Consider the following 57671-nt stretch of genomic DNA (forward strand, 5'->3'; position numbering starts at 1 on the left):
CGCCATGCCCAGGGCCAGTGCGATGTCGTGGTACGGCAGCGAGAAGGCCTTGTCAATGCCGGTCCATCCTTGCGCAAGCTGTGCGGCCGGAATGCTGCCCAGAAACGCCAGCTGCAGCAGCACGTAGATCACCGTGGACAGCGCCACCGACAGGATCAAGGCGATGGGAATATTGCGCTGCGGGTCGCGTACTTCGCTGGCCACCGACACGATCGGGGTCAACCCCAGATACGCGAAGATGATGCCGCCGGCGGAGATCGCCGCTTCCACCCCGGCCATGCCCGAGGGTGCGAACCCGTGCATGCTCAGATTGGCGGCATTGAAGTGCTTCATCAGCAGCACGATCACCAAAATCGGCACCAGGAACTTGAAGATGCTGACGATATTGTTGGCCAGCGCAAAGGTCTTGACGCTGAAATAGTTGAGCAGGAAAAACAGCACCAGCAAGGCCAGCTGCACCAGCCAGCCCCAGATGCTGGGATGCGTGCTGTTGGGCTGACTCAACCACGGGAACCACGCCGCTGCATATTGCCGCGCCGCCTCCACTTCGATCGCGATCAAGCTGGAAAACGCGATAAGCGTGATGAAACCGGTCAGCGAGCCGAGCAAGGCGCCATGCGAATACTCCGGGTAGCGCACCACCCCGCCGGCGCGCGGCAACGCCGCACCGAGTTCGCAATAGACCAGACCCAGCAGCAAGACGGCGATGCCGCCGAGGATCCACGACACGATGCCGGCCGGCCCCGCAATCGAGGACACATGGCTGGCCGAAAACAACCACCCGGAACCGAAGATCGAACCCAGCCCGATAAAGGTCAGGTCGGTCAGGCTGAGCCGCTTGTGGAACTTGCCTTGCGTGGCCATGGTGCCCCCGTTGGAAAGGTTGTAGGCGATTCCTAACTGCTGCTATTCCCTTCTCCCTTCGGGAGAAGGTGCCCCGAAGGGGCGGATGAGGGTACGTGCGCAGCCTCGTGCCGTTTCGACCCTGCGCGGCTTCGCTTCGTACCCTCACCCCAACCCCCGCTCCGCGCCCCGGCCCGCGCTTGTGGCGCGGGCGCTCCAAGGCACGCGCGCCAGTGGCGCGCAAACTGTGTCTTCTCGCCCCGTCGGGAGAGGGGCTCAGCATTGCTACTGCTTCGACACCTCCTGCGCCCAAGGCGACTTCCCGCCCTCGGCGATGAAGCGGTCGACGCGCTGCTCCAGCACCGGTAGCGGCACCGAGCCGGTTTCCAGGATCGCGTCGTGGAAGGCGCGGATGTCGAACTTCTCGCCGAGCGCGGCTTCGGCCTTGTGCCGCAATTCGATGATCTTCAACTCGCCCAGGTAGTACGACAGCGCCTGCCCCGGCCAGGCGATATAGCGGTCCACCTCGGTGGTCACTTCGTGTTCGCTCAGCGCGGTGTTGTCGCGCAGATATGCCTGCGCCTGTTCGCGCGTCCAGCCCTTGTGATGCAGACCGGTGTCGATCACCAAACGGCAGGCACGCCACATCTGATAGGTGAGATAGCCGAAGCGGTCATAGGGCGTGTCGTACATGCCCATTTCCTGGCCCAGGTACTCCGAATACAACGCCCAGCCTTCGCCATACGCGGAGATGTAGCCGTAGCGGCGGAACTCCGGCAAGCCCTGCGCCTCCGCCGCCAACGGCATCTGCAATGCGTGGCCGGGCGAAGATTCATGCAAGGTCAGCGCGGTCAGGTTGTACAGCGGCCGCGACGGCAGGTTGTAGGTATTGACCAGATAGATGCCCGGGCCGCCACGACCGCCGGTGTAGAACGGCGCCAGCTCCGGTGGCACCGGTTCGATCGCAAAACGCCGGCGCGGCAGCCGGCCGATGTAGTCGCCCACCTTGGCATCCACGCGCTTGGCGATCCATGCCGCCTGCTTGAGCAGTTCGTCCGGGGTCTTGGCGTAGAACTGCGGGTCGGTGCGCAGGAAATGCAGGAATGCCGGAAACACCGCCTGTCCGGCCGGCGCTTTGAAGCCGCTGGCCGCGATGGTCTGGTCCATCTGCGTCCGCAGCTTGGCAACCTCGTCCAGACCGATCTGGTGGATCTGATCGGGGCTCACCTCCAGCGTGGTGAACTCGCGAATCTGCGCGCGGTAATAGTCCTTGCCATCCGGCAGCGCTTCACCGGCCAGCGTGGTGCGTGCACGCGGCTGATACTCAGTGCGGATGAAGTCCAGCAACTTGGCATACGCCGGCACCACCTGCGCGTTGATGGTCTCCACGGCCTGCGCCCGCAGCTGCGCCTGCACCGCTGGCGGCACTGTGGCCGGCATCTGCTTGAACGGTGCGTAGAACAGATTGGCCTGACCCCTGGCCTGCGCCACATCGGCGATGGATTGATCGCGTCCTGTCAGCGTGACCTTCGGCTGGCTGAAACCGCGCGCCAGCCCGGCGCGCATGTTGTCGGTGTGCTCGGCGAAATAGCGCGGGATATCGGCCAGCATCTTCAGATAGCGCTGATAATCCTCGCGCGTGCGCAACTTGGCCTCGGCGCTGAAGCCCAGGTCGCTCCAGAACGCCGAATCACTGTTGAACGGCATTTCCCAGGCGCGAAACCGTTGCTGGTCCAGCAACACCAGCAACTGCTGGCGGTACACCTGGTAACTCACCTGATCTTCGGCAGACAACTGCGCCTGCGGGATGCCATCCAGTTCCTTCAACGCCTGTTGCCAGTACGTCGTGCGCTGGTTCTGCGTGGCCACATCCACCTTGGGCAGGTGGTCGGATTGTTGTTCCTGCGTGGCCTGGTTGTCTTCATCCACCGCGCCGGACAACTGCGCCTGCCGCCAGCGCCATTCGCGCGTGTAAAGCGCTTTGAAACGTGCCGCCGCGCGGTCTTGCGTGGTTGCTGCGGGTGCAGGTGCTACAGCCTGCGCTTGCACGGCGGCAGTACCCAGACCGGAGGCAATCAACACGCTCAATGCGCACGCGCGCCAGACGCGGCTGGTCTTCATCCGCGTGCCTCCGGCGCCGCCTTGGCCTGCGCAATCCACTGCCGCACGCGCTGCTGCAACAGTGCCAGCGGCATCGCGCCGCCGCCCAGCACCGCATCGTGGAAGGCGCGCACATCGAAACGATCGCCCAGCTCCTTTTCCGCTTCCGCGCGCAATGCCAGGATCTGCAGCTGACTGAGCTTGTAGCCCAACGCCTGGCCCGGCCACACGATGTAGCGATCGGTTTCGGACTGGATGCTGGGCTCGTCGTCGGACGGATGCGCGTGGAAGAAGTCCACCATCTGCTGGCGATTCCAGTGCTTGTAGTGCACACCGGTGTCGAGCACCAGCCGGTTGGCGCGCAGCAACTCGCCAGACAGGCGGCCGTAGTCGTTGTACGGGTCCTTGAAGAAACCGATCTCCTTGCCCAGCCGCTCGGCATACAGCGCCCAGCCTTCGATGTAGGCGTTGTAGCCGGCCTGCTGGCGGAACGGCGGCAGGGGCAGCGTCTGCGCAAGCGAGATCTGCAGGTGATGCCCGGGCACGCCTTCGTGATAGGCGGTGGTTTCGATATTGACCAGCGTGCGGCTGGCGAAGTCGCTGGTGTTGACCTTCACGATTGCCGGCTTGGTGCCCTCCGGATTGCTTTGCCAATACTCGGCGCCGGGTGCGCTGCGGCGGAAGGCCGGCATCGCCTGCACTTCCAGCGGCGTCTTGGGCAGATGGCCGAACAGCTTGGGCAGCTCCGGTTCCATCGCCGCGATGTACTGCCGGTACTGCTGCAGGATCTGTTCGCCGGAGCTGGCAAAGTGGCGCTTGTCGGTCTCCACCGCCTTGCGGAAGCTGGCCAGATCGGCAAAGCCCTGCGCCTTGGCGATCACCGTCATCTCCCCTTCGATGCGCGCCACTTCCTTCAAACCGATCTGGTGGATCTCCTCCGGCGCCATGTCGGTGGTGGTCTGGGTGTGGACGGCGTAGCGATAACGGCGCTCGCCATCGGGCAGCGACCACACGCCTTCCTGCGCGCGCCCTTGCGCGGCGTATTCGTCGCGCACGAACGCAGCCAATTTGCCGTAGGCCGGGCGCACCTGTTGATCGATCGCGGCGAACACTTGTTGACGCAGCGCGTCGCGTTGATCGGCCGGCACCGCCGCATCGAGCTTTTTCAGCGGCGAGGCGAACGGGCTCTGCTCGCCGGTCAACGCGGCAATCTTGTCGATCTGCTCGGGCAGGCGCTCCAACAGATAGCGCGGCTGGGTGAGACCATCTTTCGCGCCCTGGCGCGACACCGCAATGACCTGCTCGATCACGGTCGGGATCGTCTGCAGCCGCTTGATGTAATCCTGGTAATCCTTGGCGTTTTCGAACGGAAACGCATCGCCATACCCGACCAGCGCCAACTGGATGCCGCCGATGGGCTCCAGCGGCATCGTGTAGGTCTTGAGGTCGATACCTTCCAGCTTGTCGCGCAATTGGCCCAGCATCATCTGCAGGCTGAGCTGGCGTTGCGCGTCCAGCGCCTTGGCATCCACTGCTTCGAACTGCGTGAGCAGGTCCGCGGTTGCGGCGCGCTCCGCCTGCACCGCTTCCAGCGAATAATCGCTCCAGCGGTCGTTGTAGCGCTTGTCGCCGATGATGCTGGCGAACTCCGGGTTGTGCTGCAGCTGGTATTGCCACTGTTTGTCCAGCAGCGCATCGAAGGCCTTGGCGGCTTGTTCGCTGCTATTCGCAGAGCCAGTGGCCGCAGCCGCCGTTTCCGCTGCCGGCGGTGCCGGCTTGCAGGCAGTAAACAATGCGGCGGCAAGCAGGCCGATGGCGACAGGACGCAGGTGGTTCATGCATTTACTCCAAGATGCAATGGCGGCCGTAGGAGCGCGCTTGCGCGCGATGGGCGTTACCGATAACGCCATTCGCGCGCAAGCGCGCTCCTACGGGTACATGAGTCTGGGCCGGCTCACGCAAACGGTTGATCGATCGCCAGCGACGGCGGCGTAAACCACTGCGCGCCCGCCTCGGTGACATAAAAATGGTCTTCAAGCCGCACGCCGAACTCACCGGGCACCACGATCATCGGCTCGTTGCTGGCGCACATGCCCGGCTGCAGCGGCTGCGCATTGCCGCGCACCAGATACGGCGCCTCATGAATCGCCAGACCGCAACCGTGGCCGGTGCGATGCGGCAGGCCGGGCAAGCGATAGTCCGGGCCCAGCCCTGCGGCTTCCAGCACCGTGCGCGCGGCCTGATCCACCGCTTCACAGGCCACGCCCGGGCGGATCGCCGCAAATGCCGCTGCCTGCGCGGCCTGCTCCAGGTCCCAGATGCGCTGCTGCGCAGCGTTGGGCGTGCCATAGATCCAGGTGCGGGTGATATCGGAGTGGTAGCCCTGCACGGTGCAGCCGGTGTCGATCAGCACCAGCTCGCCTTCGCGCAGGTGCTGCACGCCCGGGATGCCATGCGGAAATGCAGTGGCATGGCCGTATTGCACGATGCAGAAGGTCGAACCGTTGTCCGCGCCCAGCGCGCGATGCGCCTCGTCGATGAAACGCACCAGTTGATCGGTCCCGATGCCCTCGTGCGCGATGCCGGCGGCCAGCCGCTGCACCAGCTGGGTCATGTCGCAGGCCTGCTGCATCAACGCCAGCTCGGCCGGCGACTTGCACATGCGGCAGCCGTCGATGATCGCCCCCGCGTCGCGGATCGCCGTGCCCAGATGCGCGCGCAGACCGGTGTGCACGGCGAAGGCAATGCCCGGGTCCAGCGCCAAGGCATGCGCGTGGCGCTCGTCCATGGCCTGCACCACCAGCGCATACGGGTCGTCGTGTTCTTCCCACAGGTACTTGGCCACCGGGATCTTCAGCACCGCATCCAGCGAGCCTTCTTCGAACGCAGGACACATCAGCACCGGGTCGCCATTCAAGGTCAGCAGCAACGCCACCAGGCGCTCGCTCGCGCCCCATGGCACGCCGGTGAAATAGCGCAGCGAAGTACCGGCGCCGATCAATAGCGCATCCACGCCATGGGCGCGCATCAGGTTGCGTGCGCGTTCGATGCGGCGCCCGTATTCGTCCCCGGCGATCGGCGCGGCGCGTTGTGTCCACGGCGCCAGCTGCGCGCGCGCCTGCTCCAGCGACAGCCCGCCGATCTGTGCGCTCATGCACCTGCTCCCAGATCGGCCGTGCTCCAGTGCCCATCGACCAGCCGCGCCACCCCGCCCGGATTGCGCTGGCGCAATTCCGCAGGCAGCAGTGCATCGGGCACCGCGTCATAACTGTGCAGGGCCGCAAAACGGCCGATTGCACCGGGCATGCCCACGGCGGTGAAGCCCGGGTGCCCGGTGCTCGGGAACGGCCCGCCATGGTTCTGCGCGGCGCTCACGGCCACGCCGGTCGGCATCTTGCTGTTGATCAACCGCCCGACCCGCGCGCGCAACACAGGCGCGATGGCCTGCCAGGCCGCATCGTCGCTGCCATCGCCGGCGCGATACAGCGTACCGGTGAGATTGCCTTCGAACGCAGCCGCCACCTGCGCCATCTGCGCTGCGTCGGCCGCGCGCACCAGCAGGCTCACCGGGCCGAACGCTTCGGCCTGCAGTGCATGCGGGTTGGCGATGAACGCCTGCGCATCCACGCTCAACAGGGTCGGCGCATAGCGGTAGCCATCCTCGCCGGTGTGCCCGCCCGCCAGCACGCTGGCACCGGCAGCGCGCAGGCTGGCCACCCCGCGTTGCACACCGTCCACACCGGCCGCCGAGAACAGCACCATCGGCATGGCCGCTTCGAAGTGGGCCTTGGTGGCCGCAACGAACGCATCGCCGGCCGCACCGTGCGGCACCACCACCACACCGGGATTGGTGCAGAACTGCCCGCTGCCCAGCGTGCAGGACGCAAAGAAGTCCTGCGCCAGCGCATCGCCGCGTTCGGCCAGCGCGCCGGGCAACAGGAACACCGGGTTGACGCTGGACAGCTCGGCGTAGAACAGCACGCCTGCTGCGTCGGCCGCTGCCTTCAGCGCCAGCCCACCGGCACGGCTGCCGGTAAAACCAATCGCGCCCAGTCGCGCATCGCCGGCCAGCCGCACACCGATGGCGTTGTCGAAGTGATACAGCAACTGCACGGCCGCCGCCGGCAGACCGGCCGCAACCAGCGCCTGATGCGCCAGCTGCGCCATGCGCTGGCTGGTGGCCGGATGCAACGGATGCGCCTTGGCGATGACCGGATTACGCGCGGCGATCGCGCTGGCGAAATCGCTGCCGGCAATCGCATTGAACGCAAACGGGAAATTGTTCGGGCCGAACACCAGCACCGGCTTGCCCAATGGCGCCAGGTGCGAACGCAGATCGGCCGCGCGATCGATGATGGGATGGGTCCAGCTGTACGTGCGCACCGCCTGCGCGGCCTGGCGCAGTTGCCCGCTGGTGCGCGGCAGTTCATTGCCACGCAAGCGTGTGGGCGCCGGCAACGCGGTTTCGGCGTGCGCCAAGGCGACCAGGGTGTCGGCATCGGCATCCAGCGCGTCGGCATAGGCGTCCAGGAAGGCGGCGATGCGCTCCACCGGTGCAGCCGCCAGTTCCGCGGCCACCGCCTGCGCTGCGGCGACGGCGGCGTCCACATCGTCCGCGCCACTGATCGGAAACTGCGGGCCAATTGGCTCGCCGGTGGTCGGGTCGGCAGCGCGGAAGCTGCCGGCCGCGTGGCGGCTAGGTTGCCATTGGCCTGCCAGCAGCACCTCGGCGACGGTCGTGGGAATGGAGTGGTTCGTGTCGTTCATTGCGGCACCTTCGGTGACAGGGATGCAGGCCTGCGCACTGTGCGCCAGCGGCCGGCCAGAGAAGCGATGAGGATGCAGCACTGCATGCCACATCCGCAGCCGCCGACGCCTTGCCCCACGCGCAGGCACGGCGCGTGGGGCGAATCCGCACGAGCCGCACGCTGTGCCTGCGAGTAGACGCAGCGTGCGATGGCCGTGCGCCATCAGGACAACCGAGAGCGGCTAAGCAAGACGTAGCGAGCGGTCGTCAGGTGGGTGCGGGCAGCGCGCTCGGAGCCGGAGTGTACGAGTGGTAATGCCGATTCCGAGCACTGACCGCGCCTGCCTGGCGGCGGCGCAGGAGTGTTGCTAGCTGCTCTTCGGCGCCGTGGCGATGGCATGCTCGATCACCTTCAACGCGGCATCGCGTTCGGCGCCTGCCACCACCAGCCGCGGCGCACGCACCTGCTCGCTGCCCATGCCCACCTTTGCCTGCACCAGCTTGATCAGCTGTACGAAGGTGGGCACGGTGTCCAGGCGCAGCAGCGGCAGGAACCAGTGGTACAACTCCTTTGCCGCCGGGTAACCGCCGTCGCGTGCGAGCTCGAACAGGCGCACCGATTCTCTCGGATACGCATTGACCAGGCCGGCGATCCAGCCCTTGGCGCCCATGCTCAGGCCTTCGACGATGGCATCGTCCATGCCGACCAGCAGCGCCAGCCGATCGCCCAGCAGTTCCTGCAGCGCGGCAAAGCGGCGCACATCGCCGGAGGACTCCTTCACGGCCTGCAGGTTCGGGAATTCGGCAGCCAGCTCGGCAATCTGCGCCGGGCCGAAATCGGTCTTGTAGGCCACCGGGTTGTTGTACAGGATCACCGGCAGATCGGTCGCGGCAATCACCGCACGCACATGCGCGCCCATTTCGCGCCAGTCGGTGGAGTACACGTACGGCGGCAGCACCATCAGGCCGCCGCAGCCGATGTCCTTGGCCGCCTTGGCCAGCGCCACCGCTTCGCCAGTGGCCAGGCTGGCGATGCCCGGCACCACCGGCACGCGGCCGTTCAAGGCGGTGACCAGCGTGCGCAGGATCGCCAGCTTGTCTTCCACGCTCAAGGTGGCGGCCTCGCCCAACGAGCCCAGCGGCACGATCGCGGTGCAACCGGCATCCACCAGCTGGTTGGCATGCTTGCCGAGGAAGTCGTGGTCGATATCGCCCGAGGCGGTGAACGGGGTGGTGATGGCCGGCAACACGCCGTGCCAGAACGCAGCAATGCTCATGGGTGATTCCCTTGCGAGTCGGAAGTGAACGAGTCGGCCAGCGCCGCGAGGCGGACCGGGAACAACGGCGGCCGGCGGCCGGCGTCGGTGGAAAGCTCGGGCGGGCAGCGGCCCAGTTCGGCCAGCGCGGTGCCGCAGATGCGGCCTTGGCAGGCGCCCATGCCGCAGCGCGAGGCCAGCTTGGCGTCGCGTGCATCGGTGAAGTTGTCCAACGCACCCAGCGGCACGTCTTCGCAGCGGCAGATCAGCGTGTCCGGTTGCGCCAGCGCGCGGATGCGCGGGTCCAGCGCGAACTGCTGCTGCAACAGGTCGGCAAATGCACGCGCTGCGCGCCGCCGTGGTTGCATGCGCAACGCCGCCTCCGGCGCATCGGCGGCCATGTGCCCGGCCATCGCGCCTTCAATCAAGGCGCAATCGCGCCCGCCGATGCCGCAGGCTTCGCCGGCGGCAAACACCTGGGTGACGCTGGTGCGCAGCAGCGCATCTACCTGCACTTGTTGGTGTGCCCCGTAGGCCTGCAGCTGGCAGCCCAGCAATTGCGCAAGCTCGGTATTGGGCACCAGGCCATAGCCCACCGCCAATTGATCGCATCCGATGCGCGTGCGGCCGCCAGGCCCTTCCAGTTCGATTTCGCGCAGCTGCGTATCGCCATGCGCGGCAACCACAACGCTGCCGGCGCGATACGCCACTGCGTGCAGCTGCAGGCGCAACGCGGCAGCCTGCGCGGCCTTGCCCGGCCAGCGCCACAACTGCAGCGCGAACTGGCGCAACGCCGCTGCCGAGGCCTGTTCGTGGATGCCAAGCACCTGGGCGCCATGCCGTTGCAAGGTGGCCGCACTGGCCAGCAACAACGGGCCACTGCCGGCCACCAGCACACGCTTGCCGGCCAGCGGCCAACCCTGCTTCGCAAGCGCCTGCGCCGCGCCGGCACCGGTGACGCCGGGCACGGTCCAGCCCGGAAACGGCAGCAGCAATTCGCGTGCACCGGTGGCCAGCACCAGGGCGGCGTAATGCAGTTGCAAGGTGCTGTCCGGGCCATCGGCCAACAACCAGCCCGGTTGCGCCAGCAGGATCTGCGTGCGCGTCAGCAGCGTGATCGCTGCATTGCCCTGCACCTGTTGCAGCAGCGCGCGCGCATCGGCCGGCGCACCGTGCTGCACATCGCTGCGCCACACCTGCCCGCCCACACGCGGCTGCATGTCCACCACGCCCACGCGCACACCGTGACTGGCCGCCGCCTGCGCCGCCGCCAACCCGGCCGGCCCGGCGCCGATCACCAACACATCGAAATGCAGCACGCGCTCAGCCATCGGTGCGCACCTGCATACCATCGCGTGCGTCCACCAGACACGCGCGTTGCTGGCCGATGCCATCGATCCGCACGCGGCATTCGAAACACACACCCATGCCGCATAACGGCGCGCGCGGTTGCCCGCTGCTCGATCGCCGGAACTGCAGCGTGGCCTGCGCCACGGCGGCCGCCACGCTGGCACCGGCCGGCACCTCGACCGGCTGCGCATCCACGTGCAACCGCACTGTCGCGCTCATGCGGCCGCGCCCTGCACGGCACGCGCCGGGGCGTACGGCGCCGGGTCGATGGCCGGCGTGCGCCCGAGCAGGCTGTCCACGATCACCCGTGCGCTCCCCAGCGCCGTGGTGACGCCCAGCCCCTCGTGACCGGCGGCCACCCACACATCGCGCCGGCCGGGCACCGCCCCAAGATACGGCCGCCCGTCCGGCGTGGCCGGACGCAGCCCGGTCCATACGCGAATGGCCTGCAACTCGCGCAGCACCGGCAGATACGCGAAAGCGCGCTGCAACATCTGCTGCAGCACCGGCATCGACAATGCGCGATCGTGCTCGCCGAACTGGCGCGATGAGCCGATCAATATCTGCCCGGTCGGCCGCGGCTGCACATTGAAGGCCACGCTGGTGTCGTCGGCGCCGTGCGCCGAATCGGCATAACCGAGTTCCAGCAGCTGGTGCCGAATCAAACCCGGGTGGCGGTCGGTGATCACCAGATGGCCCTTGCGCGGGCGCAACGCCAGTTCGGGCAGCAATTGCGGCAGGGCCACACCACTGGCCACCAGCACCGGACCGGCAAGCAGCTGCCCGTCGTCCAGGCGCACCGCATGCTCCTGCAACTGCGCCACGCGGCGGCCGGCAAACACCTGCGCGCCGGCCTTGCAGGCCAGGCTCACCAGATGCCGCGCCACCCGCGGCGGATACACCACCGCCTCGCCGGGCACGCGCATGCCGCCAGCCAGGCCGGGCACCAGCTGCGGCTCCAGCGCATACAACTGCGCCGCATCGATCGCTTCTGCCTGCAGGTCGGCAGCGGCCAGGCGCGCGATCTTGGCCGGCACCGCCGCCAGTTCGCGTGCGTCGCGGGCCACCCACAGCGTGCCGCAACGGCTGAATTCGGCTTCGCTCAGCGTGGCGAAGCGCTCCCACAGGCGCAACGAATACGCCGACAAGGCCAGCTCGGCCGGGTCGTCGTCCATCGCCACCAGGTGCCCCATCGCCGCGGCGGTGGCGCCGCCGCCGATCGGTCCCGGTTCGACGATCGCCACCCGCAGCCCCTCGCCCGCCGCAGCCTCGGCGCAGGCGGCGCCCACGATGCCGGCACCGACCACGATCAGGTCGTAACTGCGCCGCGTGGAAGCGGCAGATAGTGCAGAACCGGATTCGGGCCCGGCAACGGAACCCGGCACAGGCGCAGATGCCGTCGCGGGCGATGGCGACGCAGGCAGCGCAGCCGACATGCCGGCAATGGGATCAGGCACCAGTTCGGCCGACGCCATGGCCGACGCAACCACCGGCGCGGGCCGCACGGCCTCCATCAGGCCACGATGCCCCAGGCGAACGGGTCGGCCGGGTCGATCAGCAGCTGCGCGCGCGCGGTGATGTACGCCTGCCCGCTGATGCGCGGCGCAATGCCACGCCCGCTCAGGCGATAGCTGCCTTCGAACGCACTGCCCAGGATGCCTTGCTGCACCCAGCGCTCGCCCTCGCCCAGCTTGCCGTCGACGGCCAGGCAGGCCAGCTTGGCGCTGGTGCCGGTACCGCATGGCGAGCGGTCGTAGGCCAAGCCCGGGCACAGCACGAAATTGCGTGCCACGCCGCTACCGTCGGGCGCGGCGCCGTTGACTTCGATATGGTCGATCTCGCCACCGCCCTCGCCGGTGATGCCGGCGGCCTGCAGCGCCAGCCGGATCGCTTCGGTGTAGGCAGTGAGCTCGCGTTGATGCGCCAGGTCCAGCGCACATGGCGCCTGCTCGGTGATGAAGAACCAGTTGCCGCCCCAGGCCACATCGCCGCGCACCGCGCCATGCCCCGGCACGTCCACCACCACACCGGCAGCCGCGCGATAACTTTCCACGTTGTCCACCCATACCGTGCCGTCGCCGGCCAGCTCCACGCCCACCGTGCCCACCGGCGTTTCGATACGGTGCCTGCCCGGTGCGATCCGCCCCAGCTCGGCCAGCGTGCGCACCACACCAATCGTGCCGTGCCCGCACATGCCCAGATAACCGACGTTGTTGAAGAAGATCACCCCGGTGCAGGCGCTCGGGTCGCGCGCCGGCAGCAGCAGCGCGCCGACCATGGTGTCCGAGCCGCGCGGCTCGCAGGCAATCGCGCTGCGCCACTGGTCGAACTCGCGGCCGAACCGCTCGCGACACTGCGCCAGGTCGCCATCGCCCAGATCGGGGAAGCCGGCCAGGACCACGCGGGTGGGCTCGCCGGCCGTATGAGAGTCGATCACGTCGATGCTGTGCATGGCGCATGCTCCCACTGCCGGCCCGCGCACGACTAGCGTGCAATGCGAAGTGAAAATGCGGAAATCTGCACAATTACCAACCCGATGCATCGCCGCGCGTTTGCGCTAGGATCATTGCTGGGTTGCACCTTCGTGCAACCGTCAAATCGTGACCGCTACCATGACCCTGATGGACCTCAACCTGCCCGCGCTGGAAATGCAGACGCTGTTCGATGCACTGCCGGATGTGGTGTTCTTCATCAAGGACAGCGAGGGCCGCTACACCCACTGCAACCTCACCCTGGTGCGTCGATTGGGGCGCAAGCTGCGCAGCGAGATCATCGGCCGGTCGCCGCTGGAGGTCTTCCCGCTGCCGCTGGGCGGCAGCTACATGATGCAGGACCGTCGCGTCCTGCTTGGCGAACTCATCGACAACCAGCTCGAAGTGCACCTGTATCCCAATCGCCTGCCGGGCTGGTGCCTGACCTTCAAACGCCCGCTGTGCGAGGCCAACGAGGTGATCGGCGTCGTCGGCATCTCGCGCGATCTGGGCCAGCCCGATAGCCGGCATTCGGCCTACGAACGCTTGAGCCAGGTGATGGAACACATGCAGGCCAACTTCGGCGACAACCTGCGCGTGCAGGCGCTGGCCGACCTGGCCGGGCTGTCGGTGGCGCAGCTGGAGCGCCACTTCCGCCGCGTCTTCCAGGTCACCCCGCAGCAACTGCTGACCAAGCTGCGCATCGAATCGGCGATGCGGCTGCTGTATGGCGAGGACAGTATCGCCAGCATCGGGCAACGCTGCGGCTTTGCCGACCAGAGTGCCTTCGCGCGCCAGTTCAAGGCTACCGTCGGCATGACCCCGCGCGATTACCGCGCGCTCAAGGGTCAGCTGTGAGGCGCCGATCATGCGCTGACACACGGCCGGCACAAATGCCGAATTCGGCAGCATTGCGGGCACGAGCGTGATGCACCGCCGCCGCGGTGGCGAGGGGCGCCACTGAAGGGCGCGTCAAGGTGAGACCGGACCCCGATGGTAGACTTTCGGGTTTCCCCTACTGCGTTGCCAATGGCCAGCTTTTTTCGCCGCAACAAGCCCACCACGCCCGACAGCTCGCGTACCTCGCGCTACAGCCTGGAAGAACTGGCAGCCGCATTTCCCACCGCGCCGTCTGCCGCCACCCCTGCACCGCCCATCGAGGCCCTGCCACCTGCGCAGACCGGCACAGCGCCTGCCGCTGCGCCCACGCCCGCACCGGTAGCGGCGGACCCGTCAACGCCGGCGGCCGAGCACGCCGCGCCCGCCACACCGGCTGAGGCGTTGGCACGCGACATTGCCGCCCGCACCGGCCAGGCGCAGAGCGTGGCGGCGGTGCCGAGCACGCCGCCCGCCCCTGCGGCGCCGGCCCCATCGGCCCTGCAGGCACTGCCGGACCCGGCGCCTGCCGCAGCCCCCGTCGCTCCGGCGCCGGTGGTGGTGCCACCAGTGGTGACGCAGCCACACGGCGTACCAACCTCGCCGGCAACGGCGCCCGCAGAACCTGCAACACCGGCGCAGTCGCCGTTGCGATCACCACCATCGACGCCCGCAGCGCCGGTCCCGACGCCGGTCGTCGCGACGCCTGCTGCCGCTGCGCCTGCTGTCGTACCACCTGTTGCTGCTCCGCCCGCCGTCGTACCGACTGCCACCTCCGCACCGCCTGCCGCCGCCCCGGCCGCGAGCGCGAGCGCGACGCCGGTGGTCACCGCACCGTCCATCGTCAGCAGTCCGTTGCCGGCCACCCAGGACGACAGCATCGTCGGCCAGCACGACGCCCTGCCGGCTGCGCCGGCGGGCAAACCCGGCTGGCGCGAGCGCCTGCGCAACAGCACCTTCGCGCGCAGCTTCGGTGGCCTGTTCTCGCGCAACCCCAAGCTCGACGACGACCTGCTCGACGAGATCGAGACCGCGCTGATCACCGCCGATGTCGGCATCGGCGCCACCACCGCGTTGGTCGAAGGCCTGCGCAAGCGCATGAAGTCGCGCGAATTCGTCGATGCGCAGGCCATGTTCAAGGCCTTGCGCGCCGATCTCATCGCGCTGCTGCAACCGGTCTCCAAGCCACTGGTGATCGACCGCTCGCTCAAGCCCTTCGTGGTGCTCACCGTCGGCGTCAACGGCGTCGGCAAGACCACCACCATCGGCAAGCTGGCCAAGCGCTTCAAGGACGAAGGCAACAGCCTGATGCTGGCCGCCGGCGACACCTTCCGCGCCGCCGCCGTGGCACAGCTGCAGGCCTGGGGCGACCGCAACGGTGTGGCGGTCATTGCGCAGGGGCAGAACGCCGATGCCGCCTCGGTGGCGTTCGACGCGCTGCAGGCCGCCAAGGCGCGCGGCACCGACGTCTTGATCGCCGACACCGCCGGCCGCCTGCACACCCAGACCGGGCTGATGAACGAGCTGGGCAAGATCCGCCGCGTGCTCGGCAAGATCGACGCCGCCGCGCCGCACGAAGTGCTGATGGTCATCGACGGCACCACCGGCCAGAACGCCATCTCGCAGCTGCGCCAGTTCCATGCGGCGGTCGGCGTCACCGGCCTGGTCGTGACCAAGCTCGATGGCACCGCCAAGGGTGGCGTGGTGTTTGCGCTCGCGCGCGAGTTCAATATTCCGATCCGCTTTGCCGGCATCGGCGAACGCCCGGAAGACCTGCGCGTCTTCGACCCGGTGGCCTTCGTCGACGCACTGTTGCCGGACGCCTTGGGCGGTTGATTGGGATGCCTGCCCGCATCTGCAAGCGCTGCGGGCTGGTTGCAGCGTGCGGCAGGTATCGCGTGACCGGTCGCAGGCACGACGTGTACTGACGGTTGCCAGCCCTCGCCTGCAGCACTGCACGCGCCAGTCCGCGCTGTGCGTCGGTGGCTTATTACCGTGCGCCCACATCACCGCATTGGCCTGGGGATGCGGATGTTTCTGCGAACGGTGCCTGGTCGGAACGACGTTTCCGCTGCAGTGAGTGGACGCGCGGCACCACGCGCGTAGCAGCTTCACTCCCGCTCCCGACACCCTTGCCCTCCACCGCCAGCAGAGCACCATGCCAGCCGACCACGCCACTCCCCTTGCTGATGCCTTCGTCGAGCGCCTGCTGCACTGGTTCGACGGCCACGGCCGCCACGATCTGCCCTGGCAGCATCCACGTGCGCCGTACCGGGTGTGGCTGTCGGAGATCATGCTGCAGCAGACCCAGGTCGCGGTGGTCATTCCGTATTTCCACAAATTCGTGGACAGCTTCCCTGCACTGTCCGATCTGGCGGCGGCCGACAACGACACCGTGATGGCGCATTGGGCCGGCCTGGGCTACTACGCCCGCGCGCGCAACCTGCATGCCGCCGCCAAACACTGCGTCGCCCTGCACGGCGGCGAGTTGCCGCGCGACTTCGATGCACTGCTTGCGCTGCCGGGCATCGGCCGCAGCACCGCAGGCGCCATCCTGAGCCAGGCCTGGAACGAGCGTTTTCCGATCATGGATGGCAACGTCAAGCGTGTGCTCACGCGTGTCCACGGCATCGCCGGCTATCCCGGCCTGCCGGTGGTGGAAAAGCAGCTATGGCAACTGGCCTGGGCCCATGTTGCGCACGTGCCGGCCGGACGACTGGCCGACTACACGCAGGCGCAGATGGATTTCGGTGCCACGCTGTGCACGCGCGCCAGACCGGCGTGTATCGTGTGCCCGCTGCAGCAGGACTGCGTCGCCCGCCGCGACGGCCTGGTGGATGCCTTGCCCACTCCCAAGCCCGGCAAGGTGCTGCCCGAGCGCGAAGCCACCGCCTTGCTGCTGGAAAACCTGCATGGCGAGATCCTGTTGCAACGCCGCCCACCGACCGGCATCTGGGCCTCGTTGTGGACCCTGCCGCAGGCGGAGACCGACAGCGGCCTGCGCAGCTGGTTCGCCACCCACATCGAGGGCAACTACGAACGCGCCGATGCGATGGCGCCGCTCGTGCACACCTTCAGCCACTACCGGCTGCACCTGCAGCCGTTGCACCTGCGCAAGGTCGCGCTGCGCGCAGCGGTGCGCGACAATGACGACCTGCGTTGGGTGGCGCGCGCCGATCTCGGCTCGCTGGGCTTGCCGGCACCGATCCGCAAACTGCTCGACACGCTTTAAGCACGCCTTCAAAGGAATTCGCATGTCCCGCACCGTGTTCTGCCAGTACCAGCAATGCGACACCGAAGGCCTGGATTTCGTGCCCTACCCCGGCGAGCTGGGCCAGCGCGTGTTCGCGCACATCGGCAAGACCGCCTGGCAGGCGTGGCTGGCACACCAGACCATGCTGATCAATGAAAACCGGCTGTCACCGCGCGACCCCAAGCACCGCGCGTTTCTCGAGGCCGAATTGCAGAAGTTCCTGTTCGACCGCAATGCCGACAAGCCCGAGGGCTATGTGGCGCCGCTGGGCGAGGAGTAGCTGGGCGGGGATTAGGGATTAGGGATTCGGAGTGGTTGCGGCCCGGCTTGTTGAATGCCGACCCGGCGAGCGCTGCACCGGCAACCCGATCGACAGACACGCCGCCTCGTCCGAGACGCTGTCATATGCAGGCGATGCCGATCAACGCCATCGCTCCTGCCCCTGCGGCGCCTAACCCACGCCAGTCGGGCCATCCAGCAGCATGCGGATGCGCTTGAGCAATTCCTTCTGCGTGTAGGGTTTGTTGACCACGTCGAATTCCGCACCGCCCACGTCGGTCCGCTGGATGCTGGCGTCGGCGTAGCCGGTGGTCAGCAGCACTTTCAACTTGGGCTGCATGCGGCGCGCTTCGCGTGCCAGCACCACGCCATTCATGCCCCCAGGCATGATCAGATCGGTGAACAACGCATCCACCTCCGGGTGCTGTTCCAGTAGTTCGATCGCCTCGCGCCCGCTCGATGCGGACAGAATGCGATACCCGGCATTTTCCAGGAACATCTTGGCCACCACCGCCACGTCCTGTTTGTCTTCCACCACCAGAATGGTCTCGTCGCCACCCTTGTCGATCGCGCGGCTCTTGGCCGCCTGCAGGTCGTTCTCGAATTCGCTGGAAGCCGGGAAATACAGGCGTACCGTGGTGCCCTGGTCCACCTCGCTGTAGATGCGCACCGTGCCGCCGGACTGCTTCACGAAGCCGTACACCATGGACAGCCCCAGGCCCGTGCCCTGCCCCTCTTCCTTGGTGGTGAAGAATGGCTCCATGACGCGGCTGGCCACTTCCGGCGGCATGCCGCTGCCGGTATCGCTCACCGCGATGCTTACGTAGCGTCCGGGCGCCAGCTGGTGATGCATTGCCAGGTCGTGGCTGGTGATCTCCACGTTCTGGGTCTGCACCGTGACCTCCTTACGCTCGGCCTGCGCCATTGCATCGCGTGCGTTGATCAACACATTCAGCAGTGCCACCTCGGCTTGCGTGGTATCGATCTGGCAATTCCACAGCCCCTCTTCCAGCAGCTGCCGCAAGGTGATGCCGCCACCCAGCGCGCGCTCGGCCATGTTGTTCATGCCCGACACCAGGGTATTGAGATTGACCACGCGGCCGCGCAACTTCTGCTTGCGCGAGAACGCCAGCAATTGCTGGGTGAGCGTGGCGGCCTTGGCCGCAGCCGCGGCCGCATGTTCGGCGCTGAACGCGATGCGATCGGCATTGCTGCCCGCGTTGGCGGCCGCCATCATCTGGATCACTTCCAGGTGCCCGGACATCACCTGCAGCAGGTTATTGAAATCGTGTGCAATGCCACCGGTGAGTTGCCCCAGCGCTTCCATCTTCTGCGCCTGGCGCAATGCATCCTCGGCGTCGCGGCGGCGGCTCACATCCAGCTGCGAGCCGAAGAAGTAGACCAGGTTGCCCTTGTCGTCGAACACCGGCGAGACGAATAGCGCGTTCCAGAACGAGGACCCGTCCTTGCGGTAGTTCAGCACCTCGGTGGCGAATTCGCGGCGGTTGTCGATGGACTCGCGCACGTCCTGCACGCTGGCCGGGTCGGTCTCCGGGCCCTGCAGGAAGCGGCAGTTGTTGCCGATGATCTCGTCGGCCGAATAGCCGGTCATTTCCAGGAACGCGCGATTGGCGAACACGATCGGATTGTCCGGCAGATGCGGGTCGGTCACCGTCATCGGCATGCGCGTGGTTTCCACGGCGGCAAAAAAGATATCCGAGCGGTGCTTCTCCACAGGCAGGCTGCGGGATTCGCTGATATGAGGCGCGCGCAGCTCTCCGTGACGGGAATCGTTCAAGTGGTGTTCTCCGCGGGGCCATTCCCGTGGCGACAGTTTAGTTGGGCCCGGTGAGTTGACCCGTCACATCCATGAGCCTTTGCCGTACGGCCGCGCGCGCCCATGCAACCGAATGCAACCGGCTGGGTTGCCGCGCACTCCGGCAGCCGCCCTACCCTCGCACGCAGATCCATACGACCGCGTGCGTGCCGTTTTGCCGTAGCATGCGCGGGCTGTTTGCAGCTCCTGCGCCTTCGCTCTGCCACTGCGGCGGCGTCGCGCGTGCGTCTTCCCTGCCGGTGCTGATGCCTGGCCACCCATGCGATGCCACCATGTCGGGCTACCAGACCCAGATTCACGAACTGACCTTCGGGCAGCAGACCTACGTCATCCGCGCCTTGGCGGACAAGCAGCAATACGCCGACCCGGACCTGGCCGCTGCCGACGCCGGCATTTCCTCGGCGCAGTGGAGTCTGTTCGGCCAGGTGTGGCCGGCAGGCCAGTTGCTGGCCGAAGCGATGGCCACCCGCCCGATCGAGGGCAGGCGCATTCTCGAGCTCGGCTGCGGGCTGGGGCTGGCGAGCCTGGTGCTGCGCCGGCGCGGTGCCGACGTGGTGGCCAGCGACCACCATCCGCTGGCGGAAGTGTTCCTGGCCTACAACGCTGCGCTCAACGGGCTGGACGCGGTGCCGTATCGCCGGCTCGACTGGGACACCGGCGCGCCGACCATGGGGCAGTTCGACATGATCATCGCCAGCGATGTGCTCTATGAAACCCGCCACGCCACCATGCTGGCCAAGCTGATCCCCGCCCTGGCCAAACCCGCGTGCGAGATCGTGATCAGCGATCCGGGCCGCGGCAACGCCAACGCGCTCTCGCGCATGCTGGCCGAGATCGGATTCTCGTTGGTCGCCGGCGAACGCCAGGCCTCGGCACAGGCAGCCAAGGCGCCGCGCCTGTTCGTCTATCGCCGCAACCTGGACGCCTCGCCACCGGCCCAGGCGTGATGACGCTGCGCCACCAAGGCGCAGGCGTGTAGGCGCACAGCAGCACCGGCATGCACATGTCGGCTGCACTCACCGCGTGTCGCGCGGGCGAAGCGTCGCCACCGGGCCTGTCGTCGGGATTCGCTCCCAGGCTTCGACCACGCGCTTGTGGACCACAAAGCCAGCGCGCTCACGGTCCTAGCGGAACGCCCGGCCATGCCGGCCGTGATGCATTGCATGCAACTGAACAACCTCGATGGCGTCATCGCACCGTCGACGCACGCCTGCGATGCCGGCGCTGGGTTGCACGAGCCGACTGTCCAGCGTTGCAGCAGTCCTTCACCATACCGCGTTTTTCGGCGGTGAAGACCGATCGTCAAGCCCGCTTGCCGGCTCACGCCTGGCTGCCGATTTCGCCACGTCCGGTTGATGCTTCCATGGCGATGCTGGCCTCGCACCACGCGCTCCAGTGGTGCATTCCCCAGCCAACCAAATGAGAACCTGCAATGGCAAACCAGAACGACAACAAGGGTGGCACCAGCAACCGCGGCTTTGCGTCGATGGACGAAGACAAGCAGCGCGAAATCGCCTCCAAGGGCGGCAAGGCGGCACATGAAAGCGGCAACGCGCACGAGTTCAGCTCCGAAGAGGCACGCGAAGCCGGCAAGAAGGGTGGTCAGGCCAGTGGTGGCGGCAACAATCGCTAAGTAGCGCGGTGTTGATTGCAGACAGCGCTTTCGGGAAGGCCATGGCTTTTCCGAAAGCGTACCTGCGTCGGCAGCAACGACCTTTGCATGTGACCGGCAGCGTTGAGCTGCCCCGAGCGGACCGCAAGCATCGATCAGCGGCAGCAGACGCTGCGCGCACGGCGCGCTCAGCAGCGGATCAGTGCGCGCGGCTTGCGCGCGATGCGATGCGGACAGCCTCCCGGGCGCTGGTAGCGCACACGCAGCCGTCGTACCTGCAGCACATGCGGCATCGGCATCGGCATCGGCATCGGCCGAGTCTCATCGGATGAGACGGCGGGTTGGCACGCTCGCGCCCGATGACACACACCACCCGGCCACGATGCCGCCCCGGCATGGGCGCACCTGCATCGCACATCAGCGCGATTGCAGACGCCGCACATCGATCGGCACATCCGCATCGGCCCGAGCACGCCGGCGCTTGCCACTCACTGCAGCCCCGGTCGCCCCATGGCCCGGAGTGAGCGCACCCGGCGCGGCCTGAGCCCGGTGGACTACACCTACCCCGAGCATCTGCGCAGCACGCTGGAAACCCTGCCTGCCACGCCGGGCGTGTATCTCTTCCACGGGCAAGACGACGGACTGCCGCTGTACATCGGCAAGAGCATCAATCTGCGCGGACGGGTGATGGATCATTTCCGTACTCCACGCGAAGCCGCGCTGCTGCGTCAGACGCGCCGGGTGAGCGTGATCGAAATGGCCGGCGATCTGGGCGCGCAACTGCTGGAGTCGCAACTGATCAAATCGATGCGGCCGCTGTACAACCAGAAGCTGCGCCGCGTGCCGCGCCAGTTTTCGATCCGGCTGTATCGCGGCGAGGTGTCCATCGAGCATTCGGCCGAGAGCGACCCCGCGCTGACACCGTGGCTGTACGGGCTGTACTCGAGCCCGCGCGCCGCCAAGGAGGCACTACGGCGGCTGGCCGATCGCGACCGCCTTTGCTACGGGCTGCTGGGGCTGGAGAGCGTCGCTGCCGGCCGGCCATGCTTCCGCGCCATGCTCAAACGCTGCGCCGGCGCCTGCCATGGCGCGGAAACGCTGGGCGACCACGAGGAACGTTTGCGCGACGCGCTAGGGCACCTGGAACAGGCCGTCTGGCCCTTTCCCGGCGCCGTAGCGGTGAAGGAACAGGGCCCGCATCTGACCCAGTACCACGTGCTGCGCGACTGGCATTACCTGGGCAGCACCGCCTCGTTGGCCGCCGCGCGCAAGCTCAAGTCGGCGCCGGGAGACTTCGATCGCGACAGTTATCGCATCCTGCGCAAAGGCCTGCACACCCATCTGCACTGCGTGGCGCTGCTTTGATGGCGCGTCGGCGCGGCGCCGCGCCGGGAGCGCACCAGGCACCTGCACCAACCGGCGATCCGCTAATCCGCTTCGGCCGGGCCCGCCCGGTATTCCTTCGGGTCCAGAAAATCCGCCAGGCACGATCCCACCCGCAATGCCTGTTCGCGCGCGTCACCGCGATACTCGCCTTCGCCGGCGCCCTCGATGGTGGCCACCGGCGCCGCACGGTCGCGGTGATAGACGAACGCGGTCGACAGCCAGCGGGTGTCGCCCGGCGCCTGACTTTCCATGGTCTCCACGCGGAATTCACCGCAGTAGCCATGGATCAAGGTGCGTCGAAGGGTCTTGTGCGTCATGCGCAGAGTATTGCCGCGCCAGGTTGAAGATGACGTGGAAACCCGCTGCAACATCCGCACAGATGCGCAACAGCAGCTGCAGCCGGACGATCTGGACAGCGGAGCAGCATTACCACCGCGCCACAGCGTCAATGCCAGCGCGGCGCCGATATCCGGCACGCATGAAAACGCACGCGTTAGCGCGATCGCCCCGGGTTGGGACAACGTAACGTGCAACGAGAGGAAGACGACGGAACTGGATCTAACCGGAAAGCCTTGCGAACGCAGGCTTGAAAATGGTGGCCGAGGACGGAATCGAACCGCCGACACGGGGATTTTCAATCCCCTGCTCTACCAACTGAGCTACTCGGCCACTACCTGCAACGCGATGCCTGCGTTGCGAGGAGGCGCATCATAGCGAGCAGGCGCAGTTTGGGCAAGCGTTGTGACCAACTTTGTTGCAGCGTGGCGTCGCCGCCTGAATTTCTTGCACCGGTTCACGCCGCGCAGGGAGGCGCATCGCCTAGCCTGCGCGCGTCCATCGGAGATCGTCATGCGCCTGTCTTGCCTGCTGTGGTCGTGCCTCGCCCTGCTGCCACTGGCTGCGTCTGCGCAGCAACCGGTGCGCGCGGTCCCACAGCTGGATATCTCGCGCTATGCGGGGCAGTGGCATGAGATCGCGCATCTACCGGTGTCGTTTCAGAAAAAGTGCCGCAGCGATATCACCGCCAGCTACACCTTGCGCGACGATGGCTTGATCGGCGTGCGCAATGGCTGCCGCACTGCCGATGGCAGCCTGACCCAGGCCGATGGCGTGGCGCGACCGGTCGACGGCCACCCGGGGCAGTTGCAGGTTCGCTTTGCGCCCGAATGGCTGAGCTGGCTGCCGCTGGTCTGGGCCGACTATTGGGTGATCGCGCTCGACCCGGACTATCAATGGGCGCTGGTCGGCGAGCCGGATCGCAACTATCTCTGGATCCTGTCGCGCTCGCCACAGATGCCGCGTGCGCAGTTCGAGCAGCTCAAGGCCCGTGCCACGCAGATGGGCTACGACCTGTCGCCGCTGATCGTGGCCGCGCCCGTGCTGTGAGCCGGGCACCCCGCTCCCGGGCGGGGCTGGCATAGGCGACAAGGCGGCGTCCGTACTGCGTAGTATTCTTGGCGCCGCCTCAGCCGCCAAGGACACCCTTACATGCGTCGTGCCTCCCGCCTCCTGATCGTGTCGCTGGCCTGTGGCCTGCTGTTGAGCGCTTGCGGCGGCGCGGTGCGCCGCGTGTCCGAGCCGGCCGCCAGCATCCAGCAGCTCACCGTCCGCGCCGATGGCAGCTGGTCGGTCGACCTGCGCCTGCAGAACTACAGCAGCATCCCGATGCAGTTCGAGCGCGTGGCGCTGGAGATCTCTGCCGGCGAGCAGGTGGCCGGCAAGCTCGACCAGGCGGTCGGCATGTCCATCGGACCGGAAACCGCCGATATCGTCACCGTCACCGTGCAGCCCACCTCGCTGGGGCGGATCACCGTGGCCGACGTGCTGGCCGGTGGCCGTTCGCTGCCGTACACGCTCAAGGGCACCGTCTGGGCCACTCCACAGGACAAGAAACAACGCGAGTTCGCGGTGGAATCGCGCAACACGCTCAGCCCGGCCCCCGGCCTCAACGGCGTGCTGCGCTGACGCGCACGCCCTCCCGCACCCGCTTCAAGGATCCCGCATGAGCAGCTACGCCGCCCCGCTGACCGATTTCCGCTTCGCCCTGCACGACGTGCTCGGCGCCGAAGCGCTGTTCGCCCGCCTCGGCTACACCGAGGCCAGCACCGACATCATCGACGCCGTGCTCGAAGAGGCCGGCCGCTTCACCTCGCAAGTGCTGGCGCCGCTCAATAGCGTGGGTGACGAAATCGGCTGCGCCTTCGACAAGAGCACCCATGCGGTGACCACTCCGCCCGGCTTCCGCGCCGCCTACGACCAGTTCGTGGACAGCGGCTGGAATGGCCTGACCGCCGAGCCGGAGTTTGGCGGCCAAGGCATGCCGCATCTGCTGGGTGTGCCGCTGAACGAGATGATCAACTCGGCCAACCTGGCCTGGGGCAACTTCCCGCTGCTCTCGCACGGCGCTACCGAAGCGCTGCGCCAGCATGGCGAAGCCTGGCAGCAGGAAGTCTTTCTCAAGCCGCTGATCGACGGCCGCTGGACCGGCACCATGTGCCTGACCGAGCCGCATTGCGGCACCGACCTGGGCCTGCTCAAGACCCGCGCCGAACCCAATGCCGACGGCAGCTACGCCATCACCGGCACCAAGATCTTCATCACCGCCGGCGAGCACGACCTCACCGACAACATCGTGCATCTGGTGCTGGCCAAGCTGCCGGACGCACCGGCCGGCGCCAAGGGCATCTCGCTGTTCGTCACGCCCAAGTTCAAGGTGGCCCGTGACGGCACGGTGGGCGAGCGCAACGCGCTGCATTGCGGCTCCATCGAACACAAGATGGGCATCAAGGGCTCGGTGACGTGCGTGATGAACTTCGAAGGCGCCCAGGGCTATCTGGTCGGGCAGCCGCACAAGGGCTTGCAGGCCATGTTTACCATGATGAACACCGCGCGCCTGAGCGTGGGCCTGCAAGGCATCGGGCTGTCCGAGCGCGCTTATCAGAACGCCCTGCGCTACACACGCGAGCGCCTGCAGTCGCGCGCGCTCAGCGGCGCAAAATTTCCCGACAAGCCGGCCGACCCGATCATCGTGCATCCGGACGTGCGCCGCATGCTGCTGACCATCAAGTCGCTGACCGAAGGCAGCCGCCTGCTGGCGCTGCACGCCGCCAGCCTGGTCGACGTGGCCCACCGCGGCAGCACCGACCAGGAGCGTGCCGACGCCGAAACGCTGGTGAGCTTTCTCACCCCGATCTCCAAGGCCTGCCAGACCGAGTGGTCGATCGAAAACACCTACCACGCGCTGCAGTGCTTCGGCGGCCACGGCTACATCCGCGAGTACGGCATGGAGCAGCTGGCGCGCGACGCGCGCATCACCACCATCTACGAAGGCACCACCGGCATCCAGGCGCTGGACCTGATCGGCCGCAAGACCGCCGCCAGCCAGGCTGCCGGCCTGAAGCTGTTCCTGGCCGATCTGGAAACCTTCGCCAATGCGCAGGAAGGCAACGCGGCACTGGCCGAGTTCATCAAGCCGCTGCGCGACAAGGCCAGCGAATGGGCCATGCTGACCCGCGACGTGCTCGATCGTGCCGCGCGCAACCCCGACGAGCTGGGCGCGGCCAGCTACGACTACCTGTTTTATTCCGGCTACGTGGTGCTGGCGTATTGGTGGGCGCGCAGCGTTGCCGCGGCCGACGCGTCGACCCATGGCGAGGAGTTCAAGCGCGCCAAGCGCGAGACCGCGCGTTTCTACTTCGCCCGCATCCTGCCGCGCACCTTGACCCACGCCGCCACCATCCGCAGCGGCGCCGCGCCGTTGATGACGTTGGACGCCGAGCTGTTCGGCGAAGGCTGAGCGCCATCATCGCGGCAGGTTGCCGCGGCCGTAGGAGCGGACCTGGCCGCGACGAGGTGGTACCGATCGGCAAGACGTCGCGCCCGGGTGCGCTCCTACGGCAACATCGCAGAATTCCGCCGCTATCGTAGGAGCGGACCTGGCCGCGACGAGGCGGTACCAATCGGCAAGACGTCGCGCCCGGGTGCGCTCCTACGGCAACATCGCAAGGTTCCGCCGCTGTCGTAGGAGCGGACCTGGCCGCGATGAGGCACTACCGATCGGCAAGACGTCGCGCCCGGGTGCGCTCCTACGGCAACATCGCAAGGTTCCGCCGCTGTCGTAGGAGCGGACCTGGCCGCGATGAGGCACTACCGATCGGCAAGACGTCGCGCCCGGGTGCGCTCCTACGGCAACATCGCAGAATTCCGCCGCTGTCGTAGGAGCGGACCTGGCCGCGACGAGGCGGTACCAATCGGCAAGACGTCGCGCCCGGGTGCGCTCCTACGGCAACATCGCAGGATTCCGCCGCTGTCGTAGGAGCGGACCTGGCCGCGACGAGGTGGTACCGATCGCCAAGACGTCGCGCCCGGGCGCGCTCCTACGGCAACACCGCAAGATTCCGCCGCTATCGTAGGAGCGGACCTGGCCGCGATGAGGCGCTACCGATCGGCAAGACGTCGCGCCCGAGTGAGTTCCTATGGCTAAGTGAGGCCTGCAACGGGTCCGAACATTGGTGGCGCAGCGCGGCGGCATCGCGGCCATACGCGTCCTTGCTGAGCCAGTCGTTGCGGTACACGCGCCAACGCCGTTCGCCGCGATACACAAACTGTCAACGATCGGGTATAAGCTGTTTTCCCGATGGAGACAGACACGCACGTAGGTGATGTGATCTTCCCCGGAGGCGCCTCTGCCCCGGTCGCGGGCAGCGCTGTCGCTGCGATCCAGCCACTTCCCAGCTTGCGCCTGCTGTCGCTCGATGCGCACGGCCGGGTGCTGGACTGGATCAACTGGCAGGACGCCGCCTGCCTGTATGCACGCGACGCGGTGTCCTGGACGCTGGGCGAGCCCTGCATGCAGATCCACGGCGGCATTTCGCGGCTGACCGGCGAGCGCAGCACACTGGAGCTGCACCCGATCATCGCCGCGCGCGGCCACGCCCGCTCGCGTGCGCTGGACCCGACCCCGACGCTCAGCAATACCGCCCTGTTCGCGCGCGACTCGCAACTGTGCATGTATTGCGGCCAGCACTTCAGCCGCCCGCACCTCACCCGCGACCACGTCATGCCGGTCTCCAAGGGCGGGCGCGATACCTGGGAGAACGTGGTCACGGCGTGTTTCCAGTGCAACTCGCGCAAGGCCAACCGTACGCCACAGCAGGCGCATATGCCGCTGCTGGCGGTGCCGTACCGGCCGAGCTGGATCGAGCACCTGATCCTGTCCAACCGCAATATCCTGTCGGACCAGATGGCCTTCCTGCGTGCGCAGCTGCCCAAACGCTCGAAACTGTCGCTGTAGGTCGCAGGCGCCTGACGGCGCGCGCGTCGATGCATTGCAGGGAAGGCAACGGCGCAAGCGCCATGGCGATCGCGGCAGGAGCACTGGCCGCGTGCGCCACCGATGGCACACGCGGCCTAGCCAATAGACGGAAGCCTGGTTCATCGCAGCCTTGGCTATGCTGCGCATCTGTGTGGATCACGCGACACCACAGCTGTCGCTACCGGGACCGGAACAACGTATCCCTGATAACGGCGCACGCCCACTGCCGCCCGTCCTGGCCATCGCCATCGCGCCTCAGTGCCTGCACACATGCGGCAACCAGCTTTCGCTGCCCCAGCAGGACCAGCCCTCTTCCCGCCGCGCAGCAGCGCCTGCACGGACCCCTGCCCTGCTCCGCCGTGCCTACGGCATCGGCCGCGATCTGGACGGACGCACCCGCCGCTGACCCACGTGCGACAGATGGCCGCAGGCGCCACCGACCACGCCGCAAAGCGCTCACGACGGCGCGCTCGACCATTACCGCCGGCTGACAGCTGAACCGGTTTGCTTGCCGGGCCTTCGCCTGGGGAGGACAATGTGGTTTCAGAAGATTGACACGATGATGATCGACTCCACACGCTACCCGCGCCTGTCCCGCATCCAGACCCCCGACGACCTGCGCAGCTTCGACGAGGCCGATCTTGCGGCGATCGCCGACGAGCTGCGTGCCTATCTCATCGAATCGGTGGGCAAGAGCGGCGGGCACTTCGCCGCCGGCCTGGGCGTGATCGAACTCACCGTGGCCCTGCACTACCTGTATCAGACGCCGGTCGATCAGCTGGTGTGGGACGTCGGGCATCAGACCTACCCGCACAAGATCCTCACCGGCCGTCGCGACCAGATCCACACGGTCAAGCAGAAGGACGGCGTGGCGCCGTTTCCCAAGCGCGAAGAGAGCATCTACGACACCTTTGGCGTCGGCCATTCGTCCACCTCGATCTCGGCCGCGCTGGGCATGGCGATCGCCGCGCAGCGCAACGGCGACGACCGCAAGGTGGTCGCCGTGATCGGCGATGGCGCCATGACCGCCGGCATGGTCTACGAGGCGCTCAACCACGCCGGCGGGATGGATCCTGAGCCGAACCTGCTGGTGGTCCTCAACGACAACCGCATGTCGATCTCCGAGGCGGTGGGCGGGCTGACCAAGATGCTGGGCCGTGCCAGCGGCAGCCGTACCCTCAACGCCATCCGCGAGGGCGGCAAGAAGATCCTCGGCGACAAGAAGAACAATCCCACCGCGCGCTTCGTGCGGCGCTGGGAGGAGCACTGGAAGGGCATGTTCGTGCCGTCCACCCTGTTCGAGGAAATGGGCTTCCATTACACCGGCCCGATCGACGGCCACGACCTGCCCAGCCTGGTCAGCGCGCTCAAGACGCTCAAGACCCTCAAGGGCCCGCAGCTGCTGCACGTCATCACCACCAAGGGCAAGGGCTACGAGCTGGCCGAAGGCGACCAGATCGGCTATCACGCCGTGGGCCCGTTCGACCCGAGCAAGGGCCTGGTGGCCAAGGCCGGCGCCAGGAAGCCGACCTATACCGACGTGTTCAGCGACTGGGTCTGCGACATGGCGGCGGCCGAGCCCAAGCTGCTGGTCATCACCCCGGCGATGCGCGAAGGCTCCGGCCTGGTGCGTTTCAGCAAGGAATACCCGCAGCGCTATTTCGACGTCGCGATCGCCGAGCAACACGCGGTGACGCTGGCCGCCGGCATGGCCACGCAAGGCGCCAAACCGGTAGTGGCGATCTACTCCACCTTCCTGCAGCGCGGCTACGACCAGCTGGTGCACGACGTGGCGGTGCAGCAGCTGGACGTGCTGTTTGCGATCGACCGGGGCGGCGTGGTCGGCCCGGATGGCGCCACCCATGCCGGAAACCTGGATCTGAGCTTCCTGCGCTGCGTGCCGCACATGGTGGTCATGGCACCGGCCGACGAAGCCGAATGCCGGCAGATGCTGAGCACCGGCGTGCATTACGAAGGCCCGGCCGCAGTGCGCTACCCGCGTGGCACCGGCCCCGGCGTGGCGCTGGACGCCTCGCTGGCCACCCTGCCCATCGGCAAGGCGCAGCTGCGTCATAGCGGGTCGCGCATTGCGCTGCTGGGCTTCGGCGTGACCGTGGAAGCCGCAGAAGCGGTCGGCCGCGAACTTGGCCTGACCGTGGTCAACATGCGCTTCGTCAAACCGCTCGACAAGAGCATGCTGCTGGAGCTGGCCAGGACCCACGATGGCTTCGTCACCATCGAAGACAATGTCGTTGCCGGCGGTGCGGGCTCGGGCGTGTCCGAGTTGCTCAATGCCGAGGGCATGACCATGCCGATGCTGCAGCTGGGCCTGCCGGACAGCTTCCAGCATCACGCCAGCCGCGAAGACCTGCTGGCCGAAGCCGGCATCGACCAGGCCGGCATCCGCGCCGCGGTGCTCAAGCGCTGGCCGCAACTGATGACGACCCACACGCCGCCATTGAACGCAGCGGCGGGTTGATTTCAACCGGCGTCCCGCGAGGTTGGGCTGGCGCATGGGGAACGCCGGGGCAGCACTGACCGGGCCCGCCTGTGACGCGCGTTCTGTCCCTAGTCCACACGCGGGGGCTTGCCTGGGCGTCAATGGACGCGGCCAGACTGTGCCCCCTGCACGCCACCATGCCGCCGCGGGCGGCGCTGGCGCGGTGGCATCACTCCTGCAGTAGCGCGCCGGTACCTGCGAACGCTTGCACCAGCTGCACGACGCGCTGCTGCGCGTGGATCGCCTGCAGCTCCGCCTGCAGGCGACGTACGCCGCACGGCGGCTCGGTCGCGGCAAGGGCGTCATCCAGTCGCGCCGGCAGCTCATCCAGATTGCGCAGCCAGATTGCCGCACCGGCGGCCTGCAGACGCGCGGCGTGGTCGAACTGGTCGTAGTCCAGCGGATACACAATCGCAGGCAGCCCCGCTGCCAGACAGGCGTAGAGGATGCCGGCACCGCCGTGGTGGACGACCAGCGCGTACCGCGGCAGATGCTGCGCGTAATCCACGTACGGCAGCCGCTGATAATTGCCCTGCCCCTGCCCCTGCTGCTGCGGCGCGGCCGTATCGCCATCGCTGAAATGAAAGATCACCTCGGGGAACCGCGGCGCCAGCGCGCGCAGTACCTCGTCCATGCGCTGTTTGACCCACTGCAGATGCGTGCCCAGCGTCACCAGCACATGCCGGCGCCCGTCGACGAAGCCGGGAGGCGCCACCTCGGACGGCGGCGTGCACAGTTGTGGCCCCACAAAGCGCAAGGCGGCGGGCCAGCGCTGGGCGAACTCGAACGCGGGCACGCCCAAGGCCAGGATGCACTGCGGCGAATACACCGCCTCGCTGCGGTCGCGGCGGTACAGCGCCGGCAACCCGCACGCGCGCATCTGGCGGCGATAGCAGGCATGCAAGCTGCGCTTGAAGCCGCGCGTCAGCCGCCGCGCCAGCGCATGCCACATGCGCTGGCGCAGGGTGGTGGCCGGTCGCAGCCCACCGAAGTAGGCCGGCGGCCCGTCGCCGGTCTCGATCACGCACGGCGACGGCATGCTGGTCCACCATGCGATGCCCATCGCCTGCGCGGCCAGCCCGGCGCTGGGCAGGGTGAAATCGGCGATCACCAGATCCGGCCGTCGTGCGCGCCAGTCCGTCTTCAGCGCATCGCCCAGCTGCGCCATCAGGCCGAGCGCGGCGTGCAGCTGGCGGCGCAGGCGCAACGGATGATGGCCTACCGCATGCGGTGGGTTGGCAATGTCCAGCAACACCCGATCGGCCTGCGCGTCCAGCACGCTGACCGCGCGCAGCCCGCACGCCGCAATGCGCGCCTGCGCCGCCGGCGTACTGATGACGCGCACATCGTGGTCAGGCGTCAGCTGGCGCGCAATGGCCAGGATCGGATGCAGGTGGCCACTGTACGGCGGGGCGACGAGATCAATCCGCATGCAGGCTGCTCCGCAAGCGCTGCTCGACCTCGGCAACGAAGCCTTGGCAGCTGGCAAGCACGCTCGCGCTGCGCAGATAGTCCATGTGGCCACAGCGTGGCGCGTGCGCCACCGCACCATCGAACAGCGCGCGCGAGATCCAATCTCCGCGCCCTTGCACCACGCGGACCTGCCCGAATGCGTCAGGCGCGCGGCAGACCGGCCCATAGGCGAACACGGCCAGGCGCGCACGCGCCGACTGTGGCAACTGCAGGGCCGTCAACAACTGCAAGCCGCAACTGCCGGCCAGCAGCACGGTCATCGGGCTGTGCTGCAGCAACGCAGCCACGCGCGCGCGATCGGCAGATGCGACGCGCCCGGCGCGCGCGCCCAGATACTGGCGCGCGTTGGACAGGCTCGCGCGCCACAGCGGGGTGCGCCGATGCGGCGCGCTGTCTGGGCGATACGGGTAATTGCAGTCGATCAGCCGGCGGCCCGCACCCTGCAACGCCTGCAGAAACTGCTGCTGCTCCGCGCTCAAGGCGCAGCGTGCCCGGTCGCTCTGCCCGGTCAGGAACGCAATCTGCAGCAAGGGGTGCTCATTCGGCACGAAAACGACCGTTCGCGAGTACGCGGTAGCGGCGGGTGCGCCAGCGGATGGTGCGCACCCCTGCAGCGTGCAGCAGGTGCAGCGGCTGCAGCCACTCCGCGCACACCGACAGCAGCGGACGGTGGCGCAGCGCACCGGTCACGCGCCATTGCACGGCGCACAGCAGCAGTGCGCGGAGCAGTAATGTGGCAACCACAATGGCTGCACCCGGCCAGGCCGGCGGCATGCACGCACACAGCAGCATGGCCAGCAGCACGACCGGCGGCAATCCTTGCAGCAACACGATGGCCCCACGCACGCGCACGGGTTGTTGCCGCAGCAGGATCAACCCGAACAGCATCCACCGGTGCATCTGGCGTGCATAGCTCGCCAGGTCCGGCAGTGCGGTGCGCATTTCCACCGGCGCGGTAGATTGCCACAGGCGCCCTCCCCGTTCGCGCACCAGCGACGCGACGGCAAGATCGTCGGTCAGCTGGTCCAGCAGTGCGGCAAAGCCGCCCCAGGCACGCAGCTGCGCAGTCCGCGCGGCATAGCACATGCCATTGAGTGTCACCGGCGCCGCAAACGGCAGCCAACCCAGGTAGGTGAGCGCTGCATTGTTGTTGACGAATTGCGAGAGCAGGCGCCCCGCCAGCGTGTCGCTGTCGCGGTAATACGGCAACGCGGTCACGACGTCGGCATGGGTGAGGTCGTGCAACACCTGCGTCAGGGCGTGGCTGCCAAGGTGCGCGTCATCGTCCAGGATCAGGCTGATCGGCGCATGCACGCCCGGCAAGGCGTGCTGCAGTTTCCAGGCCTTGGGGTTGATGCCCGGTGGCGCCGGCGGCACCAGCATGCGGGCAATCCGCACCTGTGGAAACCGGGCGATCAGCGCATCGGCCACCGTGTTGCCTGCGATGTCGTCTGCATCCAGCAACCACATGAACTGCGCCCGTGGCAGGGCTCGCAGGTTGGATGCGAGCACCTCCTGCAGGTGCGCATCACCGCCGAGAATCGGTTGCAGCACGGCCACCTCGGCCTGCGTTGCGGCGATACCGCCAGCCAGGCCGGGATGCGCGCCGCGCATGACCCGAAACGCGGCTGCAGACTTGATCAGCAGCAGGCCCAGATACGCGGCAGCCAGGGCGAGCGTGGCTAGGCCCACTGGGCAGCCTGCCAGCGCACGAATGCCTCGATGCCTGCGTCCAGATCAACACTGGGCGGGCCCAGATCGGCCAGCATGCGGTGTGGATCGAAGGTCTTGGAATAGGCAAAGACACCCACGCCAAACCGGGTGATCGGCGGCTCGCCACGTAAGCGCAGCGCACGGTGGAGACCTTCGACCACGCTGGCCATGCGCAGCGCAGTGCCGATACGGACCTGGCGTTGCGGCATGGGCAGACGCAGCCGCGCCAGCACCTCCAGCAACAGCTGCTGCACATCCACCGGCTGCGCGTTGGTGAGGTTGTAGGACCGCTGCAACTGCGGCGCCGTGGCCGCGCGATAGAGGTAATCGCAGAGCGTATCGATGTAGATCAGATCGCCGATCACCGGCTGGGTCTGCCCGATGAAACGCGGCAGCGCGCCCTTGCGTGCGGCGGCGATCACGCGTGGAAACAGCACCGTGTCGCCCGGCCCGAACACCGCACGCGGACGCAGCACCGACGCCTGGCCCGGATAGCGCTCCAGCAGGGTTTCGCCCAGGTATTTGGTCTGCGCGTAGGTATTGACGAAGTGCGGGCCGATCGGACTGTGCTCGTCCAGATCGTATTGATGCGCCTCCCGGTAGAACACCGAACTGGAGGACACGTACAGCAGACGCGGGCAGCCGTGCTGCTTGCAGAAGTTGATGACATTGGCGGTGGCCTGCACGTTGTGCAGCTCGAACTGCGCGCGCGTCCCCCAGGGCGAGGCCAGCGCCGCCGCGTGGATCACCACGTCCGGTTGCCACTCCAGCGAGAACGGCCGACTCAGGTCGATGCAATGGTAGTTGGGCAGATCGCTGGCACGTCGACCGATGCCATGGATCTCCAGCCCGGGCTGCCCCTGGAACCGGCGCAGGAAGGCGCCGCCGACAAAACCGGACGCGCCGGTCACGAGAATGCGCAGCGTCATCGCCACTCCGGCTGGTAACGGTCAAGACTGGGTTGGCAGTGCGACGGCAGGATGGCCAGCTCCGGGTGCGCCTGCGCCAGGCCATGCAGGTGATGCACGGTGCGCTGGAAGGCGCGCCAGTCGTGCATGAGCAGGCGCGTCGGCCATGCCGGCCACTGCAGGGTGGCCAAGGTTGCGTGGGACCACACCGCATCTGCGCACAGCAGTACCTGCCGGTCATGCGCATCGCGCAGCCACAGGCCCATTTGCCCCGGGACATGCCCGGGCAGCGGCACCGCCAGCACGCTGCCGTCCTCGAACAGGTCATAGGCAGCCCCCAGCCCCTGCCAGGCGCCACTCAGCGCGTGCTGCGGCGCCTGCTCGGCAAACTGCAAGCGCCGATCGAAGTCGTCCGGCAGCAGCTGCGGCAGCAGGGCACGTCGCAAGCCGCCCAGGCGCGAACAGCTGCGCAGCTGCTGGTAATCGCCACGCAGGCAGATGAAGCGCGCATTCGGCAGGTCGCGCAGACCGCCGACATGGTCGGCATGGAAATGCGAAATCAAGCACCAGGCAATGTCCTCCAGCTGCACGCCGCGCCGCGCCAGTTGCGCGCCCAGGGTCTCGTGCGCGGGCAGGGTCACCGGTGTCGTCCAGCGATACACACGCTCCGGCCAGGGATCGGTGGCATCGAAAAAATGCGTGGCATAGCCGGTGTCGTAGAGCAGCGCTCCGCGCTGCGGATGCCGGATCAACACGCTCAACGCGGGGAACTCCACCGCATGCCAGTGGCCATCCGCACGCACCATGCGCTCGCAATGACGGCAGTGGCCGACACGCAACAGCGCGATGGACACGCGCGTGGCCATCAGTACCGCAACACCATGCCACCGATCGCCAGGCCGGCGCCGGTACCGAGCAGTGCGAACACGTCGCCGCGTTGCAGCTGCCGGTCCACGCATGCGTGATGCAGGGCATGCGGGAGCGAGGCAGCCACCTGGTTGCCGGTGTCGTGCAGGATGCGCACGACCTGCTCGCTGCGCAGCCCCAGCGTCTGCACGACATGATCCAGCCCACCGCCGGAGGCCTGATGCGGCACCAGACAGCGCAGCTGCGCCGTGCTGGTGCCGGCCTCGCGCAGCAACTGGTCCCAGAATGCGGGCAGATGGCGCGCTGCAAACCGGTAGGCGCCGCGGCCGTCCATCCAGAACAGGCGTGAGGCAGCGCGTGCGTCGTCGTCGCCCTGTGGTGCGCGAGTGCCGCCGCCGCGGATGCGGCACAGGTCCGCGCCGCTGCCGTAGCTGGACAGCCGGCTGGACAGCAGTGCCGAGCCGTGGTCTGCGCTGTTGCGCCCGACCACCACCGCAGCGGCGCCATCGCCAAACAGCCCGGCAGTGGCCGGCACCGTATCGTCCAGGCCGGCCGATGCCACTTCGCTGGAGACGATCAGCACGCGTCGATAGCGGCCAAGCGCCAGCGCATTGGCCGCCGTGTCCAGTGCCACCAGAAAGCTCAGGCAGGTCGCGTTGACATCGAATGCCGGAATGCCGGAATCGCCCAGCCCCAATGCACGCTGGATCAAGACCGCCTGGCAGGGAATCGGCTGCTCCATCACGCTGCAGGCCGAGATCAGGCAATCCACCTCGCCGGCATCGATGCCGGCGTTTGCCAGTGCCTGCTGCGCGGCAGCGGCACCCATCGAAGATGCCGTCTCGCCCTCGCCCACGTAGTGACGCGTGGCGACACCCAGCCGGGCAAGGGTGGTTCCCGCCGGCAATTGCCAGCGCTCGTCCAGCGCCTGCGAGGTCACCTGCCTGGCCGGGACGTGGCGTCCGGTGCCCAGGATGCGCAGCGGCAATGCGTTCAACACGGAGCTCTCGGCGAAGAAGGCGCGCAGCATACCTTGGCTGGAACGGTCGGCCTAACCGTCCCGGATGGCGAGGTGCCCGTTCCTCCGCAGTGTCATTCCGCACCGCCGTGCGGCACCGCTCCCAGGCACGCCCTGCTGGCACGGCTGCAAGCCTTGCGTGTCCGGCATCGCGCGCGAACTCCGGCATGCACTGCGTGCGTAACGGTGCCGTGCACCTGCACGCCCATTGCCGCGTCAGGCGCTCAAGGCGCCTCCACCGCATACCCGAGCGCCTGCAACCGGGCCAGGTATCCATCCGGGGCCGTCAGACGGCTGATCGGCAGCACCGCGAAGGTGCTGCGATTGCGTTGCAGCGCAGTGGTGGCGATCGCGAGCCAATGCTCGCGCATGCGCCGCTCCAGATCGTCGATGCCGCGCTTCCTGGCCGCATCGGAACTGGCCATCGCGCGCATGCACGCCGCCTGCGGATCTTCGCGCGGCAGCTGGCGCAATGCCTCGATATCGCCTACCGACCAGGCATTGGCGCGCTCGACCATGGTGGGCAGGTCGCGCTCCACCGTCACCAGGATGCTGCGGAAACAGGCGATATCGTCCAGGCCGCCGGCGCGAAACTCCTTCAGTGCCTGGCGCGGGTCGGTGATCTTGTAGTCCAGCGCCGTGGGAGTGGGCTTGATGCCGGCGCGCTTGGCGGCGCGTTGCACCACCGACCAGATCACCGGCGAGCGGGCCAGGCCCGCACGCTTCAGCGCCGCCTGGTACAACTCGCCGGCGGCCAGCATCGGGCGTTTGCGTTCCACGCCACGATCGCTGCCGATGTAGCGGGCCTTGGCCACCTTCCATCGCGCGTACAGGTCGGGCGGCAGGACCTCGCGCAGCTCGCGGCTGTCCTCGTTCTTCATCGCCTGCATTGCCGATGGCAGCAAGGTGAGCTTGCCGAAAAAGCCCATGTCCGCGTCGACCTGCACCGTCGGCGCCATCAGCACCTGCTGCGACTGGCCGATGATGGTGGCCACTTCCGACGATTGCCATTGCAGGCGTTTGGGCAACGGCGACTGCGTGCCCAGGATCCACAACACGTGCTCGCCCTTGCGCACCTTCCACAGGCCCGGCCCGGGCTGGACCCCGCGGACGACGAGCGCCTCCAGGTCGACCACCGGGGGCGGCGCGGCCGCGTCCTGTATCGCCAGACCGCTGGCGGTCGCCAGCATCGACACCAGCAGCAAGCCGGCGCCCCATCCCACTGCCCTGTGTCGCATCACGTGGTCGCCCCCTGTTTGCGGCGGACATTACGCCAAGCCTGCGACCACTGCGTTAGGGAAGCGTTCGGCCGAGCATCGGCAGCACCGCTAGCGCGTCGCCAGCGTCGCCAGATGCGCTGCCAGGGGAGACGCCTGGTCGAGCAGCGCGAAGCCGTCCCACATGAATCCCGGCGACACCGTGCACCCCACCAGGGTGAAGTCACCCAGCGAGCGCGCCGCCTGCCAACAGCCCGCAGGAACCACATGCATCGGCTCGCCGCGTTCGGCCGCGTCCAGGATCAACCGCCGCAGTTGCCCGTCGCGTTCGTCGTAGACCAGCAATTCCAGCGCATCGCCCTGCTGCCAATGCCAGCTTTCTTCCGCATCCACGCGGTGCCAGGCGCTGCATTGGCCGGCAGTGAGCAGGAAACGGATCGCAGTCAGCGCCGGGCGCGCGACGCCGTTGTCACTGACCTGGCGCGCGGAGGCGTAGACGCGCCGGAAGTGCCCGCCTTCCGGGTGGGGTGACAACGCGAGCGATCGGATCAGGGCCGCGGCAGTGGGATGCATGCACGCATGCTAGGCCAGCCGCCGCGGCTGCGCATCACGGCAGATGCTTGCCCGCGCGCAGACAGGTGCGGAAGAACACCAGCAGATCCCAGCTATAGCGCTTGAGCAGCCGGCGCGGCTCGTTGAGCAGGCGGTACATCCATTCCATATGCAGGCGACGGACCCAGTCCGGTGCCCGCTTGGCGGTGCCGGACAAAAAGTCCAGCAGCGCGCCCACACCGAACACCAGCGGCACCCGCAGCGCGTGACTATGGTCGAGGATCCAGCGCTCCTGCAACGGGTTGCCGAAGGCCACCAGCAGCACGTCCGCACCCGAGCGATTGATGCGCTCGGCCAGGCCCTCGCCAGCAGCGGCAAACTCGCCGTAACCGTCGCACATGCCCACCACCTGCTGCCCCAGCGTACCGGTCAAGGTGGCAGCGGCGGTCTTGCCGACCCCGGGCCGGCCGCCCAGCAGGAAGAACTTGAGCGGCTGCGCGCTCTCCCGGCACAGATACGGAATCAGATCGGTGCCATTGAGATTGCCGGCGAACCGGCGGCCATGAATCATCCGCGCCGCCAGATCCATCCCGATGCCGTCGTTGACGATGCGCACGCCGGGCTCGCGCATGCGCATCCGCAGCGCCTGGCACTGCACGACAAAGTTGGTGTTGGCAAAAAAGACCCGGCGCGACTGCTGTGCAGCCAACGCGTGAAACAGGTCCAGCGCGAACGCTTCCTGGGTGGTGGACAACACCGGAAACCCACCCAGCGGAATCGCCACTCCGGCCGGAGTGCCGGCGGCGGCGCCGCTCGTTGTGTCCCTGTCCACGCGCTGGCCCTGCATCATCGAATCACCAAAGGTCGTAAGGGAATGCGGCCAGCAAGCCGGCCTGCAGTTTTTCCAGATCGAAGCTGCCGTTGCCGCCCAGCGCCAGGCACTCTTCCACGTTGTTGCCCGAGTGCCACTGGGTGCGCCCGGTGCCGTAGTAGTAATCGTCGTACTTGAAGCGATCTTCGCCGTTGCCCCAGTCCAGATACACGGCCGGAATGCCGTATGCCTCGGCCAGGATCAGGCCGTGCAACGAACTGCTGACCACCAGTTCGGCGCCCAGCAGCTGGCTCATGAAGGTTGCCGGCTTGACGTTCGGAAACACCAGATGGTCCGCGTACGCGCTGTATTTTTCGACCGGCTCGTTGAAATGCGGAACGATCGCAAACGGACGTTTTTCCACCGCACCGAGCGCTTCGGCCGGGAAGAACATCGGCGTCAGCAGCCCTGGGTCGCCGTAGACTTCCGGCACCGCGATGCCGCGGTCCAGCAGGAACTGGCGCGTCTTGGGCCCGCGCACCGCACGCACATCGAGCGTGCTGAAGGTATTGCGCTCGGCAGGAATCTTGCCGTTGATCCCGCTGCCCCAGACGGTATCGCCGTCCTTGGCAAAATGCAGCACCGACCCGATCGCGATGAGCTTCTTGCTCAGGTCACGCTTTTCGATCAGCGTCTTGTCCTGCAGCGAAAGCACGCAGGACACGATCACCTTGGACAGGTGGTCCCCCATGTTGACGCCAGCGTTTTTCGGCTGCCACCAGAACAATGCACGACGTTCTGCATGTTCTATCCATTTCTGCAGCAAAGCGTTGGCCATGACAAAGGGTCTCCTGAACTCGAACGGGTGAGGTGCGCCGCATCAATGCGAGAGCGCGGCCTCCGAAGATGCACGCGCGGCTGCGCCGGTGTGCTGCGGATACAAGCGGGTTTCCGGGTACGCGGCCGGGTCCAGCACGCGATCGGTGGTGTCAGACCAGTTCAGGCACTGACGGTAACGCACGTGCGGCGCTTCCAGCGCCTGACTGATTGCGGAAACGATCGACTCGGCATTGCCCGGCGTATAGCCGAAGCGGGACTGCTGATACGGCCCGACAACCGCATTCGGGCAGACCGCCGGCAAACCGAAGAAGTCGTACTGCAGCAGCTTCATCGAGCTGTCGGCCAGATACACCGGCACCTGTTCCGAGGCGTAGGGCGCGATGCCGAACCGCGCATGCTTGATGTAGCCAATCGTCTCGACGTGCTTCATTTCACCATAAACGACGACGTTATCGCCATAGCCGGGATGCCGCCCCATGCCCGAACCGATCACGTGGAAGGTGACCTGCGGGAATGCCTTGCTGGCCACCACGAAAAATTCAGGATCGAACAACATCGACCCGACCGCCACGGCATGGATGCCCTCCCCGTACGGCGATGGGTCGCCCAACTGATCCAGGTTGTGATCCACACCGTGCCCGACGTGATAGACGTTGTCGCGGCTGGCGATTTCCTCGGCCATGGCCGGCGACACCAACGCAATCACATCCAGCGTCGGTGCGACGCGGTCGAACTCGCGCTCGATGTAGGAGGCAACGTTGATCGTGCTCAGGCCGTCGGATGCGCGATACACCAGCTTGGCTGCCGGGTTGATGCGCTTGGCGAGCTCGATGAAGGCCACCGCAATTCCGCTTTCGAACACGATGACGTCGGCCTCGCGCATCCAGTCCAGCAGCTGACGCGGCGGATGCGCGGCATACCAGCGGAACATCGCGTCTTCCACCGCGCGCAGCCACGCCCGCCGGGTATTGAACGGGTGCACCGTCGTGCGCCACAGATAGCACTCGACCCCCTTGTGCGAGACCACCGTGTTGGCGGTGTCGTCCAGCGGCAGGCGCATGTCGCCCTTCATCCGCGACAGGCGGCTGTAACGCAGCGAAAAAAACCGCGTCGTGCCGCGTTGCGCCAGCTGGTCGGTGATGAAGTGGATGTTGGCGCGGCGCGGGGTGCGGTAATCGTGGGCGGACAAGACCAGATAGCAAGGCCGGCGAATGCCGGCAGCGGCGGCGGGTGTAGCGCTCATGGGCCGTGTCCTATGAATGAGTGGAAGAAAGCATGACCGAGCGCGGGCGAAGACGATGTCGATCTCATCGACGTGCCTTGGCCTGCGTCAGCAACTTGCGGATATTGACGATGGAGATCACATCGCGACGGAATGCCGGCCAGATGCCAAGCATCAGCAGGCACACCGCGGCCATCACGGCTGCGCCGACTGCCAGTTGCTCCCACAGCGGGCCACCGACCGTCACCGAGGCGTAGTAGGCGCTGACACCGGCGATACCGTATGCCGCCATTGCGCGTACCGCATTGGTGAACAACGCAGCGACCGGCGTATCGGAAATCCTGCCAACCCAGATCAATGAAAGCGGCCAGGTCACCAGCAGACCGAACGAATACCCGATCGCCACGCCCATCGCACCCCAGCGCGAGCCGACGAAGATGCAGGCGATCAACACGATGCGGCTGACCAGCGAATACACCAGTTGTTGCCGCATCAATCCCCTGGCCAGGAACACCCAGTACGTGGCGTAGGACGCGGTCTGGAAGATGCCGCCAAGCGTGAGCACCTGGAACAGCGGCACCGCCTCGCGCCACTGCTCGCCCAGCACGAGCACGATCAGCGGCATCGCCAGCGCACAGGCGAACGAAAACAGCGCCACGATCAGATGCACCATCACCGTCTGCCCGCGCAGCAGGAACGCGCTGAAACGTTCGCGATCGTCCTGCAACTGCGACAGCACCGGCAACGCCACGCTGGTGGCCGGCGCATTGATCTGGTTCAACGGCATCATCAACAGCTGGAACGCGCGGTTGTACAAACCCAGCGCGTCCGGGCCGGTGCGCCAGCCGATGATCACCTGGCCCACGTTGCGGCTGGCGTATCCCAGCAGCTGCGCCGCCATCAGGTTCCAGCCGAAGCTCATGAAGTCGCGCATCGGCGCGCTGCGCTGATAGCCGCCGGGCAACCAGCGTGCGCAGCTCGCGGCAATGACGAGGTTCACCACCGCCTGCACCACCTGCTGCACCACCAGCGCCCAGTAACCCCAGCCAAGCAACGCTGCAGCTACCGCAGCCAGCAGGCCCAGCACCTGCGACCCCACATCGCTCAGCGCCACCTGCCCGAAGCGCAGCCCACGGCTCAGGTGCGCGCGGTATTGGGTGGTCATGCCGTTGATCAGGAACGTCACCGCCAGCGCCTGGGAGATGGTGACCAGCGCCGGCTCCTTGTAGAAGTTGGCGATCAGGTGCGCCGAGGCGAACACCAGCACCGACAACGTCAACCCGATGCCGCTGTTGATCCAGAACAGGTTGTCGCGTTGCTCGCGGCTGACGTGCTTGGCCTGCACAGCGGCGGCCGACAGGCCGAAGTCGCGCAGGATTTCCGCCGCACCGACGATGGCGGTCACCATCGCCATCAGGCCGTAGTCGTACGGGGTCAGCAGGCGCGCCAGCAGGATGATGCCACCGAATTGCACGACCATCTTGGCCGACTGGCCCAGCATGGTCACCGCCGCTCCGCCCGCAGCACGCGAGCCGAGGCTGCGCTGCGGCGGCGTTGGCGGGGTGGGAGAAGATGACATCGAGGGGGGTTCTGCGGTCACAGCGCGGCTTCTCCGTCCTTGCCCAGCGCTTCCAGATAGGTGCGGTAATGCAGCTGCCCGATGCGCGGCCAGTCGCGTTGCGACAGATCCGGGGCCGGACCGCGCGGCGCCGCGCGCACCGTGTCCAACATGCCCGTCAGCAAGGCCGCATCGAACTCACCTTCATACAGGAATACCCAACCCGGGCCCACCTCCTCGGCGATGGCCGCGTTGGATTCACTCCATGGCGCCAATACCGGACGCGCCAGCGACAAGGCCAGCAGCAATGTTCCCGAGTTATGCATCTGCCGATACGGCAACACCACCAGCTCGGCCTCGCTCACCTCGCGTGCCAGCACCGGCTCCTCGACATAGGCCAGCAATGCGCTGATGCGCGGATCCTGCGCGCAGGCATCTTCCACCAGCGTACGCATCTGCGGCGTGGCGGGGTTACCGACAATGCGCAGATTCAGGCGCGGGTCGCCGACATCGCGCATCACCTCCAGCAGCGTTTCCACCCCCTTGTACGGGCGGATCAGGCCGAAATGCAGCAGCCGCCCCGGCACCGTGGTGCCCTGCGGCATCGTCGCGAACCAGTCGCGGTAATGGCCGTGCAGGATGGTGTCGGTGAATGGCGGACGTGGCGGCGTGGTCGCATTGATGCGGATCCAGCGGCGCGTCAGGCGGTCGATCCAGCGCAACAGGCTGCGCTCGCGCCAGCCACGGTCTTCGTGTGGCGCCAGATTGTGCAGGGTGCGCACGACCGGCGTGCCGGTGACCTGCAACCTGAGCAACAACAACGCCGCACACACCTGCTTGGCCAGGGTGCCGGCAGCACTGGGGTGGCGCAGCAGGTATTCGGGCCAGTGCAGATGCAGCACGTCGTAGCGCGACAACAAGGCATCGCGCATCGAGAAGAAGCGCGGCTGCACCGCATCGGGCAACGCGTCGTAGAGCTGGGTCAGATACGGATTGGTGCTGGCGTTGGGCTTTTCCGTGGAGAACAACACCGTGACCTGCGGCCGGACCGCTGCACGGGTCAGCGATGCAGATGCGTGCGCGCTCATCGCCGCGTCTCCTGCGGACGCGGCGTACCCAGCGCGGCGTGGTACTCGTCCACGTAACGCCCGACCACATGCTTCCAGTCGTAGCGGCTCACATAGGCCATCGAGGCCGCACGCCGCTTGGCGAAGTCGGCATCAGCGGTCAGCGCAAGCGCCTGCACCTGGTCGGCCGCCGCGTCGATCCTGTCGCGATTGACGATCACGCCCTGCCCCGACTCGGTGGCAAGCCGCACGAACGGCGGGATATCGCTGAGGATGGGAATCAGCCCTGCGCTCATCGCCTCCACCGCGGCAATGCCGAACCCTTCATGGCGCGACAGGCAGACAAAGAACTGCGCCTGCTGCATCAGCGTGCGCAACTGCTCCTGCGAGGGCGACATGCTCAACTGCACCTTGTCCTGCAGACCACGCTCGGCAATGGCCTTGCGCAGGTCGGCCTCGTTCAGATCGTACTCGCGGCCGGCGATGATCAGCCGCCACTGCGGGTCGCGCTTGAGCGCGGCCTGCAGCAGCTCCAGCGTTTCGATCAACCCCTTGTTGACCGACCAGCGACCGAAATACAGCATCGTCCGGCCAGGCGCCGTCGCGCCCTGCCCTGCATATTTTTCCACGTCCACGCCGTTTTCGATCACGCGCAGGCGCGCTGGTGATACCACCTTGGCGAACAGGTCGCCATCGTTCTCGCTGGTGGCAATCACCCGCGCATACGCCAACGCCGATGCCCGGGTCAGGGTCTGGAACCAGATCTGCTTCATGCGCGATGCGTAGGCGGTGTGGAAGAACCCGCCGTGGGTGGAAACCACCATCGGCTTGCCATGGAACGGTCTGGTCAGCGCAAGGTAGTCGTAGAAAAAATCGATGCCATGCAGATGCACCACATCGGCAGAGCGAATCGCGCCCAGCACCGATGGCGCGAGCGGGTAACGCGAGGAGCCGCGATAGCCGATCCGCCGGATCGGCAGGCCCTGATAGGTTTCCTGCGGCGCAAGCTGCGCACCCGGGTCGGTAAACACGCGATCGAGTGTCACCACCTCCACCGTATCGGCACTAGTGGCCTGATGCTGGCGGGCGACATTGAGGACGACTTCCTCCATCCCCCCGATCGAGGGGTGGAATTGGCGGACGACATGCACCACTTTCATTTACGCCAATCTCCTGTGCCGGCGACGCGCACGCAGGTGCTGCGACGACGGTCGATTCTGAAAACGCATCATTGACGCTTCAACCCCAACATCCATGGTGCACTACGCACCAGCACCACGCGCAACGGCACAGCGCAGGCGACCGCGAACGCACTCAACGCCATCGCCCAGGCCGGCGTACCGATCAGGCTGCGATCCACCACGCCGGTGCGGACCACCACACTGGTGATCACCAGAAACACCAAGGTATGCGTGCACAGGATCAACAGTGTATTGGTACCGATCCATTGCACCCACTGCCAGTTGCGAACGAAGTAGGCCACGCACAAGGTCATCACGGTTCCCAGCAGGCTGACCAGCACGAACAGCGCGGCCGAGTGCCCGAACTGCAGGTTGTTGACGTCCACCTGCCCGTTCCACCCGGCCAGCAGTCCCCAGGCCGCCGCCACACACGGCAAGGCCACTGCCCAGGCCCCTGCACCGAAGCCGCGCAACCGCTCGGCAAAGCGCGACAGCCAGCCGCCGATGGCAATGAAGAACAAGGCAATCGGCAACACGTCCAACGCGAGCGGCAGCCGCAGCTGCAGCGCGGGAAACCATCGCGCCCATGCCAGTGCCAGCGGCAAACTCATCGCCACCACCACGCCCGTACTCAGGCGCGCGCGCAGTGCAACGTAGGCCAGTGTCGTGACAAACAATGCCGGCAGGAACCACAACGCCGGCAGCACGTACAGACGCGTGCCGTTGGCCCAGAGCACGCCGGTCAACGGATCCCACCAGGCACGTGCGCCCGGCTGCTGAAAGGCGTGATTGAGCACCGCCATCAACAGCCACACACCGTAGGCCACCAGGAAAAAAGCCAGGTACGGAACCAGGAGCGTGCGCGCCAGCTTGGCCGCTGTCGCTGCGTTCAACGCACGCCGCCCGAAGCGTTCGCCCACCCATCCGGAGAGCACGAAAAACAGCGGCACATGAAAACTGTAGGCAAACAGTTTGTACGCGGGCGGCATGCCGCTGGCATGCCCAAGCACCACCAGTACGATGGCCAGGGCCTTTGCCGCATCGATCTGCCAGTCGCGGGTCGCCGCAGCCACCGGCCGCACGACCGGGCCTGCTGTGTCGCGCCCCACCTCGGGCAAGTACGGGGCCATGGTCATGCCGCAGCGCCGCTCATGCCGTCACCGTGCGCGCACCCAACGCCCAGGGAGCAAACCGCATCAGCACCCAGCGCATCGGCACGCATGCAACCAGCGCAAAGACCGTGACGAACACCGCCCAGCCCAGCCCGGGACGCGCCGAGCCGAACCCGCCAGCGACTGCGGCAACGCCGGACAAGACGAAGAACACCAACATGTGCGTGCACAGGATCAGCAAGGTATTGCGGCCGATCCACTGTACCCACGCCCAGCCCTGCACCAACCGCGCCGCGCAGATCACCATCAGCGAGCCCAGTACCGCACTGAGCAGGAACAGCGCATGCTCGCGACCGAACTGCAGCATGTTCACGTCGATGCGTCCATTGCGCTGGGCCAACCACGCGACTGCGAACGCCAGCACCACGGTTACCAACGCACTGATCGGCAGCGACGTCGGCAACCGCGGCGACAGGTGAATCAACAACGCGCCCAGCGCGTAGAAACACAACGACACCGGTAGCACATCGAGGCCGAAGAAAAGTCGCACGCCCTGTCCCGGGAACCAGTTCATCCAGATCCAGGCCAGCACCAGCGACGCCAGCGCAATGAGCAACGGGGGCAGCACGTGGCGCAGCAGGATGTAGGCAATCACGGTCACCAGCATCACCGGCAAAAACCACAGTGGCGGTTGTACGTACAGGTCCGGACCGATCCCGGTGAACAGCGACACGATCGGCTCCCACCACGGATGGCTTCCCCACCGAGCCGCCTTCTCGCCGATGTTGCGGGTCAACAACCAGTACGCATAGCCCAACAGATAGAACGTCACGTAGGGCAGCAGCAGGCTGCGTGCATGCCTGCCCAACGAGCGCCTGTCCAATCCCGTGGTGCGGGACGCATAGCCAGCCGCCAGCCACCCCGACACCATGAAAAACAGCGGCACGTGAAAGCTGTAGGCGAACAGGGTCATGCCGTGCGGCACACCCTTGGCATGGCAGAACACCACCAGCAGGATCGCAACCGCCTTGGCCGCATCGATCCGCTGATCGCGCGCGCGACCCGCTGTCGTGATCCGGTCGCCAGCGGCAGGCGTGACCGGCGACGTGGCTGCCGCGGCAGCGCTCATCGTGCTGCTCCCGCGGGCAATGGCAGCTGCGCGCCATCTGCCGTTGGATCATCCTTGATCGAGGTCCGGGGAGCAGCCGACGCGGACCAGGTCGGACGCATGTGCCATAGGCAGCCACAGACGAACCACCACAGCGCCGAGGTCTTGATCGAAAAGTAGCCGTTGGACACCAGCAGACTCAGCGCGAACGCAAAGATGGCCAGGTTCTTGAACAGCTGCCCTTCCTTGCTGGGCATCAGCAGCAGGAACGAATACGACAACAGGAACGCCAGCACGCCGACAATCGACTGCGAGGCGATGAAGTAGGAAATGCCGCTATCGAAGTAGCGATACGCCTGCGCAAAATCCAGGCCCATCCAGGACTCGAACGACAGGTTGTTCATCGAATACACGGTGAAGAACACCCGGCCCATCGTCGTGTCCTGGTAGGCGGTGATCCCGGTCACCCAGACCAGCAGCCAGGCACTCATGATCACCAGCAGAAACACCAGAAACGCCAATCGTTGATCGAGGCGTTTCAGCAAGGGCGTCAGCAGCACCATCAACACGCAGGTGCCCGCGGCCAAGCGTCCGTCGGAAGCGACGATCATGAAGCCGATCAGTCCGACCGACAGCATCAAGGCGGCCGGACGCATCCAACGCCAGAACACCAGCACGATGGCGGTAAAGAAGCAGATGTAGTTACCCATCGTCACCGGCTCGATGAACATCGAGGAGGCGCGTGGCAGGTTGGAACCCGGCAGGAAGTTACGCTCGCCCGGGCGCGTAGCGCTGACGAACAGGTTGCTGTCCTCGTTCCAGAAGCCTTCGGCGCTCATCCCGCGCGCGTTGACGAAGAAACTCTTGGGATTGACCAGATCGCCATAGGCGCTTGGCATGGCCAGTTCGAACGCGGCGACCAGCGAGACGATGATGGTCATACGGATGAACAGCTTGGGCAGCGAGCCGGTGTACGCGGACCCCAGCACCACGAAGGCGAAGACCACCAGCGCGTCGCGGAAGAACTTCGGATCGATCTGCCAGTTCACCAGGAACCGCACGAACATCAGCAGCACGATCAACCCCAGCCCGCTGATGATCAACGCGATGCGCTTGCGGCTGAGCGAGCCCAGGCCCAGCAGGAAACACGCCGCATACACCATGAACTCGACCGCATAAGTGATCACCGGGCGCACGGTGAACACATTCGCATTGATCAGGGCCAGCACCAGGTTGTAACCGACGCCGACCAGCAAGGTCAGCTCGATCAGCAGGTTGTGCCAGCGAATGCGGGTTGCCTCGCTCATTCGAATCAGCATGCACACGCCTGCCTGAAAGGGGCGGCTGCAGTGCAGCCGCCCGCGGCGCCGGACGCGCCCGCTCGCACGCTCCCCGCCTTCATCAGTACGCGGTCTTCTGTCCGAGCACGCGCACCGCAGTCAGCACGATGATGCGGATATCCAGCCACAGCGACCAACGACGGATGTAGTCCAGGTCGTACTGGATACGCTTCTTCATCGTGCGCAGCTCCGGGGTTTCGCCGCGGAAGCCGTTCACCTGCGCCCAACCGGTGATACCCGGCTTGACGTAGTGGCGCTGCATGTAGTGATTGATCAGCTTTTCATAATGCGTGTTGTGCTGCGCTGCATGCGGGCGCGGACCCACGATCGACATGCTGCCGCCGAGGACGTTGAAGATCTGCGGCAACTCGTCCAGGCTGCTGCGGCGCAGGAACGCACCGAAACGGGTAATGCGCGTGTCGTTCTTGGTCGCCTGCTGGATCGTGGTGCCATGATCGTCATGCACGCGCATCGAACGGAACTTGTACATGTAGAACTCGCGACCGCCAAGGCCATGGCGGCGCTGACGGAAGAACACCGGGCCTGGCGAGCTCATCTTGACGCCCACGGCAATGGCGGCCATCAGCGGCCACAGGCCCATCAACGCGATCACGGCCAGGATCTTGTCCTGCAGCGCCTTGGCGACGACGAAGTAATTGTCGCGATCCACACCACCCTGGCGCAGATTGATCACCGGTGTGTTGCCGATCTGCTCACCGGACTGATTCAACAAACCGAAATCGAACAGGTCGGGCACCAGCTTCACGTTGATCGGGTAACGGTCCAGACGCTGCAGCAGCTGCTTGATGTGGTCACGCTCGCCCAGCGGCAACGAGATCCAGACCTGCTCGACCTGGTTGTCCTTCAAATAGTCGATCAGCGCATCGGGCTCGCCCAGGCACGGCAGCGACTGGCGCTGTTCGGTCACGGCAATGTCGTAAGGCGTGCGGAAGTAACCCACCAGGTTCATGCCGACCCACGGGTTGCGGCTCAGGTAGTGGTTGATCTTCATCACCGGGTGGCGCAAGCCCACCACCACCACCCGCTGCACGTCCACGCCCTGGGCGCGCAGGTGATTCAGAAAGCCGCGCAGCAGGGTACGTGCGGCGACCAGCGATGCCAGGCCACCGACGAACCACAGGCCGATCCAGCCGCGCGAGACCTGCTCGCCCACCTGCACGATCAGCGCATGCACCGCGAACAGCGCAAAGACGCCGCCAAAGGCACCACCCAGCACCATCAGTTCGCTCAGCAACCCGCGACCGCGCCAGCTGCGATATAGCGGAAACAGCGCGAAGCAGATCACCGAGTACAGCAGCGTGGTACCGATCGCAACCCGATAGGGCGCGGCGGGGACCCAGGAGCCGAACACGATGCGATAGGCGATCAGGCCCGACACGACCACCATGGTCAGGTCGAACACGCGCAGCACCAGGTCTGCCGCGGCCGAATACTTGGACAACAATCGCGGCGAGGATGTCGTGTAAGTCGCGCTACTCAGGTCTGCCAAAAGCATGGGGATGTCCTCCAAACTCGATACGGTGCATGCGGGGGAACATACGAGTCGCACGCGAGCTTTCAATCATCTCCGTCGAGCGATCACCGCGGTAATACCTACCGACCCCAGATCGCCCGACAGCCCTTTGTTTCAACAGAGACAAACTTTCAAACGAAGGAGCCCGAAACATACGGGATCCAACCTTTTCCACGCTGAATCGGTTGTCACTTTAATTAACCACTGTTTTGCAACACCACGATGTCAGTTCAATCGTGTTTCCGGCCCGGTCCCGCGCAGGAAATAGCGCACCAGCGCCACCGCCAGTCCCAGGAATACGCCAAAGATGAAGCCCAAAGCGAGGTTCAATTTGAGTTTCGGCGAAGTCTTCGACGTAGGCACATCTGCAGTGTCGACGATGGTCACGTTGTTGGCGCCCACGTTGCCCGCCACGCCGATTTCCTTGTAGCGCTGCAGAAGCGCATCGTAGAGCTGGCGGTTGGTGTCGACGTCACGCTTGAGCATGTTGTAGCGGATGCTGCGGCTTTGCAGGTCGAGCTCGTTGTTGCGCAGGCCGGCGATACGCTCGTTGAGCAATTGCTCCTGATGCACCGATGCATCGTAGGTCGCCTTCAGCGACTGGCGCACGTTGATGATCTCGCCATTGATCTGCCGGCGCGATTCTTCGATCTGCGCTTTCAGGCGCTGCATTTCCGGGTAATCCGGCTTGAACGTCGACAGCTTCTGCTGGTACTCGCTGGTCAGGCGCACCTGCTCGCCACGCAGGGTCTGGATCAGCGGGCTGCTGAGCACCTGCGGCAGCGACATGGCATCGCCGGAAGCGGCCTGGCGCCAGGCCGCCTCGGCCTTGATGCGTGCGTCCTGTGCCGACGCCAGCAATGCATTGAGGTCGGTCAGGTTCTGCGCCGGCAGCGATGGCTTGTCGTCGCCGACCGAGACGATCTGCTCGTCGGTCGAATACGCCACCAGGGTCTTTTCCGAATCTTCCACCTTGGAGCGCAGCTGCTCCAGACGCTCTGCCAGGAACTTGGTCGCGAACGAAGACGCCTTCATGCGACGCTGCTGCGTGCTGACGATGAACACCTTCGGATAGGTATTGGCGATCTTCGCTGCCAGTACCGGGTCCGGCGAATCGTAATTGACGTAGACCAGACGCGAATTGAGGATCGGCTCGACCACCAGACCTGCGAGCAAGGTGTCGGTGAGGCTGCGCTCGATGATGGCCTGGCGCGAATCCACCGTCTTGCCCGCTTCCGGGTTCTTTGCCGCTGCTTTTTCCAGCGCCTCTTCAACCTGCTGCTTGAACGCCGGCTCCTGGTCGAGCTTGGCTTCGCGGATCACCGCACGTGCCAGCGATCGGCTCTGCAGCAACTGATACTGGGTCTGGTAGAAGTCGCGGTCCTGCGGCGATTCCACCGGCATCAGGTTGTCGACGTTGACCACATTGAGCGAGTCACGCTCGATCTGCAGCGTGCTGGTAGCACGATACTTTTCCGGCATCAGCAAGGTGATCACCAGCGCCAGCAGTACCGCACCGATGGTGATCAGGATGATCAGCCACCGCTGCGACACCAGGGCGCGCCAGTAATCCATCAGGCTGACGTCTGCCAGTTCGAGGTGTCCGTGGCGATGCGACGGCGAAGAACGATTGTCGGAATTCATACTCATCGGTAAGCGCGCCACACCATCACCAAGGGGGTCAGTTCCAGCATGGTGCGCAACCAGACGCGCGCATCCGAGCGATACACCACAACGATGTCGCCGCCGTAAATTTCAGGGTCCGGGTTGGCGCCCTTCTCGATTTCGGTCAGGTCGAAGCGCGCGATCATCTTCTGTCCGTTGACCGTACGGAACACGATGACATTGCCGCGGCTGGCCACGGTGCTGACGCCCTTGGCCTGCGCGATGGCCTGCTGCAAGGTCAGGTTGGCACCGATCACCGGATAGATGCCGGGTTCATCGACCGCGCCGGTCACGGTCACGCGACGGCCGTTGGATTCCTGCACGAAGACCGACACCTGCGGGTTCTGCAGATAGCCACCGCGATAGCGATCGGCGACCATCTTTTCGAGTTCCCCCACCCCCATGCCGGCGGCGTTGACGTCGCCGATCAACGGCAGCGAGATGTGACCGTTTTGATCGATGCGGACCTGCCGCTCCAGATCGTCGACCTGGAACACCTTGACCAGCAACAGGTCGCCTGGGGAGAGTCGATACTCGGGTTGCACCGCCGACATTGCGAGCGGATCAGGAAGCGGCAACGACGTCGCCATGTCCTTCCCGGTGCTGCAAGCGCCCAGTGTCATCGAGCAGATCAACGCCAGGCTAAGGCCTTGGCAGAATCGTCCGATCAGTTTCTTCATGCGTGTGGCTGGCTGCCTCGGTTGGGTGGGACAGGAGCTCGCGCAGCATTCAACCGGCCAACACGCCAGCACGAACGTACGACAGAGAGGTTTATCCCAGGACATCGGGATCACGACAGGGATGACGTGTTGCACTGCACTATGGCACAGAAAGAATCCACCGCAAGACGCAGCTCGCCATTTTTTTGACGGCGTTGGCCTATTGATTCAAGTTCGTCGTTAGCGCGTTAACAAAACGTGATCCACGTCCTGATCTTTCGCTAATGATCTGGAATGTTTTCGGGCACTTAGCATCATTCCGTGACCCAAGTCCATAGCGAACCGGACCGCAAAAACCGGGCGCTAGCGTGCGGTTCATGCTGCGATGCGATATGCCGATCTGCATATTGGCCAGGCCATGCCAGGACATAAAAATGCAATGTTGCAACGCAACAAAAAAGCCCATGTCCTGAGGACATGGGCTTTGCTGTTTGGTCGGGGTAGCCGGATTCGAACCGACGACCACTAGTCCCCCAGACTAGTGCGCTACCAGGCTGCGCTATACCCCGAAGATGCTGCACCCGTCGCGAGGACGGCCTGCGATTATAGCGGCTTTGTGAAGCGTTTTCCTAGCGGCGCAGCAGTTGAAGTACTTCTTCCAGCTCCATCCGCACCTGCTTGATGATCTGGTTGCTCAGTGCCGACTCGCTCTTGGCACCGTCGCCTTCCAGGCGCAGGCGTGCGCCACCAATGGTGTAACCCTGCTCGTACAGCAGCCCCCGGATCTGACGCACCATCAACACGTCGTGTCGCTGGTAGTACCGGCGATTGCCACGCCGCTTGACCGGCTCCAGGCTGGGGAATTCCGTCTCCCAATACCGCAATACATGCGGCTTGACGTCGCACAGCTCGCTGACCTCACCGATGGTGAAGTAGCGCTTGGCCGGGATTGGCGGTAGCTCGCGATTACTGCCCGGATCCAGCATAAGCCTCCACCCGTTCCTTGAGCTTCTGGCCCGGGCGGAAGGTCACCACCGTCCTGGCCGAGATCGGAATTTCCTCGCCGGTCTTGGGATTGCGACCGGGCCGTTGATTCTTGCGCCGCAGATCGAAGTTGCCGAAACCCGACAGCTTCACCTGACGACCCTGCTCCAGGGCATCGCGCAGCACGTCGAAAAACGCGTCGACAAATTCCTTTGCCTCGCGCTTGTTCAGACCGACCTCGTCAAACAGACGCTCGGCCATCTCTGCTTTCGTCAATGCCATGCCACTCCCCTGATTACCGCCTCAACTCCGGATCCGGGCGCGATGCTCGCGCTCGATCACGGCCACCACGTCGGTGACAACCGCGTCCACGTCCCGGTCAGTGAGAGTGCGCGAGTTATCCTGCAAAATCAAGCCCATAGCCAGACTCTTGAAACCTGGCTCGACCCCCTGCCCGACATAGCGGTCGAACAGCTGCACCTCGCGCAACAACGGGCCCACCGTGGTCTGCACGCTCGCCGACAGCGCCGCCCAGCTCACCTGCTCGGGTACCAGGAAGGCCAGATCGCGACGCACCGACGGGAACCGCGACAGCTCGCCGGCGCGTGGCAATGCGCGCTGCACCAGCGGTGCCAGCTGCAGTTCGAATGCGATCACATCCACATCGATCTCCAGCGCCTTGGCCAGGCGTGGATGCACCTGCCCGATCCAGCCGATGCGAACGCCGTCGCGATAGACGTCGGCCGACCGCCCCGGATGCCCGAACGGCTGGGCGGACGGCTGGAATTCCAGCTTCGCGCCGCTGGCCGCCGCCAAGGCCATCAGGTCGCCCTTCACGTCGTGGAAGTCCACCTTGCGCGACGGTTCGCCCCACTGCAGGGCCAGCGCATCGCCGCACACGGCCGCGGCCACGTGCTGGGATTCCTGCGGCGCGGCGCCGGACTGCTCGGCTGCGGCAAATACCTTGCCCAGCTCGAACAATCGCACCCGCCCGGCCTGACGGGCGACATTGCGGCCCAGCGTCGCCACCAGGCCCGGCAGCAGGCGCGGACGCATCACGGCCAGCTCGGCGCTGAGCGGATTGGCTAGCGACACCAGGCCCTCATCCAACTGCCAGCGCTGCAGCAGCGCGGCATCGACAAACGCGTAGTTGATGGTTTCCTGCAGCTCGCGCGCCACCAGCTGGCGGCGCACGCTCAATTCGTCCAGTTGGGTCTCGCTTGGCATCGCGATCCGGCTGGCGCCGCCGGGCAGCGTGGTCGGCACGCGATCGTAGCCGTGGATACGCGCCAGCTCCTCGATGAGATCTTCTTCGATGGCGATATCGAAGCGCCGGCTCGGCGCCATCACCTGCCAGCCCTCGGCAACCGCATCGACCTGCATGCCGAGCGCGCTCAGGATGCGCACCACCTCGGCATCGTCGATCGCGATGCCGAGCACGCGCGCGATGCGCGCGCGACGCAACAGGATGGGCGCGGCCTGCGGCAGATGCTCCGGCAGCTGCGCGTGCACCACCGGGCCTGGCGTACCGCCGGCCAGTTCCAGCACCAGACGCGTGGCGACCTCGATCGCCTGCGGCGGCAATGCCGGGTCCACACCGCGTTCGAAGCGATGGCCGGCGTCGGTGTGCAGGCCGAACTTGCGGCCACGGCCCATGATGGCGGCCGGGTCGAAGTACGCCGATTCCAGGAACACATTGTGCGTGGTCTCGGTGACGCGCGTGTCCAGCCCGCCCATCAACCCCGCCAGCGCCACCGGACGCCCGGCATCGGTGATGGTCAGGAAGCTGTCGTCCAGGGTCACCTGACGCCCATCCAGCAGCGCCAGCTGCTCGCCGCTGCGCGAATGCCGCACGCCGATCGGGCCCTGCAAAGTATCCAGATCGAAGGCATGCATCGGCTGGCCCAGTTCCAGCATCACGTACTGGGTGATGTCCACCAGCAAGGACACCGGACGCACACCACTGCGGCGCAGGCGCTCGGCCAGCCACACCGGCGTTTTCGCGGCCGGGTCGATGCCCTCGATCACCCGCCCGCAATACCGCGGGGCATCCTTGCCGGCTTGCAGTTCGACCGCGAGCGTGCGCGTGGACGCCGGCGCCACCGCACCGGCGTCGAAAGCCACCACTTCGCTGGCGCACGCGGCCGCCACGTCGAAAGCGATGCCACGCACGCTGAAGCAATCGGCGCGATTGGGCGTGAGTTTGATTTCGATGCTGGCATCGGGGAGCCCCAGATAGTCGGCCAGCGCCTGACCCACTGGGGCATCGTCGGGCAGCTCGAACAGGCCGGACGCATCGCTGTCCAGACCCAGCTCCTTGGCCGAGCACAGCATGCCGTTGGAGGCCACGCCACGCAGCTTGGCCGCGGTGATGGTCAGCTCGCCGATCTGCGCACCGACCAGCGCCAGCGGCGCCACCAGACCAGCGCGCGCATTGGGCGCCCCGCACACGATCTGCAGCAACGCGCCCTGCCCGGCATCGACACTGCACACCTGCAGACGATCGGCTTCTGGATGACGCACCGCCTCGACGATACGCGCCACCACCACCTGCCCCAGCGCCTCGCCCAACGGCGTGACGTCTTCGACTTCCAGACCGATCGCCGTCAGCGTCGCAGCCAGTTCATCGCGCGTGGCCTGGGTCGGGACGTGGCTACGCAGCCAATTTTCAGAGAATTTCATGAGGAGCCGGGAATCGAGAATGGGGAATGGGGAATCGCAAAAGCGGGGTTGCCGGGCCTTCGGAACCGAACCGATGGAGCGCGCGGCTCTTGCGATTCCCGATTCCCAATTCCCGATTCCCCGCCGTCAAGCAAACTGCCGAAGAAAACGCACATCGTTTTCGAAGAAGGCGCGCAGGTCGTTGACGCCGTAGCGCAGCATCGCGAGGCGCTCCACACCCAGGCCGAACGCGAAGCCGGTGTAACGCTCGGGGTCGATGCCGACGCTGCGCAGCACGTTGGGGTGCACCATGCCGCAGCCCAGCACTTCCAGCCAACGGGTGCTGCCGTCGGGCTGCTGCCAGGCGATGTCCACTTCCGCCCCCGGCTCCACGAACGGGAAATAGCTGGGGCGGAAACGCATTTCGAAGTCGCGTTCGAAGAACGCGCGCACGAACTCGGACAAGGTGCCCTTGAGGTCGGCGAAGTTGGAATGCTCGTCCACCAGCAGGCCTTCGACCTGATGGAACATCGGCGAGTGGGTCTGGTCCGAATCGGAGCGGTACACCTTGCCGGCCGCGATCATGCGCAGCGGCGGTGTGTGCGCGTCCATGTAACGCACCTGGACGCCGGAGGTATGCGTGCGCAGCAGGCGGCCGTCGCCGAAGTAGAAGGTGTCGTGCATCGCGCGCGCCGGATGGTGCGGCGGAAAGTTCAGCGCCTCGAAGTTGTGCCAGTCGTCTTCGATTTCCGGGCCGTCGGACAACTCATACCCCAGCCGCGCGAAAATTTCGACGATGCGCTCCAGCGTCCGCGTGACCGGATGCAGGCCGCCACGTTCGCTGCGGCGGCCCGGCAAGGTGACGTCGATAGTTTCGCCGGCCAGACGTGCGTCGAGCGCAGCCGTTTCCAGGGTGTTCTTGCGTTCGGACAACGCGGCGGTCAGCACATCGCGCGTCTGGTTGATCGCCTCGCCCGCCGCCTTGCGCTGCTCGGGCGGCAGCGTGCCGAGCTGCTTGAGTTGGGCGGTGATGCTGCCGCTCTTGCCCAGCAAGGCCACCCGCAATGCCTCCAGTTGGTCCGGCGTCTGCGCCGCGGCAACATCGGCCAGCGCACGCTCGGTCAGGGATTGAATCTCACTCATTGCACTTGCGCCTCAACTGCTAGCCGAACGGTGTTTCCGGATTCACCGGAACGCATTGTCACTGCATTGACCTGTCATCGCCCACTTGGCGACATCGCTAAAACGCAAAAAGGGAAGGACTCGCGCCCTTCCCCCTGCATCTGTGCGTCTCACCTCACCGAAGGCTGCACACCAAGTGTGACTACATCCGATGACCCGCTTCTTCAAGCAGTCCGCACATGGATGTGCGGGCTCTTGCGAGGAACTCGCACATACGGCGTGCGGGCTCCTGCGAGGGACTATCTCATTAAGAAGTCCGCACATGGATGTGCGGGCTCTTGCAGAGGGACCTGCATTTACGCCGCCAGTGCGCCCTTTGCCTTCTCGGCCAGCGCGGCAAAGCCGGCGGCGTCGTGCACGGCGATATCGGCCAGCACCTTGCGGTCCAGGGTGATACCCGCCTTGAGCAGGCCATTCATGAAACGGCTGTAGCTCAAGCCGTTGATGCGGGCAGCCGCATTGATGCGGGTGATCCACAGCGAACGGAAATTACGCTTCTTCTGCTTACGGCCAATGTAGGCATACTGCTGCGCCTTGATGACCGCCTGCTTGGCAACGCGGAACACCTTGCGGCGAGCGTTGTAGTAACCCTTTGCAAGGGTCAGAATTTTCTTGTGGCGGCGACGCGCCTGTACGCCACGCTTTACTCGTGCCATGGGTCAGTCCTCAGAGGTAGGGAAGCATACGATCGAGACGGCCAGCGTCCTCGGCACGGACGTGATTCGTCTGCCGCAGGTTGCGCTTCCGCTTGGTCGCTTTCTTCGTGAGGATGTGGCTACGGTTTGCGTGGCCGCACTTGTACTTGCCGGAGGCGGTCTTGCGGAAACGCTTGGCCGCCGCCCGGTTGGTCTTGATCTTGGGCATTGCAATGTCCTTGATGGTGTTTTGTCACTGACACGGGCGGCAGTCTTGCGACCACACTTTCCATCCTTGCCCTTGCCTGCTTGTAAGTCCTTGATCGAACACGATCCGGACAGGTCCTGGTGCCGCTCGCACGGCGCCCCCATAAAGCGGGCCGCGCAGTCTACCCGTTGCCGGGAATTCTTGCAAGTCGTTGATCCTGCGACTGCGACGGACCCGCTGGGGCCGTCGCAGCACACAAGAAGATCCTCAGATCTTCTTCTTGGGCGCGATCATCATGACCATCTGACGCCCTTCCAGGCGCGGACGGGATT

General features: G+C 66.2%; 51 protein-coding genes, 2 tRNA genes and 1 other RNA gene (2 of these 54 running past the window's edge). 12 read left to right on the plus strand and 42 right to left on the minus strand.

Features of this window, described 5'->3' with window-relative positions:
- From ACCQ12_RS11895 to ACCQ12_RS11945, 11 genes are all read right to left on the minus strand, one after another.
- Positions 1–864, minus strand: the 5' portion of a protein-coding gene (locus tag ACCQ12_RS11895; protein WP_372381800.1) for an APC family permease. 708 nt of this gene lie to the left of the window's left edge; the window shows 864 of its 1572 coding nt (coding positions 1–864); the start codon lies at positions 862–864; its stop codon lies off the left edge, out of view.
- Between the two features lie 264 nt (positions 865–1128).
- Positions 1129–2964, minus strand: coding sequence for a DUF885 domain-containing protein (locus ACCQ12_RS11900; protein WP_372381801.1), 1836 nt, complete (start codon positions 2962–2964; stop codon positions 1129–1131).
- On the minus strand, positions 2961–4781 hold the full coding sequence (locus tag ACCQ12_RS11905) for a DUF885 domain-containing protein (RefSeq protein WP_372381802.1): 1821 nt from the start codon (positions 4779–4781) through the stop codon (positions 2961–2963). Before ACCQ12_RS11905 ends, ACCQ12_RS11900 begins: the two co-directional genes overlap by 4 nt.
- A 116-nt stretch (positions 4782–4897) precedes the next feature.
- A complete protein-coding gene (locus ACCQ12_RS11910) occupies positions 4898–6097 on the minus strand; it encodes a M24 family metallopeptidase (protein ID WP_372381803.1) in 1200 nt (399 codons plus the stop codon).
- The gene (locus ACCQ12_RS11915) at positions 6094–7710 is read right to left on the minus strand and encodes an aldehyde dehydrogenase family protein (RefSeq protein ID WP_372381804.1); all 1617 of its coding nucleotides are present in this window, start codon (positions 7708–7710) and stop codon (positions 6094–6096) included. The genes ACCQ12_RS11910 and ACCQ12_RS11915 overlap by 4 nt, the downstream gene beginning before the upstream one ends.
- 220 nt (positions 7711–7930) lie before the next feature.
- Positions 7931–8007: non-coding RNA, sX9 sRNA (locus ACCQ12_RS11920), on the minus strand.
- 51 nt (positions 8008–8058) lie between these two features.
- Positions 8059–8967 carry a dihydrodipicolinate synthase family protein gene (locus ACCQ12_RS11925; protein WP_372381805.1) on the minus strand — a complete coding sequence of 303 codons (909 nt, stop codon included), beginning with the start codon at positions 8965–8967 and terminating at the stop codon, positions 8059–8061.
- Complete coding sequence (locus tag ACCQ12_RS11930) at positions 8964–10277, minus strand: FAD-dependent oxidoreductase (protein WP_372381806.1); 1314 nt, start codon at positions 10275–10277, stop codon at positions 8964–8966. The genes ACCQ12_RS11925 and ACCQ12_RS11930 overlap by 4 nt, the downstream gene beginning before the upstream one ends.
- The gene (locus tag ACCQ12_RS11935) at positions 10270–10515 is read right to left on the minus strand and encodes a 2Fe-2S iron-sulfur cluster-binding protein (protein ID WP_039563793.1); all 246 of its coding nucleotides are present in this window, start codon (positions 10513–10515) and stop codon (positions 10270–10272) included. The genes ACCQ12_RS11930 and ACCQ12_RS11935 overlap by 8 nt, the downstream gene beginning before the upstream one ends.
- A complete protein-coding gene (locus ACCQ12_RS11940; RefSeq protein ID WP_372383605.1) occupies positions 10512–11732 on the minus strand; it encodes an NAD(P)/FAD-dependent oxidoreductase in 1221 nt (406 codons plus the stop codon). The genes ACCQ12_RS11935 and ACCQ12_RS11940 overlap by 4 nt, the downstream gene beginning before the upstream one ends.
- Before the next feature lie 77 nt (positions 11733–11809).
- Positions 11810–12748, minus strand: a complete 939-nt coding sequence (locus ACCQ12_RS11945; protein ID WP_372381807.1) for a proline racemase family protein — start codon at positions 12746–12748, stop codon at positions 11810–11812.
- Between the two features lie 160 nt (positions 12749–12908).
- Between ACCQ12_RS11945 and ACCQ12_RS11950 the strand changes: the two genes are divergently transcribed.
- The 4 genes from ACCQ12_RS11950 (at position 12909) to ACCQ12_RS11965 (ending at position 17176) form a co-directional block, all read left to right on the plus strand.
- Positions 12909–13625, plus strand: coding sequence for an AraC family transcriptional regulator (locus tag ACCQ12_RS11950; RefSeq protein WP_081419243.1), 717 nt, complete (start codon positions 12909–12911; stop codon positions 13623–13625).
- Between the two features lie 171 nt (positions 13626–13796).
- Positions 13797–15479, plus strand: coding sequence for a signal recognition particle-docking protein FtsY (gene ftsY / locus ACCQ12_RS11955; RefSeq protein WP_372381808.1), 1683 nt, complete (start codon positions 13797–13799; stop codon positions 15477–15479).
- Between the two features lie 322 nt (positions 15480–15801).
- On the plus strand, positions 15802–16875 hold the full coding sequence (gene mutY / locus ACCQ12_RS11960; RefSeq protein ID WP_372381809.1) for an A/G-specific adenine glycosylase: 1074 nt from the start codon (positions 15802–15804) through the stop codon (positions 16873–16875).
- A gap of 22 nt (positions 16876–16897) precedes the next feature.
- Positions 16898–17176 (plus strand): oxidative damage protection protein, encoded by a 279-nt coding sequence (locus ACCQ12_RS11965; RefSeq protein WP_047695220.1) that lies wholly within the window; start codon positions 16898–16900, stop codon positions 17174–17176.
- Between the two features lie 171 nt (positions 17177–17347).
- Here ACCQ12_RS11965 and ACCQ12_RS11970 read toward each other — a convergent pair whose 3' ends face one another.
- Positions 17348–18973 (minus strand): hybrid sensor histidine kinase/response regulator, encoded by a 1626-nt coding sequence (locus ACCQ12_RS11970; RefSeq protein WP_184388213.1) that lies wholly within the window; start codon positions 18971–18973, stop codon positions 17348–17350.
- A gap of 311 nt (positions 18974–19284) precedes the next feature.
- On the opposite strand from ACCQ12_RS11970, the gene ACCQ12_RS11975 reads away from it, so the two are divergent.
- From ACCQ12_RS11975 to cho, 3 genes are all read left to right on the plus strand, one after another.
- Positions 19285–19959 (plus strand): class I SAM-dependent methyltransferase, encoded by a 675-nt coding sequence (locus tag ACCQ12_RS11975; protein WP_166752936.1) that lies wholly within the window; start codon positions 19285–19287, stop codon positions 19957–19959.
- Positions 19960–20444: 485 nt separating this feature from the next.
- A complete protein-coding gene (locus ACCQ12_RS11980) occupies positions 20445–20645 on the plus strand; it encodes a KGG domain-containing protein (RefSeq protein WP_104580419.1) in 201 nt (66 codons plus the stop codon).
- A gap of 489 nt (positions 20646–21134) precedes the next feature.
- On the plus strand, positions 21135–21989 hold the full coding sequence (cho, locus tag ACCQ12_RS11985) for an excinuclease Cho (protein ID WP_166745117.1): 855 nt from the start codon (positions 21135–21137) through the stop codon (positions 21987–21989).
- Positions 21990–22051: 62 nt separating this feature from the next.
- On the opposite strand, the gene ACCQ12_RS11990 is transcribed toward cho, so the two are convergent.
- On the minus strand, positions 22052–22327 hold the full coding sequence (locus ACCQ12_RS11990; protein WP_047695224.1) for a hypothetical protein: 276 nt from the start codon (positions 22325–22327) through the stop codon (positions 22052–22054).
- 276 nt (positions 22328–22603) lie between these two features.
- Positions 22604–22679: transfer RNA gene (locus ACCQ12_RS11995), tRNA-Phe, on the minus strand.
- A 180-nt stretch (positions 22680–22859) separates the two neighbouring features.
- Between ACCQ12_RS11995 and ACCQ12_RS12000 the strand changes: the two genes are divergently transcribed.
- The 5 genes from ACCQ12_RS12000 (at position 22860) to dxs (ending at position 29803) form a co-directional block, all read left to right on the plus strand.
- The gene (locus ACCQ12_RS12000; RefSeq protein ID WP_039563799.1) at positions 22860–23396 is read left to right on the plus strand and encodes a lipocalin family protein; all 537 of its coding nucleotides are present in this window, start codon (positions 22860–22862) and stop codon (positions 23394–23396) included.
- A gap of 102 nt (positions 23397–23498) precedes the next feature.
- Positions 23499–23975 carry an LEA/WHy family protein gene (locus ACCQ12_RS12005; protein ID WP_104580422.1) on the plus strand — a complete coding sequence of 159 codons (477 nt, stop codon included), beginning with the start codon at positions 23499–23501 and terminating at the stop codon, positions 23973–23975.
- 37 nt (positions 23976–24012) lie between these two features.
- Positions 24013–25806, plus strand: coding sequence for an acyl-CoA dehydrogenase C-terminal domain-containing protein (locus tag ACCQ12_RS12010; RefSeq protein WP_372381810.1), 1794 nt, complete (start codon positions 24013–24015; stop codon positions 25804–25806).
- Positions 25807–26646: 840 nt separating this feature from the next.
- The gene (locus tag ACCQ12_RS12015; protein ID WP_039410890.1) at positions 26647–27303 is read left to right on the plus strand and encodes an HNH endonuclease; all 657 of its coding nucleotides are present in this window, start codon (positions 26647–26649) and stop codon (positions 27301–27303) included.
- 583 nt (positions 27304–27886) lie between these two features.
- The gene (gene dxs, locus ACCQ12_RS12020) at positions 27887–29803 is read left to right on the plus strand and encodes a 1-deoxy-D-xylulose-5-phosphate synthase (protein ID WP_372381811.1); all 1917 of its coding nucleotides are present in this window, start codon (positions 27887–27889) and stop codon (positions 29801–29803) included.
- Between the two features lie 190 nt (positions 29804–29993).
- On the opposite strand, the gene ACCQ12_RS12025 is transcribed toward dxs, so the two are convergent.
- The 28 genes from ACCQ12_RS12025 to infC all read right to left on the minus strand — a co-directional run.
- A complete protein-coding gene (locus ACCQ12_RS12025) occupies positions 29994–31256 on the minus strand; it encodes a glycosyltransferase (protein WP_372381812.1) in 1263 nt (420 codons plus the stop codon).
- The gene (locus tag ACCQ12_RS12030) at positions 31246–31827 is read right to left on the minus strand and encodes a hypothetical protein (protein WP_221229978.1); all 582 of its coding nucleotides are present in this window, start codon (positions 31825–31827) and stop codon (positions 31246–31248) included. The genes ACCQ12_RS12025 and ACCQ12_RS12030 overlap by 11 nt, the downstream gene beginning before the upstream one ends.
- A gap of 7 nt (positions 31828–31834) precedes the next feature.
- Positions 31835–32989 (minus strand): glycosyltransferase family 21 protein, encoded by a 1155-nt coding sequence (locus tag ACCQ12_RS12035; RefSeq protein ID WP_372381813.1) that lies wholly within the window; start codon positions 32987–32989, stop codon positions 31835–31837.
- The gene (locus tag ACCQ12_RS12040; RefSeq protein WP_372381814.1) at positions 32980–33939 is read right to left on the minus strand and encodes an NAD-dependent epimerase/dehydratase family protein; all 960 of its coding nucleotides are present in this window, start codon (positions 33937–33939) and stop codon (positions 32980–32982) included. The genes ACCQ12_RS12035 and ACCQ12_RS12040 overlap by 10 nt, the downstream gene beginning before the upstream one ends.
- Positions 33936–34784, minus strand: coding sequence for an MBL fold metallo-hydrolase (locus ACCQ12_RS12045; protein ID WP_372381815.1), 849 nt, complete (start codon positions 34782–34784; stop codon positions 33936–33938). The genes ACCQ12_RS12040 and ACCQ12_RS12045 overlap by 4 nt, the downstream gene beginning before the upstream one ends.
- Positions 34784–35815, minus strand: a complete 1032-nt coding sequence (locus tag ACCQ12_RS12050; protein WP_372381816.1) for a 3-oxoacyl-[acyl-carrier-protein] synthase III C-terminal domain-containing protein — start codon at positions 35813–35815, stop codon at positions 34784–34786. Before ACCQ12_RS12050 ends, ACCQ12_RS12045 begins: the two co-directional genes overlap by 1 nt.
- Positions 35816–36027: 212 nt before the next feature.
- Positions 36028–37041 carry a TraB/GumN family protein gene (locus tag ACCQ12_RS12055; protein ID WP_372381817.1) on the minus strand — a complete coding sequence of 338 codons (1014 nt, stop codon included), beginning with the start codon at positions 37039–37041 and terminating at the stop codon, positions 36028–36030.
- Positions 37042–37131: 90 nt separating this feature from the next.
- A complete protein-coding gene (locus tag ACCQ12_RS12060) occupies positions 37132–37593 on the minus strand; it encodes a cupin domain-containing protein (RefSeq protein WP_372381818.1) in 462 nt (153 codons plus the stop codon).
- 34 nt (positions 37594–37627) lie between these two features.
- Entirely contained in the window at positions 37628–38422 is a 795-nt protein-coding gene (locus ACCQ12_RS12065; protein WP_372381819.1) for a WecB/TagA/CpsF family glycosyltransferase, read from the minus strand.
- Positions 38423–38426: 4 nt separating this feature from the next.
- The gene (locus ACCQ12_RS12070) at positions 38427–39221 is read right to left on the minus strand and encodes a polysaccharide pyruvyl transferase family protein (protein WP_039563864.1); all 795 of its coding nucleotides are present in this window, start codon (positions 39219–39221) and stop codon (positions 38427–38429) included.
- A gap of 42 nt (positions 39222–39263) precedes the next feature.
- The gene (locus ACCQ12_RS12075) at positions 39264–40466 is read right to left on the minus strand and encodes a GumK N-terminal domain-containing glycosyltransferase (protein ID WP_166745124.1); all 1203 of its coding nucleotides are present in this window, start codon (positions 40464–40466) and stop codon (positions 39264–39266) included.
- A gap of 64 nt (positions 40467–40530) precedes the next feature.
- Positions 40531–42024, minus strand: coding sequence for a lipopolysaccharide biosynthesis protein (locus ACCQ12_RS12080; protein ID WP_146093227.1), 1494 nt, complete (start codon positions 42022–42024; stop codon positions 40531–40533).
- 17 nt (positions 42025–42041) lie between these two features.
- Complete coding sequence (locus ACCQ12_RS12085; protein ID WP_184371467.1) at positions 42042–43091, minus strand: glycosyltransferase; 1050 nt, start codon at positions 43089–43091, stop codon at positions 42042–42044.
- Entirely contained in the window at positions 43088–44230 is a 1143-nt protein-coding gene (locus ACCQ12_RS12090; protein ID WP_372381820.1) for a glycosyltransferase family 4 protein, read from the minus strand. The genes ACCQ12_RS12085 and ACCQ12_RS12090 overlap by 4 nt, the downstream gene beginning before the upstream one ends.
- A gap of 68 nt (positions 44231–44298) precedes the next feature.
- Positions 44299–45381, minus strand: a complete 1083-nt coding sequence (locus tag ACCQ12_RS12095; RefSeq protein WP_372383606.1) for an acyltransferase family protein — start codon at positions 45379–45381, stop codon at positions 44299–44301.
- 19 nt (positions 45382–45400) lie between these two features.
- A complete protein-coding gene (locus ACCQ12_RS12100; protein ID WP_166745128.1) occupies positions 45401–46492 on the minus strand; it encodes an acyltransferase family protein in 1092 nt (363 codons plus the stop codon).
- A complete protein-coding gene (locus ACCQ12_RS12105; RefSeq protein WP_199680091.1) occupies positions 46489–47778 on the minus strand; it encodes a polysaccharide biosynthesis protein GumE in 1290 nt (429 codons plus the stop codon). The genes ACCQ12_RS12100 and ACCQ12_RS12105 overlap by 4 nt, the downstream gene beginning before the upstream one ends.
- 94 nt (positions 47779–47872) lie before the next feature.
- Positions 47873–49327 (minus strand): undecaprenyl-phosphate glucose phosphotransferase, encoded by a 1455-nt coding sequence (locus ACCQ12_RS12110; protein ID WP_039410847.1) that lies wholly within the window; start codon positions 49325–49327, stop codon positions 47873–47875.
- Between the two features lie 243 nt (positions 49328–49570).
- Complete coding sequence (locus ACCQ12_RS12115; RefSeq protein WP_139015221.1) at positions 49571–51010, minus strand: GumC family protein; 1440 nt, start codon at positions 51008–51010, stop codon at positions 49571–49573.
- Positions 50992–51690: a polysaccharide biosynthesis/export family protein gene (locus tag ACCQ12_RS12120; RefSeq protein WP_039410841.1), complete on the minus strand. Its 699-nt coding sequence runs from the start codon at positions 51688–51690 to the stop codon at positions 50992–50994. Before ACCQ12_RS12120 ends, ACCQ12_RS12115 begins: the two co-directional genes overlap by 19 nt.
- A 471-nt stretch (positions 51691–52161) precedes the next feature.
- Positions 52162–52238, minus strand: a tRNA-Pro gene (locus ACCQ12_RS12125).
- A 60-nt stretch (positions 52239–52298) separates the two neighbouring features.
- Positions 52299–52655 (minus strand): MerR family transcriptional regulator, encoded by a 357-nt coding sequence (locus ACCQ12_RS12130; RefSeq protein ID WP_005995911.1) that lies wholly within the window; start codon positions 52653–52655, stop codon positions 52299–52301.
- Positions 52636–52935 carry an integration host factor subunit alpha gene (locus tag ACCQ12_RS12135; RefSeq protein ID WP_002811076.1) on the minus strand — a complete coding sequence of 100 codons (300 nt, stop codon included), beginning with the start codon at positions 52933–52935 and terminating at the stop codon, positions 52636–52638. The genes ACCQ12_RS12130 and ACCQ12_RS12135 overlap by 20 nt, the downstream gene beginning before the upstream one ends.
- 21 nt (positions 52936–52956) lie before the next feature.
- Entirely contained in the window at positions 52957–55335 is a 2379-nt protein-coding gene (pheT, locus tag ACCQ12_RS12140) for a phenylalanine--tRNA ligase subunit beta (protein ID WP_372381821.1), read from the minus strand.
- Between the two features lie 126 nt (positions 55336–55461).
- Entirely contained in the window at positions 55462–56457 is a 996-nt protein-coding gene (pheS, locus tag ACCQ12_RS12145; RefSeq protein ID WP_372381822.1) for a phenylalanine--tRNA ligase subunit alpha, read from the minus strand.
- Between the two features lie 335 nt (positions 56458–56792).
- Complete coding sequence (gene rplT / locus ACCQ12_RS12150; protein WP_003484828.1) at positions 56793–57152, minus strand: 50S ribosomal protein L20; 360 nt, start codon at positions 57150–57152, stop codon at positions 56793–56795.
- A gap of 10 nt (positions 57153–57162) precedes the next feature.
- Complete coding sequence (rpmI, locus tag ACCQ12_RS12155; RefSeq protein ID WP_002811096.1) at positions 57163–57360, minus strand: 50S ribosomal protein L35; 198 nt, start codon at positions 57358–57360, stop codon at positions 57163–57165.
- 246 nt (positions 57361–57606) lie between these two features.
- Positions 57607–57671, minus strand: partial view of a translation initiation factor IF-3 gene (gene infC / locus ACCQ12_RS12160; RefSeq protein WP_070690874.1) — the 3' end only. The gene runs 478 nt beyond the window's last position; 65 of the gene's 543 nt are visible here — the last part of the coding sequence; the start codon falls outside the window, past its right edge; the stop codon is at positions 57607–57609.

The organism is Xanthomonas sp. NCPPB 1068 (assembly GCF_041479385.2).
GTDB classification, from domain to species: Bacteria; Pseudomonadota; Gammaproteobacteria; order Xanthomonadales; family Xanthomonadaceae; genus Xanthomonas; species Xanthomonas cannabis.

Bases quoted from the DNA above. Each gene is read 5' to 3' on its own strand.
- ACCQ12_RS11900 (WP_372381801.1), bottom strand. From the start codon at position 2,964: ATGAAGACCAGCCGCGTCTGGCGCGCGTGCGCATTGAGCGTGTTGATT.
- ACCQ12_RS11905 (WP_372381802.1), bottom strand. From the start codon at position 4,781: ATGAACCACCTGCGTCCTGTCGCCATCGGCCTGCTTGCCGCCGCATTG.
- ACCQ12_RS11910 (WP_372381803.1), bottom strand. From the start codon at position 6,097: ATGAGCGCACAGATCGGCGGGCTGTCGCTGGAGCAGGCGCGCGCGCAG.
- ACCQ12_RS11915 (WP_372381804.1), bottom strand. From the start codon at position 7,710: ATGAACGACACGAACCACTCCATTCCCACGACCGTCGCCGAGGTGCTG.
- ACCQ12_RS11925 (WP_372381805.1), bottom strand. From the start codon at position 8,967: ATGAGCATTGCTGCGTTCTGGCACGGCGTGTTGCCGGCCATCACCACC.
- ACCQ12_RS11930 (WP_372381806.1), bottom strand. From the start codon at position 10,277: ATGGCTGAGCGCGTGCTGCATTTCGATGTGTTGGTGATCGGCGCCGGG.
- ACCQ12_RS11935 (WP_039563793.1), bottom strand. From the start codon at position 10,515: ATGAGCGCGACAGTGCGGTTGCACGTGGATGCGCAGCCGGTCGAGGTG.
- ACCQ12_RS11940 (WP_372383605.1), bottom strand. From the start codon at position 11,732: ATGTCGGCTGCGCTGCCTGCGTCGCCATCGCCCGCGACGGCATCTGCG.
- ACCQ12_RS11945 (WP_372381807.1), bottom strand. From the start codon at position 12,748: ATGCACAGCATCGACGTGATCGACTCTCATACGGCCGGCGAGCCCACC.
- ACCQ12_RS11950 (WP_081419243.1), top strand. From the start codon at position 12,909: ATGACCCTGATGGACCTCAACCTGCCCGCGCTGGAAATGCAGACGCTG.
- ftsY (WP_372381808.1), top strand. From the start codon at position 13,797: ATGGCCAGCTTTTTTCGCCGCAACAAGCCCACCACGCCCGACAGCTCG.
- mutY (WP_372381809.1), top strand. From the start codon at position 15,802: ATGCCAGCCGACCACGCCACTCCCCTTGCTGATGCCTTCGTCGAGCGC.
- ACCQ12_RS11965 (WP_047695220.1), top strand. From the start codon at position 16,898: ATGTCCCGCACCGTGTTCTGCCAGTACCAGCAATGCGACACCGAAGGC.
- ACCQ12_RS11975 (WP_166752936.1), top strand. From the start codon at position 19,285: ATGTCGGGCTACCAGACCCAGATTCACGAACTGACCTTCGGGCAGCAG.
- ACCQ12_RS11980 (WP_104580419.1), top strand. From the start codon at position 20,445: ATGGCAAACCAGAACGACAACAAGGGTGGCACCAGCAACCGCGGCTTT.
- cho (WP_166745117.1), top strand. From the start codon at position 21,135: ATGGCCCGGAGTGAGCGCACCCGGCGCGGCCTGAGCCCGGTGGACTAC.
- ACCQ12_RS11990 (WP_047695224.1), bottom strand. From the start codon at position 22,327: ATGACGCACAAGACCCTTCGACGCACCTTGATCCATGGCTACTGCGGT.
- ACCQ12_RS12000 (WP_039563799.1), top strand. From the start codon at position 22,860: ATGCGCCTGTCTTGCCTGCTGTGGTCGTGCCTCGCCCTGCTGCCACTG.
- ACCQ12_RS12005 (WP_104580422.1), top strand. From the start codon at position 23,499: ATGCGTCGTGCCTCCCGCCTCCTGATCGTGTCGCTGGCCTGTGGCCTG.
- ACCQ12_RS12010 (WP_372381810.1), top strand. From the start codon at position 24,013: ATGAGCAGCTACGCCGCCCCGCTGACCGATTTCCGCTTCGCCCTGCAC.
- ACCQ12_RS12015 (WP_039410890.1), top strand. From the start codon at position 26,647: ATGGAGACAGACACGCACGTAGGTGATGTGATCTTCCCCGGAGGCGCC.
- dxs (WP_372381811.1), top strand. From the start codon at position 27,887: ATGATCGACTCCACACGCTACCCGCGCCTGTCCCGCATCCAGACCCCC.
- ACCQ12_RS12025 (WP_372381812.1), bottom strand. From the start codon at position 31,256: ATGCGGATTGATCTCGTCGCCCCGCCGTACAGTGGCCACCTGCATCCG.
- ACCQ12_RS12040 (WP_372381814.1), bottom strand. From the start codon at position 33,939: ATGACGCTGCGCATTCTCGTGACCGGCGCGTCCGGTTTTGTCGGCGGC.
- ACCQ12_RS12045 (WP_372381815.1), bottom strand. From the start codon at position 34,784: ATGGCCACGCGCGTGTCCATCGCGCTGTTGCGTGTCGGCCACTGCCGT.
- ACCQ12_RS12050 (WP_372381816.1), bottom strand. From the start codon at position 35,815: ATGCTGCGCGCCTTCTTCGCCGAGAGCTCCGTGTTGAACGCATTGCCG.
- ACCQ12_RS12055 (WP_372381817.1), bottom strand. From the start codon at position 37,041: ATGCGACACAGGGCAGTGGGATGGGGCGCCGGCTTGCTGCTGGTGTCG.
- ACCQ12_RS12060 (WP_372381818.1), bottom strand. From the start codon at position 37,593: ATGCATCCCACTGCCGCGGCCCTGATCCGATCGCTCGCGTTGTCACCC.
- ACCQ12_RS12065 (WP_372381819.1), bottom strand. From the start codon at position 38,422: ATGATGCAGGGCCAGCGCGTGGACAGGGACACAACGAGCGGCGCCGCC.
- ACCQ12_RS12070 (WP_039563864.1), bottom strand. From the start codon at position 39,221: ATGGCCAACGCTTTGCTGCAGAAATGGATAGAACATGCAGAACGTCGT.
- ACCQ12_RS12075 (WP_166745124.1), bottom strand. From the start codon at position 40,466: ATGAGCGCTACACCCGCCGCCGCTGCCGGCATTCGCCGGCCTTGCTAT.
- ACCQ12_RS12080 (WP_146093227.1), bottom strand. From the start codon at position 42,024: ATGTCATCTTCTCCCACCCCGCCAACGCCGCCGCAGCGCAGCCTCGGC.
- ACCQ12_RS12085 (WP_184371467.1), bottom strand. From the start codon at position 43,091: ATGAGCGCGCACGCATCTGCATCGCTGACCCGTGCAGCGGTCCGGCCG.
- ACCQ12_RS12090 (WP_372381820.1), bottom strand. From the start codon at position 44,230: ATGAAAGTGGTGCATGTCGTCCGCCAATTCCACCCCTCGATCGGGGGG.
- ACCQ12_RS12095 (WP_372383606.1), bottom strand. From the start codon at position 45,381: ATGGCCCCGTACTTGCCCGAGGTGGGGCGCGACACAGCAGGCCCGGTC.
- ACCQ12_RS12100 (WP_166745128.1), bottom strand. From the start codon at position 46,492: ATGAGCGCTGCCGCGGCAGCCACGTCGCCGGTCACGCCTGCCGCTGGC.
- ACCQ12_RS12105 (WP_199680091.1), bottom strand. From the start codon at position 47,778: ATGAGCGAGGCAACCCGCATTCGCTGGCACAACCTGCTGATCGAGCTG.
- ACCQ12_RS12110 (WP_039410847.1), bottom strand. From the start codon at position 49,327: ATGCTTTTGGCAGACCTGAGTAGCGCGACTTACACGACATCCTCGCCG.
- ACCQ12_RS12120 (WP_039410841.1), bottom strand. From the start codon at position 51,690: ATGAAGAAACTGATCGGACGATTCTGCCAAGGCCTTAGCCTGGCGTTG.
- ACCQ12_RS12130 (WP_005995911.1), bottom strand. From the start codon at position 52,655: ATGCTGGATCCGGGCAGTAATCGCGAGCTACCGCCAATCCCGGCCAAG.
- ACCQ12_RS12135 (WP_002811076.1), bottom strand. From the start codon at position 52,935: ATGGCATTGACGAAAGCAGAGATGGCCGAGCGTCTGTTTGACGAGGTC.
- pheT (WP_372381821.1), bottom strand. From the start codon at position 55,335: ATGAAATTCTCTGAAAATTGGCTGCGTAGCCACGTCCCGACCCAGGCC.
- pheS (WP_372381822.1), bottom strand. From the start codon at position 56,457: ATGAGTGAGATTCAATCCCTGACCGAGCGTGCGCTGGCCGATGTTGCC.
- rplT (WP_003484828.1), bottom strand. From the start codon at position 57,152: ATGGCACGAGTAAAGCGTGGCGTACAGGCGCGTCGCCGCCACAAGAAA.
- rpmI (WP_002811096.1), bottom strand. From the start codon at position 57,360: ATGCCCAAGATCAAGACCAACCGGGCGGCGGCCAAGCGTTTCCGCAAG.